The sequence below is a fragment of the Bdellovibrio bacteriovorus genome (genome assembly GCF_001592755.1).
Lineage (GTDB): Bacteria > Bdellovibrionota > Bdellovibrionia > Bdellovibrionales > Bdellovibrionaceae > Bdellovibrio > Bdellovibrio bacteriovorus_E.
Genome location: NZ_LUKF01000019.1, coordinates 229,410 through 286,148 on the forward strand (window position 1 = coordinate 229,410; position 56,739 = coordinate 286,148).

Annotated in this window: 59 protein-coding genes (2 of these 59 running past the window's edge); 35 read left to right on the forward strand and 24 right to left on the reverse strand. The window is 44.8% G+C overall.

The features are described from left to right. The 6 genes in view from tolQ to AZI85_RS15800 are tightly spaced (at most 35 nt apart) and all read left to right on the forward strand, a layout consistent with a single transcriptional unit that may run on beyond the window. On the forward strand, window positions 1-106 hold the 3' portion of the coding sequence (tolQ, locus tag AZI85_RS15775; protein WP_063244953.1) for a protein TolQ. 632 nt of this gene lie to the left of the window's left edge; 106 of the gene's 738 nt are visible here — the last part of the coding sequence; its start codon lies beyond the left edge, outside the window; it ends in the stop codon at window positions 104-106. Window positions 107-114: 8 nt separating this feature from the next. Next, window positions 115-531 carry an ExbD/TolR family protein gene (locus tag AZI85_RS15780; protein WP_063206610.1) on the forward strand — a complete coding sequence of 139 codons (417 nt, stop codon included), beginning with the start codon at window positions 115-117 and terminating at the stop codon, window positions 529-531. Then, window positions 528-1,361 carry a cell envelope integrity protein TolA gene (locus AZI85_RS15785; protein WP_063244954.1) on the forward strand — a complete coding sequence of 278 codons (834 nt, stop codon included), beginning with the start codon at window positions 528-530 and terminating at the stop codon, window positions 1,359-1,361. Before AZI85_RS15780 ends, AZI85_RS15785 begins: the two co-directional genes overlap by 4 nt. A 10-nt stretch (window positions 1,362-1,371) precedes the next feature. Further along, complete coding sequence (locus AZI85_RS15790; RefSeq protein ID WP_063244955.1) at window positions 1,372-2,754, forward strand: PD40 domain-containing protein; 1,383 nt, start codon at window positions 1,372-1,374, stop codon at window positions 2,752-2,754. Beyond that, window positions 2,747-5,047 (forward strand): glutamine-synthetase adenylyltransferase, encoded by a 2,301-nt coding sequence (locus tag AZI85_RS15795; protein ID WP_063244956.1) that lies wholly within the window; start codon window positions 2,747-2,749, stop codon window positions 5,045-5,047. Before AZI85_RS15790 ends, AZI85_RS15795 begins: the two co-directional genes overlap by 8 nt. A gap of 35 nt (window positions 5,048-5,082) precedes the next feature. Next, window positions 5,083-5,715, forward strand: coding sequence for a peptidylprolyl isomerase (locus tag AZI85_RS15800; protein WP_081111045.1), 633 nt, complete (start codon window positions 5,083-5,085; stop codon window positions 5,713-5,715). Between the two features lie 54 nt (window positions 5,716-5,769). Here the strand turns inward: AZI85_RS15800 and AZI85_RS15805 are convergent, their stop codons facing one another. After that, the gene (locus AZI85_RS15805) at window positions 5,770-6,231 is read right to left on the reverse strand and encodes a hypothetical protein (RefSeq protein WP_063244957.1); all 462 of its coding nucleotides are present in this window, start codon (window positions 6,229-6,231) and stop codon (window positions 5,770-5,772) included. A gap of 43 nt (window positions 6,232-6,274) precedes the next feature. After that, entirely contained in the window at window positions 6,275-6,625 is a 351-nt protein-coding gene (gene trxA / locus AZI85_RS15810; protein WP_063244958.1) for a thioredoxin, read from the reverse strand. A 112-nt stretch (window positions 6,626-6,737) separates the two neighbouring features. On the opposite strand from trxA, the gene AZI85_RS15815 reads away from it, so the two are divergent. The 4 genes from AZI85_RS15815 (at window position 6,738) to AZI85_RS15830 (ending at window position 12,879) form a co-directional block, all read left to right on the forward strand. Continuing rightward, complete coding sequence (locus AZI85_RS15815) at window positions 6,738-7,217, forward strand: DUF3015 family protein (protein WP_063244959.1); 480 nt, start codon at window positions 6,738-6,740, stop codon at window positions 7,215-7,217. Continuing rightward, window positions 7,207-9,012 (forward strand): Lnb N-terminal periplasmic domain-containing protein, encoded by a 1,806-nt coding sequence (locus AZI85_RS15820; protein WP_063244960.1) that lies wholly within the window; start codon window positions 7,207-7,209, stop codon window positions 9,010-9,012. The genes AZI85_RS15815 and AZI85_RS15820 overlap by 11 nt, the downstream gene beginning before the upstream one ends. A 125-nt stretch (window positions 9,013-9,137) precedes the next feature. Continuing rightward, window positions 9,138-11,969, forward strand: coding sequence for a hypothetical protein (locus AZI85_RS15825; protein ID WP_063244961.1), 2,832 nt, complete (start codon window positions 9,138-9,140; stop codon window positions 11,967-11,969). Between the two features lie 247 nt (window positions 11,970-12,216). After that, on the forward strand, window positions 12,217-12,879 hold the full coding sequence (locus tag AZI85_RS15830; RefSeq protein WP_063244962.1) for a hypothetical protein: 663 nt from the start codon (window positions 12,217-12,219) through the stop codon (window positions 12,877-12,879). A gap of 59 nt (window positions 12,880-12,938) precedes the next feature. Here the strand turns inward: AZI85_RS15830 and AZI85_RS15835 are convergent, their stop codons facing one another. Continuing rightward, window positions 12,939-13,688, reverse strand: coding sequence for an OmpA family protein (locus tag AZI85_RS15835; protein WP_063205989.1), 750 nt, complete (start codon window positions 13,686-13,688; stop codon window positions 12,939-12,941). Window positions 13,689-13,700: 12 nt separating this feature from the next. After that, window positions 13,701-14,498, reverse strand: a complete 798-nt coding sequence (locus AZI85_RS15840; protein ID WP_155724061.1) for a flagellar motor protein — start codon at window positions 14,496-14,498, stop codon at window positions 13,701-13,703. Window positions 14,499-14,545: 47 nt separating this feature from the next. On the opposite strand from AZI85_RS15840, the gene AZI85_RS15845 reads away from it, so the two are divergent. Genes AZI85_RS15845 through AZI85_RS15860 form a run of 4 tightly spaced genes read left to right on the forward strand, consistent with a single transcriptional unit; the run spans window position 14,546 to window position 17,349 of the window. Then, complete coding sequence (locus AZI85_RS15845; RefSeq protein WP_253721033.1) at window positions 14,546-15,130, forward strand: phosphatase PAP2 family protein; 585 nt, start codon at window positions 14,546-14,548, stop codon at window positions 15,128-15,130. After that, a complete protein-coding gene (locus AZI85_RS15850; RefSeq protein WP_253721034.1) occupies window positions 15,127-16,113 on the forward strand; it encodes an SDR family oxidoreductase in 987 nt (328 codons plus the stop codon). Before AZI85_RS15845 ends, AZI85_RS15850 begins: the two co-directional genes overlap by 4 nt. 7 nt (window positions 16,114-16,120) lie before the next feature. Beyond that, window positions 16,121-16,945: a monofunctional biosynthetic peptidoglycan transglycosylase gene (gene mtgA, locus AZI85_RS15855; RefSeq protein ID WP_063244965.1), complete on the forward strand. Its 825-nt coding sequence runs from the start codon at window positions 16,121-16,123 to the stop codon at window positions 16,943-16,945. After that, window positions 16,942-17,349: a DUF523 domain-containing protein gene (locus AZI85_RS15860; RefSeq protein WP_063244966.1), complete on the forward strand. Its 408-nt coding sequence runs from the start codon at window positions 16,942-16,944 to the stop codon at window positions 17,347-17,349. The genes mtgA and AZI85_RS15860 overlap by 4 nt, the downstream gene beginning before the upstream one ends. Here AZI85_RS15860 and AZI85_RS15865 read toward each other — a convergent pair whose 3' ends face one another. From AZI85_RS15865 to lysC, 7 genes are all read right to left on the reverse strand, one after another. Further along, window positions 17,350-18,138 (reverse strand): ABC transporter permease, encoded by a 789-nt coding sequence (locus AZI85_RS15865; protein WP_063244967.1) that lies wholly within the window; start codon window positions 18,136-18,138, stop codon window positions 17,350-17,352. Beyond that, window positions 18,138-19,064 carry an ABC transporter ATP-binding protein gene (locus AZI85_RS15870; protein WP_063244968.1) on the reverse strand — a complete coding sequence of 309 codons (927 nt, stop codon included), beginning with the start codon at window positions 19,062-19,064 and terminating at the stop codon, window positions 18,138-18,140. The genes AZI85_RS15865 and AZI85_RS15870 overlap by 1 nt, the downstream gene beginning before the upstream one ends. Further along, window positions 19,064-20,878, reverse strand: a complete 1,815-nt coding sequence (gene typA / locus AZI85_RS15875; RefSeq protein ID WP_063244969.1) for a translational GTPase TypA — start codon at window positions 20,876-20,878, stop codon at window positions 19,064-19,066. The genes AZI85_RS15870 and typA overlap by 1 nt, the downstream gene beginning before the upstream one ends. 184 nt (window positions 20,879-21,062) lie before the next feature. Beyond that, window positions 21,063-22,076, reverse strand: coding sequence for a tRNA dihydrouridine synthase DusB (gene dusB / locus AZI85_RS15880; protein WP_063244970.1), 1,014 nt, complete (start codon window positions 22,074-22,076; stop codon window positions 21,063-21,065). A 168-nt stretch (window positions 22,077-22,244) separates the two neighbouring features. Continuing rightward, window positions 22,245-22,610: a hypothetical protein gene (locus tag AZI85_RS15885; RefSeq protein ID WP_063205969.1), complete on the reverse strand. Its 366-nt coding sequence runs from the start codon at window positions 22,608-22,610 to the stop codon at window positions 22,245-22,247. Window positions 22,611-22,739: 129 nt separating this feature from the next. Continuing rightward, the gene (locus AZI85_RS15890; RefSeq protein ID WP_063244972.1) at window positions 22,740-23,339 is read right to left on the reverse strand and encodes a nitroreductase family protein; all 600 of its coding nucleotides are present in this window, start codon (window positions 23,337-23,339) and stop codon (window positions 22,740-22,742) included. Continuing rightward, window positions 23,339-24,721 carry a lysine-sensitive aspartokinase 3 gene (lysC, locus tag AZI85_RS15895; RefSeq protein ID WP_063244973.1) on the reverse strand — a complete coding sequence of 461 codons (1,383 nt, stop codon included), beginning with the start codon at window positions 24,719-24,721 and terminating at the stop codon, window positions 23,339-23,341. The genes AZI85_RS15890 and lysC overlap by 1 nt, the downstream gene beginning before the upstream one ends. Before the next feature lie 91 nt (window positions 24,722-24,812). Here lysC and AZI85_RS15900 point away from each other — a divergent pair, with 91 nt between their 5' ends. Beyond that, window positions 24,813-25,307, forward strand: coding sequence for a hypothetical protein (locus tag AZI85_RS15900; RefSeq protein ID WP_063244974.1), 495 nt, complete (start codon window positions 24,813-24,815; stop codon window positions 25,305-25,307). Here AZI85_RS15900 and AZI85_RS15905 read toward each other — a convergent pair whose 3' ends face one another. The 6 genes from AZI85_RS15905 to AZI85_RS15930 form a co-directional block, all read right to left on the reverse strand. Continuing rightward, window positions 25,308-27,089, reverse strand: coding sequence for a response regulator (locus tag AZI85_RS15905; protein ID WP_063244975.1), 1,782 nt, complete (start codon window positions 27,087-27,089; stop codon window positions 25,308-25,310). It lies immediately after the preceding gene. Window positions 27,090-27,175: 86 nt separating this feature from the next. Continuing rightward, window positions 27,176-28,258 carry an endolytic transglycosylase MltG gene (gene mltG, locus AZI85_RS15910; RefSeq protein ID WP_063244976.1) on the reverse strand — a complete coding sequence of 361 codons (1,083 nt, stop codon included), beginning with the start codon at window positions 28,256-28,258 and terminating at the stop codon, window positions 27,176-27,178. Then, window positions 28,258-29,775: a succinylglutamate-semialdehyde dehydrogenase gene (locus tag AZI85_RS15915; protein WP_063244977.1), complete on the reverse strand. Its 1,518-nt coding sequence runs from the start codon at window positions 29,773-29,775 to the stop codon at window positions 28,258-28,260. The genes mltG and AZI85_RS15915 overlap by 1 nt, the downstream gene beginning before the upstream one ends. 2 nt (window positions 29,776-29,777) lie before the next feature. Next, complete coding sequence (locus AZI85_RS15920) at window positions 29,778-30,806, reverse strand: arginine N-succinyltransferase (RefSeq protein ID WP_063244978.1); 1,029 nt, start codon at window positions 30,804-30,806, stop codon at window positions 29,778-29,780. Further along, complete coding sequence (locus AZI85_RS15925; RefSeq protein WP_063244979.1) at window positions 30,803-32,149, reverse strand: M20 family metallopeptidase; 1,347 nt, start codon at window positions 32,147-32,149, stop codon at window positions 30,803-30,805. The genes AZI85_RS15920 and AZI85_RS15925 overlap by 4 nt, the downstream gene beginning before the upstream one ends. Continuing rightward, window positions 32,150-33,526: an aminotransferase class III-fold pyridoxal phosphate-dependent enzyme gene (locus AZI85_RS15930; RefSeq protein WP_063244980.1), complete on the reverse strand. Its 1,377-nt coding sequence runs from the start codon at window positions 33,524-33,526 to the stop codon at window positions 32,150-32,152. Window positions 33,527-33,662: 136 nt separating this feature from the next. On the opposite strand from AZI85_RS15930, the gene AZI85_RS15935 reads away from it, so the two are divergent. The 18 genes from AZI85_RS15935 to AZI85_RS16020 all read left to right on the forward strand — a co-directional run bounded on the left by AZI85_RS15935 (window position 33,663) and on the right by AZI85_RS16020 (window position 48,632). After that, complete coding sequence (locus tag AZI85_RS15935) at window positions 33,663-34,448, forward strand: tetratricopeptide repeat protein (RefSeq protein WP_063244981.1); 786 nt, start codon at window positions 33,663-33,665, stop codon at window positions 34,446-34,448. Between the two features lie 34 nt (window positions 34,449-34,482). Beyond that, window positions 34,483-35,223, forward strand: a complete 741-nt coding sequence (locus AZI85_RS15940) for an outer membrane protein assembly factor BamD (protein ID WP_063244982.1) — start codon at window positions 34,483-34,485, stop codon at window positions 35,221-35,223. Next, window positions 35,223-35,945, forward strand: coding sequence for a tetratricopeptide repeat protein (locus AZI85_RS15945; RefSeq protein ID WP_063205946.1), 723 nt, complete (start codon window positions 35,223-35,225; stop codon window positions 35,943-35,945). Before AZI85_RS15940 ends, AZI85_RS15945 begins: the two co-directional genes overlap by 1 nt. Window positions 35,946-35,957: 12 nt before the next feature. Continuing rightward, window positions 35,958-36,476, forward strand: a complete 519-nt coding sequence (gene hpt / locus AZI85_RS15950; protein ID WP_063205944.1) for a hypoxanthine phosphoribosyltransferase — start codon at window positions 35,958-35,960, stop codon at window positions 36,474-36,476. A 275-nt stretch (window positions 36,477-36,751) separates the two neighbouring features. After that, a complete protein-coding gene (locus AZI85_RS15955; protein ID WP_063244983.1) occupies window positions 36,752-38,236 on the forward strand; it encodes a HAMP domain-containing methyl-accepting chemotaxis protein in 1,485 nt (494 codons plus the stop codon). 16 nt (window positions 38,237-38,252) lie between these two features. Continuing rightward, window positions 38,253-38,558, forward strand: a complete 306-nt coding sequence (locus AZI85_RS15960) for a hypothetical protein (RefSeq protein WP_063244984.1) — start codon at window positions 38,253-38,255, stop codon at window positions 38,556-38,558. 262 nt (window positions 38,559-38,820) lie between these two features. Next, window positions 38,821-39,003 carry a Flp1 family type IVb pilin gene (locus AZI85_RS15965; RefSeq protein WP_063205938.1) on the forward strand — a complete coding sequence of 61 codons (183 nt, stop codon included), beginning with the start codon at window positions 38,821-38,823 and terminating at the stop codon, window positions 39,001-39,003. Between the two features lie 28 nt (window positions 39,004-39,031). Then, window positions 39,032-39,223, forward strand: a complete 192-nt coding sequence (locus AZI85_RS15970) for a hypothetical protein (protein ID WP_063205936.1) — start codon at window positions 39,032-39,034, stop codon at window positions 39,221-39,223. Further along, the gene (locus tag AZI85_RS15975) at window positions 39,220-39,477 is read left to right on the forward strand and encodes a hypothetical protein (protein WP_063244985.1); all 258 of its coding nucleotides are present in this window, start codon (window positions 39,220-39,222) and stop codon (window positions 39,475-39,477) included. Before AZI85_RS15970 ends, AZI85_RS15975 begins: the two co-directional genes overlap by 4 nt. Window positions 39,478-39,489: 12 nt before the next feature. After that, complete coding sequence (locus tag AZI85_RS15980; protein ID WP_063244986.1) at window positions 39,490-40,134, forward strand: hypothetical protein; 645 nt, start codon at window positions 39,490-39,492, stop codon at window positions 40,132-40,134. Further along, entirely contained in the window at window positions 40,128-40,604 is a 477-nt protein-coding gene (locus AZI85_RS15985; RefSeq protein WP_063205932.1) for a hypothetical protein, read from the forward strand. The genes AZI85_RS15980 and AZI85_RS15985 overlap by 7 nt, the downstream gene beginning before the upstream one ends. A gap of 13 nt (window positions 40,605-40,617) precedes the next feature. Beyond that, window positions 40,618-41,532, forward strand: a complete 915-nt coding sequence (gene cpaB / locus AZI85_RS15990) for a Flp pilus assembly protein CpaB (RefSeq protein WP_063244987.1) — start codon at window positions 40,618-40,620, stop codon at window positions 41,530-41,532. A gap of 33 nt (window positions 41,533-41,565) precedes the next feature. Then, a complete protein-coding gene (locus AZI85_RS15995) occupies window positions 41,566-43,095 on the forward strand; it encodes a BON domain-containing protein (RefSeq protein ID WP_063244988.1) in 1,530 nt (509 codons plus the stop codon). 53 nt (window positions 43,096-43,148) lie between these two features. Next, window positions 43,149-45,365 (forward strand): ATPase, T2SS/T4P/T4SS family, encoded by a 2,217-nt coding sequence (locus AZI85_RS16000; RefSeq protein ID WP_063244989.1) that lies wholly within the window; start codon window positions 43,149-43,151, stop codon window positions 45,363-45,365. Between the two features lie 3 nt (window positions 45,366-45,368). Then, a complete protein-coding gene (locus tag AZI85_RS16005) occupies window positions 45,369-46,244 on the forward strand; it encodes a type II secretion system F family protein (protein WP_063244990.1) in 876 nt (291 codons plus the stop codon). Window positions 46,245-46,275: 31 nt separating this feature from the next. Next, window positions 46,276-47,928 carry a DUF6531 domain-containing protein gene (locus AZI85_RS16010; protein WP_063244991.1) on the forward strand — a complete coding sequence of 551 codons (1,653 nt, stop codon included), beginning with the start codon at window positions 46,276-46,278 and terminating at the stop codon, window positions 47,926-47,928. A gap of 16 nt (window positions 47,929-47,944) precedes the next feature. After that, a complete protein-coding gene (locus AZI85_RS16015; RefSeq protein WP_063244992.1) occupies window positions 47,945-48,238 on the forward strand; it encodes a hypothetical protein in 294 nt (97 codons plus the stop codon). 199 nt (window positions 48,239-48,437) lie between these two features. Further along, window positions 48,438-48,632 (forward strand): hypothetical protein, encoded by a 195-nt coding sequence (locus AZI85_RS16020; protein ID WP_041872600.1) that lies wholly within the window; start codon window positions 48,438-48,440, stop codon window positions 48,630-48,632. A gap of 81 nt (window positions 48,633-48,713) precedes the next feature. Here AZI85_RS16020 and AZI85_RS16025 read toward each other — a convergent pair whose 3' ends face one another. From AZI85_RS16025 to AZI85_RS16035, 3 genes are read right to left on the reverse strand one after another with little or no spacing between them, the layout of a single operon-like run. Continuing rightward, on the reverse strand, window positions 48,714-48,974 hold the full coding sequence (locus AZI85_RS16025; protein ID WP_063205918.1) for a hypothetical protein: 261 nt from the start codon (window positions 48,972-48,974) through the stop codon (window positions 48,714-48,716). Beyond that, window positions 48,961-49,353 carry a response regulator gene (locus AZI85_RS16030; RefSeq protein WP_063205916.1) on the reverse strand — a complete coding sequence of 131 codons (393 nt, stop codon included), beginning with the start codon at window positions 49,351-49,353 and terminating at the stop codon, window positions 48,961-48,963. Before AZI85_RS16030 ends, AZI85_RS16025 begins: the two co-directional genes overlap by 14 nt. Before the next feature lie 43 nt (window positions 49,354-49,396). Then, window positions 49,397-50,614, reverse strand: coding sequence for a hypothetical protein (locus AZI85_RS16035; protein ID WP_063244993.1), 1,218 nt, complete (start codon window positions 50,612-50,614; stop codon window positions 49,397-49,399). 77 nt (window positions 50,615-50,691) lie between these two features. Here AZI85_RS16035 and AZI85_RS16040 point away from each other — a divergent pair, with 77 nt between their 5' ends. Then, window positions 50,692-52,290 (forward strand): outer membrane protein, encoded by a 1,599-nt coding sequence (locus tag AZI85_RS16040; RefSeq protein WP_063244994.1) that lies wholly within the window; start codon window positions 50,692-50,694, stop codon window positions 52,288-52,290. A 372-nt stretch (window positions 52,291-52,662) separates the two neighbouring features. Here the strand turns inward: AZI85_RS16040 and groL are convergent, their stop codons facing one another. The 4 genes from groL to AZI85_RS16060 all read right to left on the reverse strand — a co-directional run bounded on the left by groL (window position 52,663) and on the right by AZI85_RS16060 (window position 56,206). After that, the gene (groL, locus tag AZI85_RS16045; RefSeq protein WP_063205910.1) at window positions 52,663-54,306 is read right to left on the reverse strand and encodes a chaperonin GroEL; all 1,644 of its coding nucleotides are present in this window, start codon (window positions 54,304-54,306) and stop codon (window positions 52,663-52,665) included. Window positions 54,307-54,334: 28 nt separating this feature from the next. After that, entirely contained in the window at window positions 54,335-54,622 is a 288-nt protein-coding gene (gene groES / locus AZI85_RS16050; protein WP_041872753.1) for a co-chaperone GroES, read from the reverse strand. A 148-nt stretch (window positions 54,623-54,770) separates the two neighbouring features. Next, a complete protein-coding gene (locus AZI85_RS16055) occupies window positions 54,771-55,274 on the reverse strand; it encodes a hypothetical protein (RefSeq protein ID WP_063244995.1) in 504 nt (167 codons plus the stop codon). Window positions 55,275-55,438: 164 nt separating this feature from the next. After that, window positions 55,439-56,206 carry a carbonic anhydrase gene (locus AZI85_RS16060; protein ID WP_063244996.1) on the reverse strand — a complete coding sequence of 256 codons (768 nt, stop codon included), beginning with the start codon at window positions 56,204-56,206 and terminating at the stop codon, window positions 55,439-55,441. Between the two features lie 189 nt (window positions 56,207-56,395). On the opposite strand from AZI85_RS16060, the gene AZI85_RS16065 reads away from it, so the two are divergent. Next, a protein-coding gene (locus AZI85_RS16065; protein ID WP_063244997.1) for a phytanoyl-CoA dioxygenase family protein crosses the window boundary here: on the forward strand, window positions 56,396-56,739 show its start. 409 nt of this gene lie beyond the right edge of the window; 344 of the gene's 753 nt are visible here — the first part of the coding sequence; its start codon is at window positions 56,396-56,398; the stop codon falls past the right edge of the window.

Here is a 56,739-nt window from a genome sequence, read left to right on the forward strand (position 1 = left end):
GTATAACAATTTTATCTCTCGCATTCGCAAACAAGAAATCGCTCTGAACAACTTCAACGCGGACTTCTTGAACATTGTTAAACGCAACTTCTTCCAAGGAAACTAATCGTGGGAATGGGTAATGGGGGCGGAAAATCAAAAAGCCGCGCAACATTAAGTGAGATCAACGTGACGCCTTTAGTGGACGTCATGCTGGTACTTCTCATTATGTTCATGGTGACGACTCCGCTGATGCAACAAGGAATCGAAGTGGATCTTCCGAAGACCTCGTCCTCGGGAGTGGAGTTGAACGAAGAGCCTTTTGTTTTGGTGATTGGACCGGACCAAAAGATGACAGTGGCAAAAACGAAAATTGCCATGAATGAGCTTCGTCCAAAATTAAAAGCTATTTTTGAAAATAAAAAGAACAAACAAGTTTATATCCAAGCAGACCGCAAAGTAGATTACGGCTTCGTCGCGGAAGCTATGGCGGAAGTGCGCGCTGCCGGGATCTTTAACATCGGCCTTATCACGGTTCCAAAAGATCAGTGAACTATTTAGAAGAAGAAAAACAGCAAGACGATCAACTTTCTCGCGGCATAGGGATTTCTATTGCTTTGCACGCGGCTATTATTTCAGTGTTCACACTGAAAGCTGTTTTCTTTACTCCCGAACCTATTGATTTTTCTCAAGCTGTCCGCGTGGACATGGTGGGACTTCCAGATAAAGTAGAACCAAAGACTTTGCCAGCTCCTGCGAAAGAAGAGGCGAAGGCCGCCTTGCCGGAAAAAAATCAGGCCGAGGAAAAAACTGTGGAAAAACCACCTGAAAAAGTGGTTGAAAAGAAAACTCCGCCGAAGCCAGAGCCCGCTAAACCTGTGGCTAAAAAAGAAGACGGCGTAAATCTTGAAAAAGTAAAATCGCAACAGCAAAGTGCGCTGGAAAAACTAAAAGCCATGGCGGCCTTAGATAAAATCAAGAATGATGTCGCTGAAGAAAAGCGCAAGGCCGCAGCCGGTGCGGGAAAATCGGATTCAGGCGCCCAGAAAATCAAAGGCAATGTGTTGTCACCGGGAACATCTTTAACCGGACTCACAAAACTTCAGCATGATACCTATGCCTCTGACTTAGATAAACACATCAAAAACCACTGGGCTCTTCCTGAGTGGTTAGCAAAGCGCGACTTCAAGGCACAAGCGGTTGTCTTTATTGATTCGCGCGGAAACATCTTAGGCAGAAAAATTGTTAAAAGTAGCGGCAATCCCAGTTACGATGAAGCGGTATTGCAAACTATTGATAACTCGGCCCCCTTCCCGGCTCCGCCAGAGAAGTTTTTGGCCATCGTATCCGTAGATGGAATTATGATCGGATTCCCAGAATAGGAGATCACACATGATGAAGCAGCTCTTAGCCTTGCTCCTTGTATTAGGCATTTGTCCTTTATTCGCTCAAGCTCAGTCGAGCGGGATCTATATTAAATTAGGTGAAGCTCGCACGAAAAAAAGTTTATTGGCCTTGCCCGCAATTCAATATTTTGGATCTCCTTCTGCTGGATCAAAAAATCAGTCCGTGGGTGTTGAAATTTTTAATACCATTACGAATGACCTGACCGTGTCTGCTTACTTCCAGTTCATCAGCCAAAGTGCTTTTCTTGAAGACACAAGCAAAACGGGATTGATGCCTGCGCCGGGATCTCCGAATGGATTTAAGTTTCAAAGCTGGTCCGCTATTGGCGCCGACTTCTTAATCCGTGCGGGATACTCAATCGTAGGTAACGAATTAACTTTAGAGACCTATCTTTACCACGTTCCACGCGCGAACTTGATCGCCGGGAAGAAATATAAAGGCCCTGTTTCCAGCGCACGTCGTATTGCTCATACGTTCTCTAACGACGTTCTTAAAGCTTTAACTGGTAAAGAAGGTCCTTTCCTTTCAAAAGTAGTTGCCTCTTCGGATCGCGCCAACGCACAAACAAAAGAGATTTTTGTGATGGATTGGGATGGCGCAAATATGGAACAAGTTTCCAGCCATCGCAGTATTTCAATTTCTCCGGCTTGGTCTCCTGATGGAAAGAAAATTGCTTATACGTCTTACGTAAAGCGTGTAGGTGCGAAATTTAGAAACGCGGATATGCTTTTGTTAGATTTAGGCACAGGCCGCCGTTCTTTAATTTCTTATCGCCAAGGTATTAACTCGGGCGCGGCGTTTTCACCTGACAACCGTCACATCTATTTGACGATCTCTCAAGGAAACAGTCCTGATATTTACAAAATGACTTTAGATGGAACACTTGTTGGCAAAATCACCAATGGTCCTTCTGGCGCGATGAACGTAGAGCCGACTGTCTCTAACGATGGAAAGCTTTCTTTTTCTTCAGACCGTGCGGGTCGCCCGATGATCTATACAGCTAATAGCGATGGTTCCGCGGTAAAACGTATTACTTTTGCGGGTGTCTTTAACTCTTCACCAAGCTGGTCTCCAGACGGTTCTAAAATCGCTTTTGCTGGACAGAGTGAAGACCACTTCGACATCTTCGTGATGAACGCAGACGGAACCGGAATGATCCGCCTGACTTCGGCGAAACGACCTAATGGCAAATGGGCTAGCAACGAAGATCCTTCGTTTTCTCCAGATGGCCGTTTTGTGATGTACACAAGCAACCGCACGGGAAAAAATCAGATCTATATTTCTACTGTGGACGGAACTGAAGAGCGTCGCGTGACGACAGATAACTACAACTACTACAAACCAAAGTGGTCTAAAAACATTGAGTAATCTTCCTTTAGAGGAACAACTTAGAAAAGAGCGAAACGAGATTTGGTCTCGCTTCGCTCTGGCATCAAAAAACAATTCTGAGTCCGCGCAAAAAATCTGCCTTGAGTGGAGCCACACTGCGGACCATCTTCTTAAGACCGCTTTTCATCACTGCTTTTCGGGACAAAAAGTCGCTCTCTTTGCCTTAGGTAAATTGGGTTCGCTGGAATTAAATCTAAGCTCAGACGTCGATGTTTTACTCGTCGCTGAAAGCGAGAACGAAGTTTCATTATCCGCGCTTCGCAAATTTCAGAAGCTTCTAACTGAAAGAACCTTCCAAGGTTTCGTCTTTCGCGTGGACTTTGATTTACGTCCTGGCGGAAAACAAGGCCCCCTTATTCCTACTTTAGATCAGTTCAAAGACTACTACGGTAACTACGGAGAAACTTGGGAGCGATTAGCGTTTGTTCGTCTGCGCGCTATCTGTGGAGATAGTACCGTTGAAAATGAAGTTCTTTCTTTTTCAAAAAAGTTTTCTTTCCGTAAGCACTTGGACTTCACTCTTTTAGAAGACTTAAAAACTTTGCGCTCGAAGATTCAGAGTCACTATTGGGCAAGAACGACTTCGGAAGTTATTGATTTAAAATTAGGAATTGGCGGTATTCGCGATGTCGAACTCTTTGCTCACGCCCTGCAAGTCATTCATGGGGGAAAAGATCCCGGCTTACAAGTTCGCGGCACGACAAAAGCTTTAGATCTATTAAGTCAAAAGCAGCTTCTGCCGTCTGATGAGGCGCAATTCTTAAATTCTCACTACTGGAATTTAAGAAGCATTGAAAACTACGTGCAAGCGCTCAATGACGAACAAACACATTTGATCAATACACAAGAGGAACACCCCGAGTTCATCTTACAAGCATTGAAAACTCTGCCTTCACAGATGAAGCGTTGTGATCAGATTGTAAAAGGTCTTCTGGGAGAAGCTCCTCAAGATATTTCATTAGAAGAAGAACTTAAAAAATTAGGTTTGGCCGAAAATGACATTCAAGATCTTTGGCAGGAAATTCTAGGACAAGAAGTTCTTTCACGAAACAAGAACCGCGATGAGCTTGCGCGCAAAGCCTTTCTTGTAGCCTTTTTAGAGACTTTACGTGAACAAAAAGGTGATATTCGCCGAGGCCTTCTGCTTTTAAAAGATTTTATTCATGGCACGCGCGCAAAAGCCTCTTTCTTTTCCATGCTTTTGCGCGAAAAGGAACTGCTTCAAGAACTTGCCTGGCTTTTTGGTCATTCACCATATCTGTCGCGCATTCTTTGCAATCGTCCCGAACTTCTGGACAGCTTTGTCTATCGAATGCAAGACAAGCTGTCAGACGATCTTGGATCTTTATTAGAAGAGCTTGCTGAAAAGAAGCTGCTTTCTGAGGTCATTAACGGCAGCCAGTATCTTGAAGATAAAAATCTTCCGATCTTAGTGAAGAATCTGACTTCAACGGCCGATTTGGTTGTCGAAAATTTGCTGCGCGCTTTGAAACGCGATCATCCTTCCGACATCCAAGTTTTAGCTTTAGGAAAATGGGGCGGAGAAGAATTGGGTTTTAGATCAGACCTGGATTTTATTTTCGTCGTGCCCGCAGAACCTACCGAAAACGATTTCAAAGTCGCTAAAAGATTTATCACGCGCCTGACAGAACCACATCGCGGAGGAAATATTTATTCCATCGACATGCGCCTTCGCCCTTCAGGAAAAGCAGGCCCCATCGTAATTCCTCGCAAAGATTTGGAAGATTATCTTTTAAAAGAAGCTTCCGGATGGGAACGACAGGCCTATCTGAAAGCGCGCTATATTGGCGAGGGCGAAACTTCTCCTTTTCAATCCTATATCCATCGCGGCCTCACAGATGCGGATCTTTTGGAGCTTGAAAAAATCCGCACACAACTTGTAGTGCCGTCCGCATCGAATTTGAAATACAGCGAAGGCGGTTTGGTGGATGTAGAACTTGCGGCTCAAGCCTTTGTCCTTTTTCACAAAATCACTCCTAAGAATTCGAATACGACGAGTTTTTTTGCAGCCATGGGAGCCGAAGGATCTGTTCTTCAACAGAATTACGATCGATTGCGTCAAATCGAGCAAATGCTACAACTTGTCGCGTCAGAATCACTCGTGGAACTGCAGTCAAATCACGAGTCCTTTCAAGCGCTTGCCTTGGCGCTCCAAATTGCTCCTGATGAATTACAACTGGAAGTTTCTCGTCTGATAGACGGGAATATTACACTCCTGAAGGAACTTGACCCTCGCAGGCAGCCTCACTAATAGTGAGAGAGTTGGACAAAAGTCAGGGAGTATAAATGTCGAAGAATATCGATATTAAAAAGGTATTTTGGATTTACCTATTTGCATTCTTGTTAGCGGCTTTCAGTTTCCGCGCAGACGCAAAGACCGACGCAAAAACGACGAAGAAGGGAAATAAGGAAATGTTCGCACTATTTGAAACAACTAAAGGGAACTTTAAAGTTAAGCTTTTGAGCGATAAAGCGCCTAAGACAGTTGAAAACTTCGTAGGCTTGGCTGAAGGCACGAAAGAATGGACTGATCCTAAAACGGACAAAAAAGTTAAAAAGCCATTCTATGACGGTTTGGTATTCCACCGTGTTATCAAAGATTTCATGATTCAAGGTGGTTGCCCACTTGGAACTGGAACTGGTGGCCCAGGTTACCGTTTTGAAGATGAATTCACTCCTGGCCAACAAAAACACGATAAACCAGGCATCCTTTCAATGGCGAACGCGGGTCCAAATACAAATGGATCACAGTTCTTCGTAACAACTGTTCCAACTCCTTGGTTGGATGGCCGTCACACTGTGTTCGGTGAAGTTGTTGAGGGTATGGACGTAGTTCACTCTATCGAGAACTCTAAAACAGGTCCGATGGATCGCCCGGTTGAAGCGGTTGTGATCAAACACGTTAAGATCGTAAAATAGTTTTCGAAATTGATTTAAAAACTAAAAAGCCCGATGGAAACATCGGGCTTTTTTTTATTTCTTCTTAGGACAAAACTGTTCAGACCGAACCCAGAACGCCGGCGTACACATATCGTCCTGCCAAACATTTTCTTTGTTCGTCGTGTAGCCATAATACCAAACAAGTCTGTCATCTTGAGACTTCAGATTCAGCACGTTGGGCATTTTGTAAGGAGTGCTGCCGTTGATCGCATAACACCAACCGTAAGCACGCATTTCTGAGTTGGAAACAATTTCTAAAGAGTCCAAACCTGTCGGCGTATTGATGATAGAGTTCATGCCTTCGGGCCCACCAATGTAAGGAATTTTGTTCGCATCAAAAATCGCGACGGAAATCTCCCCTACTGATTTATTTAAATCAACTTCGACCTTACCGTGATGAACAGGTTTGTCGTCGCAAGGGCCATAGACTTCCCAAGTGATGGCTTGAGAATATGAAGAAGCTAATAAAGTAAGTGCAAAAAGAGTCTTTTTCATGGGGCCCTATCTATCAACTAAATAGAGCCCTGGCATCTTATTTCTAAGAATTTTGTTTGCGGACTTCTGCCATGTCGATTTCTTTGGATTTTTCTACCACTTGCTCAAAGATTTCCTCTGGTAAGGCGCCTGGTTGCACAAAAATAATATCGCCCTCTTTAATAACTGCCAGCGTAGGAATGGATTTGATCTCAAACTGCGAAGCCAGTTCAAGCTCGGCATCTGTGTCCACTTTTGCAAAAACCACGTCAGGGTGCTTCAGGGCAACAGCTTCAAAGATAGGAGCAAAACGACGGCACGGTCCGCACCAGGTAGCCCAAAAATCAATGATCACAAGTTGGTTGTTCTCGACAGTTTCTTTAATGTTGTCTTTCGTCATTACCATTACAGCCATCGTGAATTTCCTCCTTAGGCGTTGGTCTATGAATACTTTTGCACCTACTAAAAGCTTTGATGTTAAAACTTAAATACGCAACGATTTAATAAAACTTATGGAGGATTCTCGGATGAAAAAGCTAATTTTGTCGTTCATCGTTTTGTTTGGAGCTAATGCTTGGGCTGCGGGCGACGCAGGTTGTGGTTTAGGGAGCATGGTTATTTCTAAAAACACAAAGCTTCTGCAACTTTTTGCTATGACGACGAATAATACGACTTTGACTCAACCTTTCGGTATCACTTCAGGTACTTCGGGCTGCAACGCTCACGGTTTGGTTATGGCTGAAAAAGAAGTTCAGTACTTCGTTGAAGTGAATCAAGAAGATCTTTCTCGCGAAATGGCTCAAGGCCATGGCGAAAAATTGGCGACTTTGGCGCAAATGAAAGGCTGCCGTAACGAGGCTTCTCAAAAAGCTTTCGGTACTTTCACGCAAAGCTCTTATGAAAGAATCATCCCTGCAGCTAACACAACAGCTTCAGACCTAGTGCAAAATTTAAACAGAGAGCTTGCGACACAGGGAGATCTAAATACAATGTGTCATGGTTCGTAATTTCGTCTTTTGTCTTTTTCTTATCGCCCCACTTTTTACGTGGGGCTTTTCCTTAGATAAAGTCTCTGAATATCAAAAACAAATTATCGAACGCGAAATGTGGAACGATCCTCAATGGATCCGTCTAGGCCACTATCGTAAAACTTGGCTTAGTGATTTTAAGTCTCCGTTGTTAGGAAACTTCTTTCTTTCTTCACAAGGTTCTGTGAATCCCCGTGAAGAGTTATTAAAGACCATAGAAGTTCTTTTCAGTTCTGAAGAGAGCGCTAAAAAATATCAGTGTCATTACCTTGCGCGCACGTCATGGCTGAAAAGCGCGCTTAAGATGGATGCGCAAGACATCGTCGTCTGTCCTGAGCGCGATGCTTGGAAAAAACAACTGGGTGCCACAGAATTATTTCTAGTCTTTGCCTCAAGTGATCTGAACAGCGCGGGCTCTAGCTTCGGTCATACTTTTCTTCGTCTGCACAACCCTAAAAATGTGAAGCAGCTAGAACTTCTGGATTATGGAATTAACTATGCGGCGATGACCGGACCCGACGGTGGCGCGCTTTACGCCTTGAAGGGCCTTTTTGGTTTCTATCCCGGAAATTATTCGATGCTTCCCTATTATCAGAAAATGCGCGAGTACACGAACCTCGAAGGAAGAAACCTTTGGGAGTATCGCTTAAATCTTTCCGCTTCTGAAGTTTCGTTTTTAATCGATCATTTGCTTGAGCTTGAGGGCAGCTATGCTGATTATTATTTTTTAAGCGATAATTGCTCTCAGCAAATTTTGGAACTTATTGAAGTTGCAAAACCACATTTAGATCTGTCGAGCCAGTTCCATGATGCGACAATCCCCTTAGACACCGTAAAGACGTTGAATGATCACTGGCTGCTTTCCGATGAAAAACTGCGCCTTTCGCTTCAAACAGAGTGGCGAGCTCGTTACGCAGGATTAAATTTAGCTCAGAAAAATGCGCTTAAGAAAATAGTGCGACATCAAGATACTTCTTCACTCGCAAATTTAGACGTGAAAGAAAAGGCCGAAACTCTCGAGGCCTCTATCAGCTATCTAGCGGTGAAAGAATATCGAGAGGAAAAAGAATATAAAAATGAGAAATATGCTTTGTCAGTGGCGCGTGCGCGGCTGGGTCCTCAAACATCTCCTGTGCAAATTCCTCAGCCCCGGTCACCTTTAAGCAGTCCCAATTCCGTGGCCTGGTATTTAGGATACGGTCAATTTGATCATGAAGATTTTTATCGCTTTAAGTTTCGCAGAGCTTTTCACGATCTTTTATCCGATGACAGTGGACTTTCGCCATTTTCTCACTTAGAAATCTTGAGTTTTGATTTCCGTTATTTTTCAGAGAATCAAAATTTGGATCTTTACGAAGCTGTGCTTTTAAAATCTTTTTCAACGGCTCCCGTGACGACTTTGGATACTCCTGTTTCTTGGCGAGTGGAAGTTGGAACTATGCCGAAACTTGTGCCCTATTTTAATTTGGCGGCCGGATTTAGTTTTGATTTTTCTTTTCTTGAAGCCACTAGGATTTCATTGCTTGGTGTTTCTGAAAACTTAAATCTGACAGAGGTTGCTCAACCTCATCTAGGCCCTGAGATTTTACTGATGACAAAGACGCCGGGAATGCGGGCGCTTGTCGGTACCAAGTATCTTTACAATACTTCTGAAGGCCGTGGCTTTTTTGAAAATAAGGCCGGTGTCTCTTTCGATGTTCTTAATTTCGAAATTCGTCTTGAAGGTCGTGTGAGGGATGAGCTCCCCGAGTTCACGGCCTCTGTCATATTCTAGACACCGGGGTGCCTAGTTTCGTCCTGTCTCACAATGAGACGTGCCAAGCTCTTCTATATTTTACCTAAAGGGCCCAAAGCTTGCTTCTATCCAGTGTGAGACACAACCGTCTTCAAGGAGCAGCCATGAAATGGTTCCAAAAAACACTTACTGCGATCGCCACGTTCAATATGGTATTTTCGCCAGTTATTGCTTCGGCTGCCCCAGAGTGGACGGAAAAAGATAAGGCGCAATTAGCTCACTATCGCGATTACTTGGAACCACTCGGATACCGCCTGACATTAGATCCTAATGAAAAGAAGGCGTTGGTTTACGATAAGAATACTAATAAGTTAGCTATGGAAGTTCCTTTTGCTGAAGAAGGTGAACTTCGCAAATACTCTCCGAAATCTTTAAATCATATGCTGATGGAAGAAATGGTGCGCGTAAAGCAAGCTTCGAAAGCTTCTTGGTCGCATTCTGTAAGAAACCTTCCGGCAGAATCTGCGATCTTCTTCGTTGCAATGGGTGCCGTGGTTGCGGGTCAGCTTATTACAAACTATTCGCAAAACCCAATTGCAATGAAACAACACATTGAGCACTCCCTTTCACCTATTGGTGTTTTTGGCTTCTTTACTTTCATGTATTCACAAGGTGTTACGGCCAATGTTCTTTCTATGTATATGAAAAATCCAAAGTTCCATCACATGATTCCTTACTTGGGGATGACAGTCGGAGCTTTCTTGCAAACTTATCTTTCTCAAGTGGCTTCTGATCCAAATGTTATGGCGTGTGCGAAAGTCATGATGGGCGGTAAGGTCTCTGAAAAAGACCAAGCCAATGGCATTGATGCTGATCCATGCTCTAAAGCCTATGAATACCTAGTTCTAAAAAAGAAACTTTGGGAGTTCGCACCGGGCATCGTTTCTATGTTGATCTCTTCAGGTCTTGCGGGTGTGGCTCAGTCGGTTATTACTAAGACTGTATTGCGCATCACAGGCGTAGACATCGCTCTTTGGTTGGTTCCAGGCACAATGCACCTGAAAGGAATCCGTCTTCTTTTAGTAAAAGGCTTACAAATCACAGCTTTCGTAGCCATCGACATGTGGCTAAACCGCATCGTGGTCTCGACATGGAAGAATATGTACGACGGTGCTGATTTTTATGACGTCAATGATCGCTTGAACGACAAAATGAATCTTATGAAGAAAAGCCGTTGGGCCGCTGACGACAAAGATCTTCAGGCAGAAATGAAAGACTTCCGTAAAAAGATGACGGACTGGCGTATGATGAATATGTCGGAGGTGTATGAGGCTCACTCGAACTGGTCAGAGGCTTTGCACCAAATGACATCTATGTTTAATACGAGCTATTCGTTCTATGATTCATTTATCTCGGAAGTACAGAACGCCAGAAACGATCAAACTCCATATAAATTCCTAAAAGCTACGTATCCGTATAACGGTGTGACAGCGAAAGGACTGCCTGACGATAAGAAAGACCTTCTTTTCGTGAAACCACAATTCATTGAAAGCCTTCAGCACGAAACTGTTCAAGACACGGTTGCTGCAACCGAGGAATTGTTGAAGGGTGAAAAAGGAAAATACCTTTACGACTTAGAGAAGAAGAAATTAAATTCGATCCTTACAAAACTACGTTCACAAGAGCGCGAAACGGTTGGCGCAGGTCTGTCCGAGCTGTACGAAGAAGTTGGTCGCGCGATGCAAAACGTTTCTGTATCTATGGAATACCGTGATGTGCTTAGAACGATTTATGGTTCTATGGGTAAGCCGTATCCAATGATGGAGCCAGGCCGCGGTTGGGTTGAATCTTATGCTAATGCTCCAATGAACGAAGAAACCGTGAAGGGTGCGAAGTACTATCGTCAGGTAGGCCTTTTCATGACTCCAAAAGTAACTGACTATCTGGTTATGCAAATGCTATGTGGTCCCGACGTAGAAAACGGTGACCATGCAATTAAAAATTCTCGCGGTTATCCGTCTGTATTCTTGCCGCCACAGATCGGAAACCCAGCGGACCAATTTAATGCCTGCAATCATTTAGGTATGGCTCCCTTGATGCCGAAGGATATCTATAAATATCCTCTTCAGACTGCAACTAAGAAGCAATATCAAGGTGCTATTGACTATCTTGTTCACGAGACACGTCCATCTGTAATTGGTACGGCCGAGCAACCAAACTTCCAAAACTGGTGGAAAACTAGAACGGAAGCCCAAATGCAAAAAGCATTTGAAGAGTACGGAAAAAGCTATGATGAAATCGTCGCAAAGATGGTGAAGGCAGTTTACTATCCTGGTCGTAAATTCTTCAATGGTCGTCCTTTGGTCACGAACCCGATGAAGACATTAAAAATCTATTTCGACTCGAAAACTCGCAATCGCTACTTCGAAGGCGGTCCCGTTTACAACGGTGCTATGAACTCTGCATTCCAAGAAGAAAGAGTGTATCTTTCTATCCTGGGAGATTTGTTGCAACCCGCTTCCGAGTTCAACATGGATATCGCACACATCCTTGAAAAGGATCTGACACACCCTGCTTTGAAAGAAGTTGAAAATCAATTCGCCGTTCTAAATGGAATGATGAAACGGATTAAGGTCGCAAATAAAGAGGGCCGTGAGGTTGTCGAATCAGACCTTGAGAACTACGAGCTTGAAGAGCAACTTCAGAATATCCAAGGAGCTATTAAGAAACTTTCAACAGCTCTGGGGGTAGGTGACGAGCAAGAAGGTGCCGTTGTTCAATTGAACAAGCAACAACGCAATGTCGCCGTTACAGCTTTGGAACAGCTTCAAGGTTTAGCTACTGAAGTAATGATGTATGGCTCAATGGCGAACGCTGTAAGCTGGAGCAAAATCAGAAACTTGAAGAAAATGGATATCGAACAACAAAAGTTTAATAACGAAATCCAAGCACGCCTGGATGCTATGAGAGGCATTTCAATGCCGGGTAAGCACTAGGATACTAAGCTAAAATAAAACGATTTTGAAAAAGGCATGGCGACTGCATGCCTTTTTTCGTTTCTGAATAATCCTGTAATATTAGAAGCTTAGAGTCTGTCTCAGAACGAGATCCGACTAACAAAAAACGCTCTCCGTTAGTTCTCTGACACTTCAATTTCAACTAATGCGTATAGACGCCCTAAGGACCTGGCGAAGCTTTTGCTTATTAGTTCATTGTATCGATTTACAAAATTAGGGAGAGAGTATGAAAAAGGCATTTGTATCAGGAATTATCGTTTTAGCATCTTCATTCGCATTGGCTGCTCCAGTTAAGACTACTCGCGAGGCTCTTGTTGAGTACAATAAACAGTGGAAAGAATATGTTTATGGAAAGTCAGGCTCTGCGGCTAAAACGGCTGATATGGGTATCGCTAAAAACCGCATCGTTGAACAACTAGGTGTTCACGGTCGCGCTTCTGAGATTAAAAATGCTCTAAGCGGAAATGTCAGCGCCAAACACATGGACGCCTTCGTTTCTATTATCGCAGCTAAAAAGCTTGCCGCTGAATGGTCTAAAACTGACTCGGCGGAAGCTCAATCCCTAAACGCTGCTGCTGACGCAAGCACCAAAGCATTGTTGAATCGTTCTTTAAGAGACGTCCCAAAGAAAACAGAGCTTGGTGAAAACTTGACGGTCGTAACTGAAGCTTTGAATAAAATTGAAGAAATGCCTGCCGAAATCCTAACAAACTTCTCAAAGGCAGAGCGTGATTCTTACACTCTAGTTTTAGAGAAGTATGACGAAATCAACAGCCGCGTTACTTCCCTTAAGGCTGAAGACAACTTCGTTCAAGCAATCATGGAAGTGAAAAAAGTTGATCGCGCGAAAGCTCTTGAGATCGTAAGAAAACTTAAAGAGTGCGTTTAATCTAAATTGTAAATCGAACCACCAAAGCCGAAGCTTGCCAGCTTCGGCTTTTTTATTTTCTAGATCTCGACTTTTTTATCGTCGGTCACGATAAAGATTTCGATACGACGGTTCATGGAACGATGTTCTTCGGTGTCGTTGGGGACGATAGGTTTCTGATCGCCGTAGGAAATAGAAATAAATCTTTTTGCATCCAGCTGATGCACTTTCACGAAATAGCGAACCACTGCAGATGCGCGACCGCCTGCCAACTCCCAATTGCTTGGAAACAGACTGTCTTGGATTGGTGTATCGTCCGTGTGACCTTCGACGATGATGCGTTTTGTATTTGATTTAAGAACTTCGGCCACTTTGTCTAAAGAACTTAAAGCCGAGGCTTTCAACTTAGCAGAGCCCGATGGAAAAAACGTCGATGCAGCCAACGCGATACGAACACCAACAGCATCATGATAGATATCTTGGATGGATTCTTTCTTTTGCTGAGCACCCATGGACTTATCTAAAGAACGAACCACGTAATCTTCAACTTCGCCGGGTCCGCCTTTTTTAGGGAAGTTCCCTAAAGGCATCACGAGTTCAGCAATAGCATTTTCAAGCTCGTTGCCCGCGCTGTCGGACCCACCCCGTCCTGTCAGACGTAGTTCAAGCTTGATGGAATCTTCAAATTCTTTTTGCTTTTCAGCGTCTTCGGTTGAGGTTGCATACATCACCACAAAGAAAGCAAAAAGAAGCGTAATAAAATCCGCATAAGAGACCAGCCATCTCTCGTGATTTTCATGCTCTTCATGTTTCTTGTGTTTTCTTGCCATCGTATCTTAGACCTATCTTTGTTCTGAGGCTAAGAACGCATATAGCTTTTGTTCAAGGACAACAGGGTTCATGCCGCTAGCGATAAGAAGGCCGCCCTCAAGCACCATTTGCTTTTCGCGAGAGTCTGATTGAACTTTGCGTTTTAATTTATTTCCCAATGGCAAAAACAATAAGTTCGCGGAACTGACGCCATAAACTGTCGCGACAAAGGCCACGGCGATACCCGCTCCAAGTTTGCTTGTATCCGTCAGATTTCCCATGACGTGAATAAGACCTAACACCGCACCGATAATCCCGATCGTTGGAGCAAATCCGCCCGCATCAGTCCAGATTTTTGCACCAGCAAGTTGTTCATCTTCTTCCGTTTGAATTTGGGTTTCGAAAATATCGCGGATGTTTTCAACTTCCACGCCATCAACAACATTGCGCAGAATGTTTCTTAGGAAGGGATCCTCGATTTTGTTGATGCGAGGCTCTAATCCCAAGATAGATTCTTTTTTGGCAAAACGCGCGCAATCCACGATTTCTTGAATGCGTTTTTTGGCCTGGCTTTCTTCTTTATTGAAGGCTTTTTTTGCAAGACTTAATCCGGTTTTTAAGTCTTTCTCTGAACTGGAAACCATCACGGCACCGAGAGTTCCCGCAAGAACGATAACGAAAGCTGTGAACTGCATTAAAGAGCTGATGTGCCCGCCCTCAAGTAGGTTCCCGAGCAATATCCCACCGAAGCCTACAAGGAGGCCAAACCATGTTGCTTTATCCATAAACAAAATAGTGCCACACGAGTTTAACGCTGACACTTGGACCATCTGAAGACCTAGACTTTCTGCGGGTGAAAAACTAAGGTAAAGTCGTCATGATGTTAGATTTTCTTTTGAGTCTCGATAAAAACCTTTTGATGCTGATCAATTCTCAGTGGACTGCCTCTTGGGCAGATCAGTTTTTTCCGTTCGTTACGGATCTACATAAAACTTCGTTCTTCAAAACAGTTCTAGTTCCCGTGGTGTTGGGCATCTTTATGTGGAGACGTGGCATAAAAAAAGGGCTCGTCATTTTCTTTCTTTGTCTTGCCGCTATCTCAATTTCTGATGGAGTCGGTAACAAAGCCTTTAAAAAGACGATTCAACGGCCTCGACCGGGGGACACGCCTGGATTGCATGTCGTGGTTCGTGCTCCTTATGGTGGTTACAGTTTTGTCTCTAATCACGCGACGAATATGTTTTGCTTCGCCTCTTTTACCGCCATCATGTTCCCTGCCGCGGCGATTCCGGTTTATGCCTTAGCCACTCTGATCGGATATAGCCGTGTTTACAATGGAGTTCACTTTCCAACGGACGTGTTTGCTGGAGCTCTGTTAGGAATCGCTTTTGGAATTCTATTTGCGCTTTTGTGTCAAAAGATCCTTTCCAAAATGGATGAGAAAAAGGCAGTCACATCATGAAAATTCTAGTTACAGGTGCCAACGGATTTTTAGGAAGCTGGGTTACTCGCGCATTGGTGAACGAAGGGCATCACGTTTACGCTCTTGTTCGTCCAAAAAGTGATCTTTCTGAACTTTCAGGCGTTCAATGCAAATATGTTCATGGTGATGTGACAGATGTTCACTCTTTATTAGAAGCCTTTAAAGGCGTAGATACCGTGTTTCATCTTGCGGGAGTCATTGCTTATAAAAAATCCCAGCGTCACTTGATGGATAAGGTGAACGTCGAAGGAACTGCTAACGTCGTATCTGTGTGTCGCGAACACAAAGTTCGTCGCCTGGTTTATCTATCTTCCGTAGTGGCTATCGGCGCCGGCTACACACCTCAAGATATCCTGAATGAAGATTCAGCCTATAATATTTCTGACTTAAACCTGGGTTACTTTGAAACCAAACACGAGGCCGAAAAGATTGTTAAAAAGGCCTGTGACAAAGGCGAAATCAACGCCGTGATGTTAAATCCGTCCACTATCTACGGCGCCGGTGATGCAAAAAAAGGCAGTCGCAAGATGCAGCTGAAAGTCGCTCAAGGAAAACTCAAATTCTATACCTCTGGCGGTGTAAACGTTGTTGCCGTTGAGGATGTTGTTCAAGGAATTTTGAGCGCCTGGAAAAACGGACGAAATGGAGAGCGTTATATTTTGTCCGGTGAAAATATTCTGATTAAAGATCTTTTTGCGATGATTGCGGCAGAAGCGGGAGTCAAACCTCCGCCTTACCAAATGCCCGATTCGGTCTTACACACTGTGGGGGCGATCGGCGATGCAATGGAAAAGCTAGGACTCAAAGGTCCTTTAAGCAGAGAAAATGCTTACACAGCAACGATGTATCACTGGTTTGACTCTTCTAAAGCACAAAAAGAATTGGGATTTAAACCTCGTCCAGCGCGCGAAGCCATACACAACAGTGTTCAGTGGATGAAGGATCAAGGTTTACTGAAGTAAGGTTTTAATGAAGAGCGCATTCTTTTTTATTCTGGGAGCAGTATCTTTGATGGCGGTAGCGGCAAGCTACCTTTGGAACTGGCTTCCAAAACCAGAAGACATTCGTGGCTGTATGGTCACGAAGATGTACCAGGTAGACCTCTGCCCCACATCTAAAAACTATGTTCCCTTAAAGCAAATATCTCCGTACTTACAAAAAGCGATCATCCTGACTGAAGATTCAGACTTTTATAATCACAAAGGTTTTGATTGGATCGCCATCGAAAAAAATGCGCGTGAAGGCTGGGAAGCTGGCGTCTTTAAAAGGGGCGGATCCACAATCACCCAACAGCTTGCTAAAAATATGTTTCTTTCAAAAGATCGCACCTTTATCCGCAAAGGTCTTGAGGCGCTGATCACGGATCGCATCGAAAGCACGTTAACCAAAAAAGAAATTTTAGAGAGATATCTGAACGTCGTGGAGTTTGGTAAAAACATCTATGGTGTTAAAGCCGCAGCAAAATATTACTTTAAAAAATCTCCGTCAGAACTCAACATCGTGGAAAGTGCGTTCCTGGCAATGGTATTACCAAATCCAGTAAAATACTCTCAGTCCTATTATCGCAAAGAGCTGACCTCTTTTGCCAAACGCCGCCTGACCACAATTATCGATAACATGTTTCAATATCATCGCATCAATCAGGAAGAATACGACGCCGCCACTTATCAGCTTTCTTATTTCTTCCAACCTGAGCCCCCACCTGAAGAACTTAATGCCGCTGTCGAAGAAATTCCCACTTTAGAAGAGCTTGAAAATGCGGAACTTCAGGAAGAAGAAGAGGTCGTACAATGAAGATTGTTTCAGCCTGTCTTTCCGGAGTTCATTGTCGCTATGACTGCAAAGCGCAGACTCGCTCTTCTATTGAAGAGATGGTAAAAAATGGTGAAGCCATTCCGGTATGCCCTGAGCAACTCGGCGGACTTTCAACTCCCCGTCCGCCCGCTGAAAGAATTGGCGACAAAGTCCTTACCAATTCTGGATCCGACGTCACGGCCCAGTACGAGCAAGGCGCCTTAGAAGCCCTTCGAATTGCGCAACTTTGCGGTGCCACTGAAGCTTTGCTTAAATCAAAATCTCCGATGTGTGGATCTGGAAAAATCTACGACGGCACTTTTTCGGGAAGCCTTAAAGATGGCGACGGTGTTTTTGCCGAGCTATTAAAAAAGCACGGCATCAAGATCACTTCCGTCGAATAATTATTTCAGAAGTTTTTTACGAATACGTACAAACGAGATATTCATGCAGATCCACGTCGCAAGGATAAGGATCAAGATATGCACGAAAACCCACACGCCAAATCCCTGGTGTAGAATAGCTCTGACAGCCGCCACCCCGTGAGTCAGTGGGAATAAATAAGCAATGTAACGAAGAACCGTTGGAAGCTGCTCTAACGGAAAATAAGTTCCGCTGAGCAAACTCATTGGAACAATCAAACCCGACGTCGCATAAATGAACGAGTCATAATTTCTTGCGTAAGAAGTTAAAATCATTCCGATACATGAAAACAAACCGGACAATAAGAAAAGCACTGGCAAAGCAAAGATGATTCGATAGGTATCAATCAAACCAAAGAACATCGCGACCAGAGTTACACCCAAAACGCCGAACACACCTTTTGTAGCGGCCCATAAAAGTTCGCCGGCAACAATTTCTTCAGGTCCCACACGCGTCAACATGATCGTCGCATAGGTTTTCTGGTGTGTGAGTTTCGAATAGTTAGCGTAAGTTCCTTCAAAGAAGGCCACAAGCATCGCTGTTGTCGCCAGAAGTGCCGGGAAGAAAAATTCGATATAAGACATCCCACCCATGTTATTTACAAAGGCGCCCAAACCGAAACCCATGGCTCCCAGATAAATCACGGGCTCAAGAACGATCCAGAAGAATGAAACCAACCACGTTTTTTTAAAATACAAAAAGTTACGAGACCATACTTGAAAGGCCCCGCTATTCACCTTTGGCATCGTCAAATATTCTTTGAACTTCATTACTCGTCCCTCAATTGATGGCCGGCAAGTTTCAAGAATACGTCATTTAAAGTGGGCTTACGGATATAGATCTTATCGCTCGCAATAAGATCAACAACACGACGACCTTCTTGATTTTCCTTCACCAAGACCGAAACCGTGTCTTTGATAACTTGATAGGCAAAACCTTCAGCGCGCAAACGACCTAGGTAGTAATTCAAATCCACGGGATTTGTATCGAACTCCACAACTTCTTTACCGATCAGCTCACGAATCAAATCGCGAGGCTTACCAATCGTCAGAATACGGCCGTTATCGATGATGGCGACACGGTCACACATCTGCTCGGCTTCTTCCATGTAGTGAGTCGTTAGAATCAAGGTGCTTTTTTCAGACTTAAGATGCTTAAAGAAATCCCAAATCCAGATTCGCGCTTGCGGATCAAGGCCTGTTGTCGGTTCATCGAGGAAAATCACCTCAGGAGAGTTGATAAGGCCACGCGCAATCGCCAGACGACGTTTCATGCCGCCACTTAAGGTTTCTACCGAGCGATCTTGGTATTCTTCAAGCTTCATCAAACGTAACAAAGCCTGAGCACGAAGCTCGGCTTCTGCTTTAGGAATTTTATGATAGCTAGCGTAGACCAGAAGATTTTCAAGGACGGTGAAGTCAGGATCTAGGCCGTCCTCTTGCGGGACGACCCCGATGCGATTTTTGATTTCGCGATAATTCTTTTTAACATTCAGACCGAGGACGTAAAGCTCCCCGCTGGTAACGAGGGCTGAGCAATACATCATTTTCATGGTTGTAGATTTGCCCGCCCCGTTGGGACCTAAGAGACCGAAACATTCGCCTTTGTAAATCTCCAGATTTATTCCATCGACAGCGACTTTATCGTCGTATTTTTTGGTTAAATCTTTGATCTCAATGGCGACGTTTGTACTCATTATTCCTTCGCTGCTCTTGCACGTTTGTGTGGGTCTAGTTCTTTCAAACGAAGACGGATGTTCTTCGGAGTGACCTCGATCAACTCTGAATCTTTAATCCATTCCATCGCTCTTTCCAAAGTCATTTTCTTAACTGGAACCAGACGGATAGCTTCATCAGAACCTGAAGCACGTACGTTCGTCAATTTTTTCTCGCGAGTGATGTTTACTTCTAGATCATTCTCTTTTGCGTGCTCGCCTACGATCATGCCTTCGTACACATCATCACCGTGCTCAACCATCATGATACCGCGCTCTTGAAGATTCCAGATCGCGTAGGCAGTTGCTTGGCCTTTGCGGTCAGAAATCATCGCACCGTTCATACGGTGTTCGATTTCACCACGGTAGTCATCCCAACCGTCGAATTGTGTATTCAAAAGACCTGTACCACGAGTGTCAGTCAAGAAGTCGGAACGGTAACCGATCAAACCACGAGAAGGGATACGGAACTCAAGACGTGTACGACCAGATCCTTTTTGAACCATGTTCGTCATCACACCTTTACGTTTACCAAGTTTTTCAGTAACCGCACCCACGAAGCTATCTTCGATATCGATAACCGCGATTTCCATCGGTTCCAATTTTTTACCGTTTTCTTCTTTGAAAACAACTGTCGGCTTAGAAACTAGAAGCTCGAAGTTTTCACGGCGCATTTGTTCGATCAAAACGCCCAATTGCAACTCACCACGACCGACAACTTTGAACGCGTCAGTGCTGTCAGTTTTTTCTACGCGGATTGCAACGTTATACAAAAGCTCTCTTTCAAGACGCTCAAGGATCTTACGAGACGTTACGTTCTTACCATCCAAACCTGCAAAAGGTCCGTTGTTCACCGAGAACACCATACCTACTGTTGGCTCTTCTACACGGATACGCTCAAGTGGACGAGGATCCGTAACCGAAGTGATAGTATCACCGATAGTGAAGTCTTCCATACCCGCGATAACTACGATGTCACCCGCGCCAACTTCTTGCGCCGGAACTTGCGAGTTCACTTTGTACTGGAATAAAGCTGAAACTTTCACTTTCTTTTGAGTGTTCGCTTGAACACAAAGAACATCGTCACCCACTTTGATAGTTCCCGCTCTCATACGACCGATCGCCAAACGACCTACGTAGTCATTGTATGAAATGTTAGAAACCATAACTTGAAGTGGAGCGTTCTCTTCAATTTTTGGAGGAGGAACTAGATTTACGATAGCATCGTAAAGAACTTCCAAAGAACCTGTGTTCACTTTTGGATCTAGAGTCGCCATACCTTCACGCGCGATAGCGTAAACAGTGTGGAAATCACATTGCTCTTCTGTTGCATCTAGGTCGATGAACAAATCGAAAAGTTCATTGTGAACTTCTTGAATACGAGCATCGGCACGGTCAATTTTGTTAATACAAACGATAACTTTTTTGCCGCCCTCAAGAGCTTTTTTCAATACGAAACGAGTCTGTGGAAGTGGACCTTCGGAAGCGTCGCAAAGAAGGATACAACCATCCACCATGTTCAAGATACGCTCAACTTCACCACCGAAGTCACTATGTCCCGGTGTATCTACGATATTTACTTTGATGTCTTTGTACATGAACGAAGCGTTCTTCGCTGCGATCGTGATTCCGCGCTCTCTTTCAAGATCCATGGAGTCCATCAAACGTTCTTCAACGTGTTCGTTGTCACGGAAAGTACCTGCTTGTTTAATCAAGTGGTCAACAAGCGTCGTCTTTCCGTGGTCGACGTGCGCGATGATAGCAATATTTCTAATTTTCTTTGGATCTTGAACCATATTTACCCTTCGTTTTTACTTAAAACTCAAAACACTTTTTTAAAACAAAAAATCAAATTTAAATTCATACAAACAGCACGGTTAGACCGTGTCCTGCAGCGAGTTCCGCAGGGAGGCTAGAAGCGCCTGCGAAGCCAATTCCATACAACTACGAGCGAGGACTGTCCGAGCGAAAGGACACGGTCTAACCGTGGCCGCCCATTAGGAACTCGTCTTGGCTTTGATCTTCCTGTTCGGCCTCACCGATACCTGCGAAGAATTCGTTCGCCAAAGTCATGATCTCTTCGTTGCTTTTGGATTGGAAAAGATTCTTTCTGAACTGTGCCGCTCCAGGATAACCTGTTGAGAACCAAGCTGCAAACTTTCTCAATTGAATACCCGTGATATGAGCATCACAATGCGCCACAATCTCACGTTCCAGACCCTGGAATAAGCTAACAAAGTCACGTTTCACGTTCTTAACTGGTTCCCCACGCCACATTGAAAGCGCATCCATGAAAATAAACGGATTTTTAAGGCAACCACGACCGATCATAACGCCGTCACAACCAGACTGTTCTAGTCTTAGGTTGGCTTGACGAGGTGTGAGAATGTCTCCATTTCCCAAGATAGGAAGCTTGGCTTGGTTTTTCACTTCAGTGATGAAATCCCAATCAGCTAAACCAGAATAACCTTGGGCGCGAGTGCGACCATGGATGGCCACCCACTCAATGCCCTCGTTATAGGCGATGTTGCAAACCTCGATGGCATTAAGAGTATTCGCATCCCATCCCGTACGGATTTTAATCGTCAAAGGAATCTTGATCGCGGATTTCACTGCCGACAAAACTTTTTGCAGCTGAACCGGATCCTTCAGCATCGCGGAACCCGCGCCTTTTTTTACTACCTTCGGTACTGGGCAACCGAAGTTCAAGTCAACGAAGTCACACCCTTCCGCTTCGGCTACTTGCGCAGCACGAGCGATGACTTCAGGTTCTTCTCCGAAAAGTTGAATTCCGATCGGTCTTTGCGACTCATCAAAACTCATCAACTTCATCGTACGTTCGGACTTGTATTCAATGCCGTTTGCACTCACCAGTTCGGTGACGACAACACTGGTATCAAGTTTTTTCATGAAAGTACGGAAGGCGTGATCCGTAATCCCTGCCATAGGGGCAAGAACAAACGGGTTCGTCTTAAGGGCTTGAACTGGATTCATAGGTCGACGGATATAGCAAAATCGTAATGAAAAGGATACTGGAGTTTTTAAAAAATGACCTTATTTCATGGGCTTAGGCGTTCATAACGAATGTATTGGATCTGGCAATGGCGGCGGAAAAAGAAAAGGCCTCGTAAGAGGCCTCCGTTCATCTTTGGGGGAGTTGAACTATTTGGGACTAATTACGTTTGAGACCTCAAGAATCACAAACACCGTTCTTTTCACCGTTGGGTTCGGGAAAACCCCTTTTTCGATGAAATAGCCTCGAACTGTAAAAGGCTGTGTTTTGCGAATCTTGTGGAATTGGTTTGCGCCGATCAAAGCGTTGATGGATTGCTCGGCATCGCGAGAATCTTCATCAATCGCCATCGCAAATTTTTTGCCATCAAGATTGATAGTGTGAGCACAACCAACAATACCTTTCGGGCACACATTGATCGTTGCTTCTTCGAAAGTGGGAGTCGGAATAATACTACGTGCAGATGCCGTTGTTCCCAGAAATACAGAAAGCATAACAAACATTAGCTTCTTCATACGTTCTCCTAATTTTTTTAAGAGCGCACAAGATAAGCGAAGGCTTTTTACTTTTCCCTATTCATTTCTGTAATGGAAAAAAAGGAAGGACTGTCTAAAACCAGTACAGGTAGGCACTGGTTTTCAATTTTATTCTAGCCAGGTAACACGGCCTTCAAGTTGGCGCGGAGCTTTGGGGGGATTGTGATCGGGGTAACCACACACCATCGCACAAAGAAGCTCAAGCTCTCCACGTTGGTATTCCGGAAGTTTATCCACACCTAAAAACTTATCCACATCTTCTTTGATTTCTAAAGGCGCACCCATAGTGCAAGAACCTAAACCTTCTACCAAACACGCTAGATTCATGTTTTCCACAGCCATATACACAGAGCCAATGCTGGTGTGATAGCGCTCTTCGGAATCATTGTGGGAATAGGCAAAGATGATCACGGGAGCATCGCCTAAGGTATAAAAAAATCTTTCTGTGAACTGATACAAAGATGGTTTCAGTCTTTGCGACAGGATGTCTTTAATGCCCAACCAGGATTTTTGTGAATAAGACAAATACTCATCACGCTTTTTTCCAGTAACGACGAAGAAGCGCCAGTTCTGCCGATTTTTTCCTGATGGTGCATGCATTCCGGCCATCAGAATTTTTTCGATGATCTCTTTAGGAACTTCATCCGTTTTATATTTACGGACCGACTTGCGTGATTCTAGTAACTGATAGAATTCTTCTTTGTTCATTACGCCATCTCTTCCGTTCCAGCTTCAATAAATGTCTCGTGCAAACGACGAATGGCGTCTGTGCTTTGCTCTTCATTCACTAAAAAGCAGAAATTGTGCTTACTCGCGCCCAGACAGATCATACGCACGTTGATGTCGGAAATAGCATCAAAAATGATTTTACCCAAACCCGGCGTATGATTGATGTTGTTTCCAATCAAAGACACCAAAGTTAAGTTCTCTTCGACTTGCACATCCGCAATCTGTGAAAGATCGGCGATCAGTTTTTTATTCAAGAGTGTCGAGTCATCCAACGTCACACTGACTGAAATTTCAGATGTCGTGATCGCATCGATACTGACTTTGTGATCGTTGAAAATTTTGAAAATCTGGAACAAGAAACCATGCGCGTGCAGCATTTCTGGAGTGGATAAGGTCACCAAGACTTGTTTTTTTCTTAAAGCCATTGCGCGAATTAATGGAAGGTCCTTTACATCTTTACGCACCCATGTGCCGCGCGCCTCGGAATCAAAACTAGATCCGACAAAAACAGGAATATTCTTACGAATCGCTGGCAAAAGCGTCGCCGGATGAAGGACTTTAGCTCCGAATGTTGCTAGCTCAGATGCTTCTTTAAATGAAATTTCACTGATAGGCTTTGCCTTCGGGCAGATACGCGGATCGGTTGTCGCGATGCCGGCCACATCCGTCCAAATTTCTAAAACATCGGCCGAAACACCTTCAGCAAGAATAGCCGCCGAATAATCACTGCCGCCTCGGCCCAGCGTTGTTGTGACGCCCTCTTCGGTCATTCCAATATAACCTTGAGTGACGACCACTTTCTGACCTTGGCGCAAAAATCCCAAGTGCTTTTGACAAAGAGAGGCCACTTCAGCGGTGATAGGTTTTGCTTTTCCAAAGGAGTCATCGGTGCGAAGGACCTGACGGACATCAAAAAGTTCTGCGGATTTTGCAGAAGAATGTTTTTTTAGAACTTGCATCATCGCTTCCGTGAAAAGCACCGAGGACATTCTTTCGCCCAAGCTCATCAATGTATCCATAGCTTTCACTGAGCAGTCTCGCAACAAGTGAACACCTTTAGCGATAGAATTCATTTCTTCAAAAAGAGTTTCTAGTTTTTTTCGAGAGTCTTCAGAGACCTTCAGATCATTGGCAATCTTGATGTGTTTGTCTTGAATTTTTGAAAGAATTTTTTCTGCCTCGGCCCATCCCTGAGACTCGGCGTTCTTACCCAAAGCAATCAGGTCATTCGTTGTTCCGGAGGTTGCGGATACCGCTACAAGACTGGAGCCTTGGCGAAAGCTGACTTCCGCACTGCGAAGCATACACTCCGCATCTCCCATTGAAGTTCCACCAAATTTAGAAACAATCAATTGCGCCACATTAACTCCTCGGTCAAAGGCCTGGAAAACCAGTAGAATCTTATTCCTTTTCTGCTTCTTCATTCAATGACTTTTATGGCAGACTTTAAAGATGACTTCCTCTGATACGACATTCAAAAACAAAGAACTCGCACTCATGGCCGTTTTGGCCCTAGTAGCAATGGCTCTAGTGACCATCGCCGTGATCCCTTCCCTGCGCACCAAGGTGAAAGACGTCTTTCTTTCATCCGATAGAAATATTGTGGCTAAGGTGAGCGGCTCACTGACGCCGGAAGGACCCCGAGTCACGGTTTTAAAAATTCAGAGTAAAAACTCTTTGAGTGTCGAAGTCTTTTCCCAAAATGAAGGTGGCGAAATGCTTCTTCTGGCGAAGCTTCCTTTGTTTGAAAATCGTGACGGGTATTTTCTTTTTAAGGGAAATGCGACGAATCTCGCGCTAACCGATGTCGATAAAGATGGAAGCCTTGAGATTGTCGCACCGACTTACGATGACCAGATGGTTCCGCGCCTTAATATTTTTCGTTTCAATCCTACAACGAAGTCTTTTGACCGCGTCACGGCCCCGGAAGGTTTTGAAGCAAAGTGATCAGCTGACAGTTTCGGAACGGCGAAGAATTTCGCTAAGAAGATTCATATCGACGGGCTTACTTAAATACCCGTCAAATCCAAGCTCAAATGACTTTTGCTGCCCATCCACGCTGGCTTGTGCGGTGAGGGCGACAATCGGGTGACGATAGCCTTTTTCACGAAGCACCGAGGTTGCTTTATAGCCATCCATCACGGGCATTTTAATATCCATGAGAATGACGTCGAAAGGTTGATTTAAGGCGTACTCTACCGCTTGCGCCCCGTTTTCAGCGGTTTCTACTTCAGCTCCCGAGCGACTTAAGAACCTTTTCATCAAGACTCGCAAATCTACAGAATCATCCACAACGAGAACGCGACGCCCTTTTAAAAATTCCGCCTCTTTAGCAATCTTGATTTTTTCTTGGAAAATCATTTTTGGATGCTCGGGCTTCATCAAACGAAGCTCTTGGGAATTCCCTAGCTTCATAGACATTTCAAAAGAACTGCCTTGTCCTAACACGGAAGAGACCAAGCGGAGATCTCCTCCCATCATTTTCATAAGACTTAAAGACAAGGCTAATCCTAAGCCCGACCCCTGCACCCTTTGCACATCGGGATGCTCGCCACGTACGAATGGTTGGAAAAGATTTTGTTGAGTGAGCTTATCCATGCCCAGACCCGTATCTGTCACCGTGATATTTAAGGTCCCTTGATGGTGTATGTCGCTAGTAAAATTCACTAGGACTTCCACCGATCCTTCGGAGGTGAATTTCACCGCGTTTGTCAGCAAGTTGATAAGCACCTGACGAAAACGCACGGAATCAGCCATAATACTTTCGGGCACAAGGCTGAGGTATTTTACCTCTAGTTGCACCTTTTTTTCTGCGGCTACAGGGCGAATCACCGAAAGGGACTCGTCAATTTCCCGAATCGGAGACATGGGAGCTTTTTGAATATAAAGACGATTGGTTTCAATTTTAGAAAGATCTAAGAGATCATTCACCAACGACACCATGTAATTACTTTGACGATGAATAGCTTGAACATCGTGGCGATTCTGTTCACTTAAAGAATCACTTCTTAAAAGAGCTTCAGAAAAACCCAAAATAGCTGAAAGAGGCGTGCGAATTTCGTGACTGGCATTAGCTAGAAAAACCGATTTTGCACGATTGGCGGCTTCATGAAGATCTCTTTCTTTACGAAGCACATCCAACGACAAAGATTTCATCACCGCGAGATTTAAATTTTTCCCGATCAGAACTAAAAGTCCCGAGTAAAGAATAATTAAAGTCCCCATAAGCATCGAGAATTCGGCCCGCGAAATGAAAGTGCCCAATCCCCACAAGAACATCGCGGGCACAATCACACACGCCATCGCTAGCCTCGAAGAGACATAGGTGACTAACGCACCGGCCACCATGCAGGACACCAACAAAGCCGTTAAAACTTGTTGTTGCAAACTTCCGGTGTGAGAGATCAGCCCGATGGCCCCCCATCCACAACCCGAGATAAAAAGAGAAGTGAACATGAAGTAAAGCCAGGGACGCGTTTCTTCAAAACTGCGAATGGAGTTCCGAGAGCGGTTCCAACGATAATAGGCAAAGAACCTGGCCAAGGCAGAAAGATTTAGAACCGAAAACCAGATAGTAATAAAGATCGGTGAAAGAGATCCCCACGCCACTGTCGCAAAGGCGATAGTGTTAAAAAATATGGCCAGCATTCCGGCGATATTTTGTTTGTAAAGAAGATCTATACGGCGAACTTCCAGTTCCAAAGAGCCGTGATTGGAATTATCCGACATGTACAAGAGATACAGGCCCTACGCAGACTGGTCAAACTGCGTAAGGCGCCGCTTCATTACGGTTAGGAAAGCATTAGATAAGATAGCTAGTTTTTAGCGGGAGTCAGTTCGCGTTTTTTCAGATCTCTCCACGACTTACCCTCGCGCGCTTTACGGTCGAGCTGATATTTTTGAACGGCCGCAGAGTGCCCTTTGTAGTCAGAAGAAAATACATGAGTTCCGTCATTCTGACTGACGAAAAAGAGATAATCACTCGTCTCGGGTCTCAGTGCAGCCAACAAAGCCTCTCTGCCTGGATTCGCAATAGGACCTGGCGGAAGCCCGTAGATCACATAGGTATTATACCGAGTCGGCGTTGTTAAATCCGCACGCGTGATATTGATCTCGATTTTTCCCGTACGCTCGGCTTTTCCGTAGATCACTGTAGGGTCCGTTTGCAAACGCATTTTCTTCATCAAACGGTTGTGGAACACCGATGAGATCAACGAGCGCTCTTCGGGAGCACCCGTTTCTTTTTCGATGATACTTGCTAACGTGACCACTTGGTGGCGCTTCCATCCCATAACAGTCGCCTGTGCTAGAACTTCTTCGTACACGTACAAAAAGCGTTTCACCATGTTTGTGATAAGAGCTCGAGCATCCGTGTATTTAGTCAGCATGTAAGTTTCGGGGAACAGATAACCTTCAAGTGTTTCTTGGTTCTCACCTAAAAGACTTTTCACGAAGGCAGGATCGCGTACTAATCCTAAAAACTCTGTAGCAGTACCGAATCCTTGCTTTTCATAAAGATCGGCAATTTCGTAAATGCTTAGGCCTTCACTGACAGTAAAGCTACGAGCAATGCTTTTTCCCGAAGTGATCGTGGAAAGAACTTCTGCAGGAAGCATGTCTGTTCTTAAAAGATATTCACCCACTTTTAGTTTTGAGCGATCTCCTTTAAAACGAGCATACACCGAAAAAAAGAAACCATTGCGAACAATGCCTTTTCTTTCAAGATCAGCGGCGATCGTGTTAAAGCCCGCTCCAGGACTGACCTCGTACACCACGTCCGAAGCCGTCGTACTAGGAGGCGTATTCAAGAAATTATAGCTAACATAAGCCAAGCCTCCGCCCACAGCGATAAGCAACGCCACAATAGCCAAACTAAAAACCAAAATAGTTTTTTTCATTATTTCATGTCCAAATTCATACCCGGCAAAACTTTTGTCGGATCAAATGCAGTTGGGTCCTCAAGACTTGCCACCGGCATTGTGCAATATTGAATTGCAAAGTGCGCCGAAGGACGGTCATTGCCAGATTTTCCAAAACCACCAAATGGCAAACGAGAACTTGCACCGTTTGTTGTACGATTCCAATTCAATAGGCCTACACGTGCTTTGAAAAGAGCATCTTCATAAAGAGCTTTATCTTTCGAGAAGAGCGCCATCACCAAGCCATAGCCGATAGAATTCACGATCTCCATCGCGTGATTCCAATCGTCTGTTTGATAGATTGCTACGTTAGGACCAAAGATTTCACTTTTTTGATACACGCTATTAGCATCAAACTTTTTCACCAAGTGAATACTTGGAGTCACGTAGTAACCCTTGTGTTTTAAATCCAACAATTTACCACGCATTAAGCTTTCCGCATTCTCGCGATTTGCGATCTCTTGGAAGCGGATGTATTTTTCTACCGCGGCCGCGTTGATAAGTGGACCCATGAAAGTGTTTTCTTTCCAGTGACCAATCGTTAGCTTCTTCGCGGCTTGATAGAATCTTTCAGTAAACTCTTCAGCAATTTTCGGATGAAGGATAATACGGCTTGTGCATGAGCAGCGTTGACCCGCTGTCATGTAGGCACCGACTAAGCTTTCATAAACTGCTTTATCCAAATCCGCATCTTCCCAAACAACCGTGGCATTCTTACCGCCCATTTCCAGAGCTAAAATCTTCCAGTAATGAGTCAAAGTCTCTTGCTTGATTTTAAGTCCGACTTCGTAAGAACCCGTGAATAAGATCCCGTCGACGTGTTCGTTCGCGACCAAGCGCCCACCGGCAGCGCCATCTCCTTGCACCAAGTTGAATACACCTGGAGGGAATTGCGCTTTTTCAAAAAGCTCTGCCATGAATTGACCCACGGCTGGAGTTTGTTCTGACGGTTTAAAGACCACCGTGTTTCCAGCGATCAAAGCGGGAATGATATGCCCATTAGGTAAATGCGCCGGGAAATTGAAAGGACCTACAACCGCCATGACACCGCGAGAGCGATGGCGAATAACGCCTTCCACCTGAGGAAGAGCGTTAGGAATTCTTTCGTCTGCGATCAAAGCCAGCGAGTGATTCAGAGTGATATCAATTTTTGCACCCAAAGCTTTTGCTTCAGTCATCGCCTCCCAAGACGGTTTACCCGTGTCACGAGAAATGATTTGTGCCATTTGCTCTGCATGCGCATCGAAAAGTTCTTTCAAACGCATCAAGTAGCTTTTTCTTTCGTTCATCGGCAAAGTTGCCCAGCCCGGATAGGCTTTCTTCGCCGCCACACAGGCTTCGTCAATATGGTCATGCTTAAACGGCACAGTCATCACAAGATCATTCAGATCCGACGGACTGATGTCTTTAAACTCTCCATCCCCTTTCGTCACAGGAACGAAACGGTTGTTGATAAAATCACCTTTGTATTGAACGTCAAATAGGGTGGTGTTCATTTTTATTTCCCTCGATTGTAATTAAATGGAGCTACATAAACTTCTTCGCCGACTTCGACACCCAAGAGTTGTCTTGAGATCGGTGCAATAGCGATTTCTTGGCCTCGAATATCAGCGGATGCAAGGCAGGCCTTAAATTCCTCGCCCGTTGCGGCCACAAGACTTTGTTCCTTATAGGCGGCATCCTTAAACTCGGTGACCTTTAAACGTTTTCCGTACTTAATTGGCAAAATATCTTCTGTATTCGCACCGTAGTGAGGACCGCCATCAAATGGATCCACCTCATCCAGGTAGTTAAAGCCAATGCTCTCTAAAAGATGTTGAGCCGGCTTCGTCGCTTCCCCGACTCGGCCTAAAACCAAGCGCGCTTTTGCATCAAGAAGAGCCAGATAAATATCGTCTTGCGGAAAGAGACTTTCGATAAACTCTTTGTGTGACTGACTAAGAAGATCTGCCTCTTGATAAGGAAGACCTGTGAATCTGCGCCCCAGAGCTTCCCAAAATTCACTGCGTCCTTCGTCCGTCAATGGAGGAGTCAGTTCACAAAGAACACGATCCTCAAATTTTTCACGATGGAGACCCATGTACAAAAAGCGTGAAAGACTGATTTGCTTTCCCAACTTTTCAGGACGGCGACGATAGGTTTTATCGACAAGAAGTCCTCCGATTTCTGTTGGGCCGTCAAAGTCCAATTGAAAGCGCAAAACTTGATGGATAAAGCCGATGCCAAGATCTTGAGAGAAGTGATCACGCTTAAAGATCTTAAAGAAACTGTGCGGAACTTCTTCCGTTCCATGCTTCGCAATCACCAGCGAACTTCCCACAACCAGCTTTTCTTCGACGTCTTCAACGACAAAGATATACTCTGTCTTGTGCTTAGGAAGTTTTCCCGCAAATGACTCTTCACTGCGTTCAATTTTTTCACTGATAACTTTTTTATCTCCGGGCAAATTCAGCAGATTAAACTGCTTTGCTAAATCCACGAGCTGACCTAAGTCATCATACTGCACGGGACGAATTATAAAACTCATACACAAAACCTTTCGATGACCCTTTTGTAGAAAGCGATGGCTTTATCTAAATCCTCTAAAGCCACGTGTTCTTGTGTGGTGTGCACATTACCCTCCCGCTTACCGGGACCAAAGCACACACATTCCACTCCGATACGCGAAAATATACTGGCTTCGTTTGTTGAAGCCTGCGTGATAGGTCGGTCACTTAAACCCATCGCTCGAAGCTCATCTAGACACCCCTTCACCAAGATGGAATTCACCTCTGTGCGGAAGGGTTTTTTATAATCATTCACTCTGAAACTTGCGCCGTTCATTTCGCAAACGCGACGCAAACGATCCATCCAGCCTTCATAAATCTCGTGAGAGATAATGGGCGGAATACGACAAGTTCCTGAAATTTGAACATCGTCTTCATTTGTTCTTATCAAGCCGATGTTCAAAGTGGGAGTGCTTGGATGGAAATCATTATCTTTGTAATCCAAGAACTCTAGTTCCAACTCTTTGACCGCGCGGTAGATATTAGAAACCTTTTTAGAGATAGGATTCTTAATCTGCGTCACCATATCGATTTCTAAAAACGCATGACTTGGAATCGTATTAAAGTTGTTCCCACCGTCCATCTCCATGATGTTCACAGAATCGGGAAGCATCATCAGATACTCTAACATTTTTGCAATGGCACTTTCACCCAAGTGAGGTGTTGACGAGTGCGCTGCTTTCCCACGGAAAAGCTTTGATTGCGTCGACGTACTTTCGCGCAAGTTGTGTTCGTGGCGATAGTGCATCTCTTCATCAGAAAACGGCACGCGAATTTCGACGCTCGCATAGCCTTTTGCTGCATTGATCACTTTCAGATCACTGGGCTCTCCGATAAGAGCCATTTTTGCGGCGATTTTATTTTTACGAATCAGCTTTAGCGCCCCTTGCATGCCAGACTCTTCACCGAAGGTTCCAACAAGAACTGGAGGCAAGCGCCAGCTCTTTTGATTTACAAAAGCCGCCATCGCTTCAAGCTTACAAAGAAAATCCAGCTTTACATCTGCGGCACCCAGACCGTGAATCTTTCCCTCAATGATGTGAGCATCAAACGGATTAGCACCGGTTTCAGTCCACAAAGAAAAAGGGCCCGGGTCGACAGTGTCTAAATGCGTTTGCAATAAGAACTCAGCATCAGGTCGCTCTGCCACAGGGCGAGCAATCACATTCACTTGAAGCAGGTCGCCGACGATTTCTTCTTGTTCTTCGACGTGCAAACCCTTTTGCCGACAAAATGCCGCCACCCACTTCGCAATATCTCTATTGCCGTGAGTAGGCGTGCTATCGATAGCGATCAATTGGCGGCAAGCTTCAATGAAATCCAACTAGACTCCTTCAAGCAAAGTCTTTTCGATCATCTTCAATGCGATATCAATATCCGCATCTTGGATGATCGCAGGAATCAAGAAACGAGCACGGACAGGATCTTTACCGCAAGGGAAAGCGATCACGCCGTTCGCGTAAAGTTTGTTAAGGAATGCATTCACAGTTTCTTTTTTTCCATCAAGTGGAGTGAACGCCACCATCAAGCCCATGCCACCAGCATCTTGGGCGATGCCTTTGCAAGTCGTTTCATTCAAACGGTTGATGCCGTCGATGAAGCGACGATGAATTTGATTAATACGTCCATCAGGACCGATATAACCTTCACCCAACATGTCGAGCATTTCCATACCCGCACAAAGCGATGGAGTAGAGCCCGAGAATGTTCCCGCAATCAAGCCTGGTTTTGGATTGTATTCTTCAGTGTAAATAGTGGCGCCGATTTGAGCGGTCTTAGCGATAGTACAGATGTCGATGTATTGACCGATATCTAAAGTTTCAAACGCGAAGTATTCGCCCGTGCGTGTGAAAGTTTGAACTTCATCCGCCCAGATCGCGATATTTTTTGATTTACAGAAATCTAAAAGCGGAACGAAGAATTCACGAGGCGCTGCTTGGTAACCACCTTCACCCAACATCGGTTCAAAACCGAAAACAGAAATATTGCCTTCGTGTTTTGCTACGTGTTCTTTCATCACGTTCAAAGCTTTTTCGCCCGAACGAGGATCACGCTTGTCATAGAATGGAACACGCAAGACTTCGTTGTACTCTGGAAGACCTTGCTTATAAGCCGGATTGTCGGTCACTTCGGCCATCATTGTTGAACGACCTGCGAAGGCATCTTTAAAGCCCATCACAAATCTTGCCGGAGAATTTTTTTGACGAGAAAGTTTCAACGCATTTTCATTGGCCATCGTTCCACAAGTGGCAATCCAAGCGTACTTCATACGACTTTTTTTGCTGGCTAGCTTTACGATTTTTTCTGTGAACAAACGGTATTCGTTATTCGGTTGAAGATTCCCTTGAGTCAAAATGTCTGCAAGAGAACCACGAACCGCAGCGGCCATCACGCGAGGATTTGCGTGACCCATCAAGTGAATACCGATGCCGTTAATCAAATCTAATTTCACGCTGCCGTCTTCAAGCTCTACGTAAGGTCCACGACCCGCGCCTGTGCCCATGTATGGATAGTGCAAAGGACGACCACGAAACTGACCGGCTAGATCGATTTTTTGTTTGCCCGCACCTTTGAATTCTTCCATCGGCGAACGGATGCCAGACAATTGCGAGTTCAACTTTGTGACTTCATTCACAAGATCTTGAACCATGGTTTTCACTTTTTCGGATTGTTGTATTTGATGACCTACAAGAGAACTCATAATACCTTTCGCGACGGCCTGCCCTGTCAGACTGTCCTTTGTTATTGAAATGCCCAATTAGGATACTCCCGGGCCCAGACTAAGACAAGACACGTGGTAGACACGGAAAGACTTTTATCTGTAAACTTAGAGGGCTATGTCGAAACTGAAATCTCTCTCTGTGTTCTTTCTGTCACTCATTTTGCCCGCTCTATGTATGGCGCAGACGGCAACTTCTGCAGAGCTGTTTAAGCAAGGCACGCAGTTGTATCTTGCAAAAGATTACGCGAAAGCTCGCGAGTCATTCACGCAAGCACTAGACCAAGATCCCCATAACGCCGTCGTATTGACGAATTTAGCGCTCGCTGAGTTTCAATTGGGAAAAAAACCACTCGCTGTCGGCCTTCTGCGCAAAGCTCTGACTTCGGATCCTGAATTATCGACGGCTGAAGCAGGTCTCAAATTTGTTCTGTCACAACTTGGAGTGCGCGAAGTTCCTCGCCAAATCGAAACGTATGAATCGGTGCGCACAAAATTGATTCAGCCTGTTCCTCTGTATGCCTATTTGATTTTATCCGCGCTCACGTTTTTTGCTGCGGGATGGACACTGATTTCTTATGGTGGGCGTCGAAGAAAAGCGATGCAGGAAGAAACGTCTGCTCCCGGGTTTCCGATGGTCAGCGCACTTCTAACACTGAGCTTTGTGATATTTACAGGGCTTTTGGCGCTGAAAGTCTATGATTCCACTATTTTACGAGGGACGATCATCGAAGAAAAAGTCTCTTTACAGACCGCGCCTGGGGACAATCAAGTGGCTATTCTTGAGCTCTTTGGCGGCATGGAAGTCGTTGCTCACCAAACTCAAGGCGAGTGGGTGCAGATTACTTACCCCGGATCTCTTACTGGATGGGTTAAAAAAGCCTCTGTGTTGATGACGCGTTGACAGCAGGACCTGGACCTTAATATGATTTACTTCTATGCTAAAAACGCTCCGAGTCATAACTATCGTCGCGGCTATGGGACTTCTTGTTTCGGGCTGTTCAACTACTGAGAAAAACTCCGACACTCCAGACGGAGCCTTCGCGATCGCACAAGAATACGACGAAGGAGAGCGCTATGAAGAAGCCATTCGTCGTTACACAGAAGTAAAAAATAAATTCCCGTACAGCAACTTCGCGACAAAAGCAGAACTTGCCATCGCCGATGTGTACTTCAAACAAGAATCTTACGCGGAATCGCAAGTCGCTTACCAGATGTTCAAAGAGCTTCATCCAACGGCTCCGCAATCTGATTACGTTCAATTCCGTATCGGCATGAGCTACTACAATCAGCTACCAACGACGATTGATCGCGATTTAACTCTGGCGAATGATGCGATTCTAAATCTATCGGAAGTTATTAAGAAATATCCAAACTCTCAGTACGTGACTGAAGCCAAAGAAAAGCGCAGTGCTGCGATAAAAATGTTGGCGGAAAAAGAAGAATACATCGCTGATTTTTACTTTAAACGCAAAATCTTCGACAGTGCTCTTCCACGTTACGAAGGACTTTATAACAACTATCGCAATCTAGGTTTTGATGCGAAAGCGCTTTCTCGCGCAGCTATTTGTGCGGCAAAGATCGGCGACTCTGCTCGCGCTAAAAAATACCAAGAGTTGTTAGCCAAAGACTTCCCGGACAGCAAAGAATTTAAAGCCGCTACGAAGGAGATCGAGTGATGAATGCTCTTCACGACGATATGCTTTCTGAAGCCCGTGGATACTTTATCAACGGGAACTACAAAATGGCTGAACCCATTTTGAATCAGATGCTTTTGCAGAACACTCGCAATCCTGAAGTTTATCAAATGCTTGCAACGATCTTTTACGATAAGGGTCAGTTCAGTAAAGCCATCAAAACATTCAAACGCGCTTTAGAAATCGATCCGACTTACACGGATGCCAGCGTGGGTCTTTCAATCATCTTGAATGATTTAGGTAAATACGACGAAGGAAAGCAGGTTTTCCTAGATGCCCAAGTGCAACTGGAAAAGAAATCTGGCAAACAAGATCCGTTCGTCGATGAAAAGCTCGCTTCTAAACACGAAGAATTGGCGGATCTTTACTATCAATACAAACGCTACAACGAAGCTCTTGAACAGCTGCTTAAGGCACAGAAACTTTCCAGCAGAAAAGCGGAAGTCACTATGCGCATCGCAGAGGTTCACGTGCAATTGGGACAACATGATCGCGCTATTAAGGACTTAAAGGCGTTGATTCGTGAGTATCCGCACTTAATTCCAGCTCGCCTAAAGCTCGGTGCTATATATTACAACTCAAACAATATTGCTGAAGCCACTGAACAATGGGAGAATATTCTTATCCGGGACCCACAACACCCCGAAGCCTTACGCTATTTGAAAATGGCGCAAGCAGCTGGCATTACTTCAATTGATTTGTAACCGAGGCACGAAATGGCACAACTAAAAGAACAGATGGTTCCCTTCCTTACTAGCGACGAAATTGCAGAGATTGTTGAAAGCTTAGCTGAACAAATCGAAAGCGATTACGATGGAAAGGATGTGGTTTTTATCTGTCCTCTTCGTGGCTCTATCCATTTCACTGCAGATTTGATGCGCAAAGTGGATCTTCCACAACAAGTGGACTTCGTTCACGTGCAAGCCGTTGAAAAAGGTGGCGCGATTAAAATCGTTAAAGATATTTCCGTTAATATCGCAGGAAAACACGTTTTGATCGTAGAAGAAATCATCGATACCGGTCGCACACTGAGCTTTTTAAGAAGCCGTTTATTTGCTTCAGCTCCGGCTTCTTTGAAAATCGTCACACTTTTAGATAAACCCGCACGCCGTGAATTGCCTATTAAGGCTGATTACATCGGTAGAACTATTGATGATCGCTATGTTGTTGGATACGGAATGGATTCCGAAGAAGTCGGAAGAAATTATCCAGATATCTATACAATGAAGAACTAAGAGACCGCGACGTTTACTAGAAACAAGATTACGACGCAAAAGGCATAAAGGAACACAAGTTGTTTTGGCATGCTGAAGATCTCCCTTAAAGCCAATCTAATGAGTCTTAAGACCTTCGTCAATAGGGTGACCCCAACGAAGGTCTATAAAAATAAACCAATTCCAGTTACATTTAGTCAACTTCCCCTCGCATTCGTCCGTCAAAGGCTCATTTTTTGGCCTTAGGACTTCTTATTTCTATAAGCACTCCGAAATAGAAATGGGAGGTCTTTTCCATGAACCACATCTCTTTAAAAAGTCGCTTCCTGTTTGTGACAGGCCTGCTGATCCTGATTGCACTGGTCACTAACATCCTGTCGTTAGATCGCTTGCGCTATCAAAACAAGGTTACTAGTGAAATTGGAGAAATCTGGCTTCCCGCCGTCAGCAAATCTGCAGACATCAATTTGAATCTTGTTAATTACCGAAAGCTCGAATTCAACCTTTTGGCGACCCAAAGTACGGATGAACGAAAAATCATTCTTGAGGAAATGGACAGTCTTTTAGGAAACATCACGATTTATTCGAAGGTTTTAGATCCTTTACTTACGACTGATGAGCTTAGAAAGTCGTATGACATTTTTCTAACTGCCTGGGACGAATACCAGCTTGAGAGCGAAAAGTTCAAAGAAGCGGTAGATAAAGAAGATGAATCAAAGGCAGAAGAAATCCTGACTAGCAGTTCTCAAAAGGCTTTTTCACAAGCCTACGATGCTCTTAAAAAACTCTCTGACGATAGTTACATGATTGGAGTTCAAGACACCGAGAACGTAGCCAAAAGCTTCAAAGTAACAATGTATGCGCTGATTTCAATCGTATCATTTTGTATTCTTATTGGTGCGACTGCAAGCATCTGGAATATCCGTAAAGTTCAATCCTCTTTAAAAAATGTCGCCGAAGGTTTAGAAAGCAGTTCCGAAACTATTCGCAGCCGGGCCCACGAGCTTGTCCAGTCCAGCGATCAGATTTCAGCAAATTCCACTTCGACGGCGGCCTCACTAGAAGAAATTGTCGCCTCGATGGAAGAGCTGACAGCCACAGTCCGACAGAATTCTTTGAACTCAAACCAAGCTGCTGAAATTTCTAAAGAAGGTGAAGGCACGGTTCACCATGGGCAAATGAAAATTCAAGAGCTTATCAAAGTCATGAGTGAAATTTCAAAAAGCTCTTCGAGGATCGGTGAGATCTTAACCTTGATTGATGACATCGCCTTTCAAACAAATCTTTTGGCATTAAACGCGGCCGTAGAGGCTGCACGAGCAGGAGAACAAGGAAAAGGCTTTGCTGTCGTGGCCGATGCTGTTCGTGCTCTAGCGCAAAAAAGCGCGGGAGCCGCTAAAGAAATCGGCGGACTTATCGAAGAGGCCACCACGAAAAGTAAAACCGGCGTTAACCTGGCCGCTCAAAGTGAAGAGTCGTTGAATGCCATCGTCGCAAATTCACACAAAGTCGCCGAACTCATTCAAACCGTCGCGCAGGGTTCTCACGAACAGTCTCAAGGCATTGAACAAATGAATAAAGCGCTTTCCGAGATTGATCGCAGCATTCAGGCCGTCGCTACCTCGATGGGTACGGTGTCGACTTCCTCAGAAGAAATGCAAAAACAATCGGAAGAACTTCATCGCATGATGAAAGACCTGCACGTCTTGGTTGGAAAAAACAAAAAGGGAAAACAAGAAGCAAATCAAAACGCAGACGAAGAAGATTCTTCTGCGGCATAATTTAAAAGGAGAAAAGATGAAAAAAACCACTTTGGTAGCAGCCTTGCTACTTATGAGTTCCGTGTCTTATGCAGGTGACTGCGTAATTACGATCGAACGCAAGGCTTGTGCCGGGAAAGAAACAGAAGCTTTCAAACCATACAATGGTAAAAATCCGACGGAAGAAACCAAGAAATTGGATTCTGCCGAAGCTTGTACAAAATGGGCTGAAAAAAGCTCTAAAATCGTGCGCAAAGGGACTTTGACTGAAAAGAAAGTCACAGGCAAATTCGATGGTGCTGATCTAGGTAAAACTTTTGCCGATAAGGCCGAGTGCAAATAATTTTTCCGGGGTTTTTCGAGCAGCGAAAGACCCCTTTTTCCCGCTTAAAGTCCTGTGCAATCTTTGGACGATTCGACCTAAGCCCCAAGTGAAATTCAGTCGAAATAGCTTTGTCCAAAACTTTTTCAATTTTCCCGACTTTCTGATTTTCTGAATTTTACCAACATTCCCAGATTGAGACAGCATTCCTGCGGCGTTTTGTAATGCTCGCTCTAAAGAGAATCCCAAAATTAGCCGATATTGATCTAAAGGGGGAACATCCATGAAGAAGTTTAAGAATTTTTCTAAGAATCTTTTGAAGAACAAACAAGGTCAAGGTGCGACTGAGTACATCCTATTGCTTGTCGTTGTCGTGGCTCTAGTTGTTATGTTCAAAGATAGAATTAAGCAAACTATGGAAGGCAAAATCGAAGCTCTTTCTAGCTCGATCATGTCTGTTGAGTAGTTTAATTCGCGTTTAATCGGGAGATTAAATGACCGTTGAGTATGTCCTGTTACTATTCTGCGTGTTCTTCTTTGGGCTGAAAGCTTTCTTATCAGCCCCAGGAAATGCATTTCGCAATTCGGGCCCGATGTTAGGTGCTCGTATCGAACAACAAATTGCAACAGGCGACGGATTTAAACCACAAGGTGGTAACCACGTTCAATGGGCAGGTGACAATTGAGACACGATCCTCTTCGTAACCGAAAAGGTCAGTTCGTAATTGAAGCCGTTCTTTTGATGGTTGTCGGTGTGAGCTTTTTTATCTGGGGAACCAATCAGCTGCGTGAACAAAAGATTCTCGCCAAACTGATCGGTGGCCCTTGGGAAAAGGTCTCCGGCATGATTGAGTCGGGAGTATGGGAAACGCCGGATAAGGCGCGCGCCAATCATCCGAATCAGATCGACCGCTCACTGACTATCGATCCGAAAGGTTAAGAAAGATTGGGAATGAAAGCGTTCAAAAGAATACTTAAACCAGTGCAGAATGAAAGCGGATTGATCTCCGCTGAGTTCATTTTTGCCCTCGTGTTATGCGCAGGCATGTGCATTATTCTTTTCGCTTTGAACTTCACTCTTTCAATGGCTGAAGTCGCTCAATACATCGCCTTTTCGGCGGCTCGAGCGCATGCTGCTAGCCATGTCGATCCGACAAAACAACAGCAGCTCGCTAAAGACAAGTATAACGAGCTTGTGAACAACCCTACATTAAAACCTCTTTTCAACAGTTCCAACGACGGAGCCTGGTTTAAACTTGGCGCTTTGGACGTGCGAAGTGGTCTTGATGGAAGTGATTTTAGCGGTGATTACAAATACACCGAAGACCGCGTTCCGCAGGTCGGTGTTCGCTTCGATTTTCAAACGCGCATTTTAAATATGAAAATCGCGTTCCTAGGTTCCACGGCCGAAGATCCAGACAGAGGATTTTCCGCTAAAGTAACAGGTCTTTTGATTCGCGAGCCCACGCAGAAAGAGTGCTGGGAACAACAAATCAAACCTCGTTACTCAAATATTCTAAAACTTGATTCTCGCTATAAGGTGTTGGGCGGAATCGGAGAGAACCAGTACACACCGATGGAGGATAACGGATGTTAAAAAAACAACGTCGTCCTTCCATCATCAATAACGAAAAAGGCATGGCGGTCTTTGAAATGATCCCCATCATCGTCGTTATTGTTTTGTTTTTGAATTTTTCGTTGGGTTTTTTTGGCGCCATTCATACGGGTATTTTGAACTCGATTGCCGCGCGCAACTACACTTTTGAAACTTTCCGCCATCGCGCGAACCTGACGTATTTTAGAAATTCGGACTTTAACTTTAAAGATATCGGAATGCGTTTCCATGGAACGACTTCTGAAAAAGTCCGTGGTGAAAAGTGGATTGCCTCCACTCGCCTGATTGATTTTATGAATTTTGATACTCGAGCAACGGTGTTTGACAGCAAGAGTGATCACGAAAAGACCAGAGGGCTTGGCGACGGACGAAATCAAACTGTCGGTGCCAACCCGATCTGGATTAAGACTGCCTATGGTATCTGTTTGGATGCCAAGTGTGGCGGGTCATAGAAAGTAGGACGTGATGGGATCTAATGAGACTCGAAATCTTTGGCTTTCGATTGCAGCAGGGGTTTTTGCAACCTTCCTGCTGTATAGCTATTCGCAAGAAAAGAAAGCCGAGTATGACAAACGTTACGGCACAACGAAACGCGTGGTCGTTGCTAAAGAAGATATCGCAGAGATGCAAACTATCTACGATACGATGGTAGAAACTAAAGAATTGCCTGCTGACTTCATTCAACCGGATGCCATCACCATCCCAGATGAAATCATCGGTAACGTAGCCGCAGTTCCTATTCGTAAAGGTCAAATGGTTGTAAAGAATAATCTTCTTACACCAGGCCCAGACACAGGTATCGCATTGCAAGTAGCACCAAGTAAACGTGCGGTGGCCATTCCTGTGGATGAAGTTCGTGGTGTCGCAAAATTAATTCGTCCTGGTGATCGCGTGGATATTTTTGCCGCTGTTGACAGTGGTAAGGGTGTGAATCAACGCCGTGAAGTCTTTACGATGCTTTCTGACGTTGTCGTTTTGGCAACGGGTGTGAGTGTTATGAATAACATTCCACGTATGTTTGAGTTGGATTCAACAGGTAAGAACTTAACGCAAATCGCTTTAACTGGTGACACGAAGTATACGACGATCACGGTTGAGGCAACGCCGAAGGAAGCTCAAGACTTGTTTTACATCTTGTCGACAGCTCCAGGGAATATTTTCTTTGCTTTAAGAAATCCGAACGACAGAACCGTTCCGCCGCGCATGCCTAGCTCGACGGCTGAGTCTGTTGCCGGAAAACCAATGGTATCGATGGATACGCCAGCGGCGCCTCCGATTGCGATGCCACAAAGACCCGTATATACACCACCAGTACAACAACAAAGAACTGCGCCTCCGCCAGCACAAAGACCGCGCACCAATGGATTTCAAACACTGTAGATGGGTCGACCAAGGGGAACGAAGGGGGAACATATGAGACGAAATATACTGACTGCAGGACTGCTGTTAAGTCTCGCCGTGGGACCATACACAATGGCCCAGGAAGAACTCGTTGCTGAACCATCTTCGGCTGTGGCTGATGAAGGTACTGGCGTTTATCGTTCCCGCAAATTCATCAACCTGACATTAGGAATTGAACAGGACGAAAAACTTCCGCCTCTTCCCGACAGCATTGAGTTTAAAGGTGATTTCCGCCGTGTCGTCACTGCGGCTTATGCTAAAGATCTCAATGTCATTCGTTTCTCTCCGAAAGCGGAAGGCTTTGCTACTTTAACTATTCATGACAAACGTAACGGCAAGGTCGTTGCGGAATTCCGTATTGACGTTAAGAAAAGCAAACTCGACAAAGTCGTGCGTGAAATGCGTGCTCTTTTGGGCGATATCGAAGGTATCAATATCAAGATCGTGAACAACAAAGTCGTTGTCGATGGTCAGATCCTTCTTCCAAAAGATTTAGCGCGCATCTTTAACGTCGTAAAACAATTCGGCGATCAGGCTTCTTCGCTAGTGACTTTAAGTCCCCTAGCACAAAAGAAAATCGCGGAGTTTATCGCTCGTGATATTAACAACCCAGAGATCGAAGTCCGCGCTGTGAATGATAAAATCATTCTGCAAGGTTGGGCGAACAGTGATGAAGAGGCTAAGCGTGCTGAGATCATCGCGAAAACCTATCTTCCAGATATCGTGATTGACGCTGCCGAAGACGGCGGTCCGATCAAGAAGCGTCGTCCTTTGAATGATGGTGTTATCAACCTTATTCAAATTAAAGAGGCGGCTCCTCGTCCACCAGCGAAGATGATCCAAATGGTTATTCACTATGTGGAGTTGAATAAGGACTACTCAAAAGCCTTTAAGTTCCAGTTCACTCCAGAGTTGGGTGATAACTCGCAGATGACTTTCCAAACCGGCGGCGACAGTCCGGGTGGAGTTATCAGTTCAATCACGGGAACAGTTTCTAACTTGTTACCTAAGCTGAACTGGGCAAAACAACACGGTCACGCTCGCGTACTTGAAAGTACAAGTTTGATCGTTGAAGACGGTAAAAAGGGTGAGATCAAACAGGTGACGGACCAACCTTACCCGGTCATCGGTAAAGACGGTACACAAGGAACGGCGTTTGCCTCTGTGGGTATCGTGACAGCTATCACTCCATCACTTCTAGGTGAAAAATCTGGAAGCGTGAAAATGGACATGAGCTTTGAAGTGAGCAGCTTATTGGGTAATACGCCACTAGGTGCTCCGATCGTCAGTAAAAATCAAATGTCGAGTACCGTGACTGTTCGTGACCGTCAAAGTGCCGCAGTGGGTGGTTTGATCCGTAACTCCACTTCGACTGGTTACAATCGTCCGGCTGGACAAAAGAACCCGATCATCAGCCTTTATGCATCTAAAGATTTCATCAAGCAACAAAGCCAGTTTGTGGTCTTTGTGACTCCAATTGTGAAGACCTCAGCGAGCTCGGGTGCGGAGCAAATTAAGAAGAAGTTCCGTTTACGCGACTAAGATCTCGTAAACGGACCTCCCATTCCAGCCGATAAAGGAACTGGAGGTCTGCATTGGCTATTAATCCGAATTGTAATCTCATCGCAGTTGTTGGCGGTAAAGGCGGCGTAGGTAAGTCTGTCTTTGCGGCTAACTTTGCTTGCACGCTCATGAACGAACTTCGCTCTCAGGTTCTTTTGATCGATGCTGACAGTAAAAGCGTCGGCGATCAAAACGTGATCATGGGTATTAAGCCTCAGAAAACTCTGAAAGAACTTGCAAGCTTCCAAGGATCCTTAAACTCTCAACCAATGAACTCTCTCGTAACAATGCACCAATCCGGTCTTGCTTACGTGGGTGCGGTTCGTGGACCTGAAGAATCTTTGACGATCTCTCCAGATCTTCTAGGTAAACTTTTAGAATTCTTCTCTCGTGCATTTAAATTCGTTGTTGTCGATGTCGGAACTGATTTGGGTCCCGCGCAGATGGCGGTTCTTCAAGAAGCAACGGCTATTATGATCGTGACCAGCCCCGAGGTTCTGGTCGTTACGCAAACTCAACGTCTTATCAACGAACTTCTTTCTGCGACTTTACCAAAAGATATGTTCCAGCTTGTGATTAACAAAGCTTCTCCGACAGGCTTGTCGCCACAAACTATTTCAAACCAATTGCAACTTCCGTTTTTAGGAATCATTCCTCAAGACGAAGCCACTTCGATGATGGCTTTGCAAAAGTACACCCCATTTGTATTGGCCGCTCCGAAAGCGCCAATCACTGCGGCCTACTACGATGTCGCTCGTAAACTCAGCGGTGGTATCTTACAAAGATTGAAATCGATTTCCCGTCCGAAGCCGGCTCCGGCTGCAGATTCTTCTTCGTCCGCTGCGGGTGCCGCTCTTCCAGTGAATGGAATGGATCCGCGCACACTATTAAAAATTCGTGTGCATAATGAACTTATTAGAACTGTCGATCTTAAAAAACTTCTTCTTGATACCAAACAAGATGAAGGCAAAGAAAAAGAAATTCGCGAAAAAACAAAACGTGAAATCACGTTGATTGTGGACCGTGAAGCTCCAGACACTGCTCGTGATGAGCGCTCTAAGATTATTAAAGAGGTTTTGGAAGAGGCTTTGGGCCTAGGGCCTTTAGAAGATCTTCTTGCCGATGCCGATGTTTCCGAGATCATGGTGAATGGTTTTAGAAAAATCTTTATCGAGAAAAGCGGTAAAGTTCAGTTGAGTCCCGTGACGTTTACTTCAAACGATCACCTTCGCCGTATCATCGAACGTATCGTGACTCCACTGGGTCGTCAGATCAATGACTCAACCCCTTACGTCGACGCCCGTCTTAAAGACGGTTCGCGTGTGAACGCGGTGATTGAACCTTTAGCGATTGATGGACCCGCGCTCACCATTCGTAAATTTAAAAAGGGTGGTATCACTCCAGAAAAATACGTTAACTATGGCAGTGTGACCAAGAACATGATCGACTTTCTTCGCATCTGCGTGGAAAACGGTCTAAACGTGGTGATCTCGGGTGGTACCGGTTCCGGTAAAACCTCACTTCTGAATATGCTTTCTTCGTTCATTCCATCTAATGAACGTGTGATCACCGTCGAGGACGCGGCCGAGCTGCAACTTCAACAGGAACACGTCGTGCGCTTAGAGACTCGTCCTCCTTCAATGGAAGGATCTAATGCCGTCACGATTCGTGATTTGATTAAAAATGCCCTGCGTATGCGTCCCGATCGTATCATCGTCGGTGAGTGCCGTGACGGCGCCGCCCTAGACATGTTGCAAGCCATGAACACGGGTCACGATGGTTCAATGACTACGACTCACGCCAACAGTCCGCGTGAGTGTATCGCTCGTCTAGAAACTCTTTGTATGATGTCAGGAATGGAACTTCCCGTTCGTGCGATCCGTGAACAGATTTCGGGCGCAGTGAACTTGATTGTGCAGATTTCTCGTCTGTCAGACGGAAGCCGTAAAATCTTAAGCATCACTGAAGTTGCGGGCATGCAAGGTGATGTCGTGACTTTGGCGGAAATCTTCCGTTTCAAAGAAACAGGTTACGATAAGAATAGAAAAATCAATGGTGTCTTCCAGGCAACTGGTACGATTCCAAGCTTTATCCAAAAACTAAGCGATAAAGGTGTCGTGATTCCTCGAGAGATCTTTGCCAATGATCCAACGACGAACACACCAGGCACACCTGCGTCGCAAAAACCACCTATCGCAGCCGCAATGCCAAAAATGCCAGGCGTCGCTCCGGTAAAGAAATCGGGATAGTGTATGAGTTTTCTGTTTAACGAATGGATTATGATTCCTCTTTTTGGCGTATGCGTGTTCGTCATAGTTATTCTATGGGCGGACAAAGCTATCGACTGGCTTCATAAGCGCAGTTTGGGCCAAAGAGATGAAGTCATTCGTCTTCTTCGTTTGATGGGAAATGAAGTGGATGAAAGAAAGATCACGATCTTGATCCTTCTTATGAGCTTCGGCGTTGGTGCCTTGGCATTCTTAGCGTTGTGGCCCAGTGTCTTAATGGGATTTGTTTTCGGAGCTTCATTAACCGTCGCCGGTTGGCAGCTTCCACTTCTTTTAGTTCGTCTGACTTATGAGCAACGCTGCTCTAAATTCACTGATCAAATGGTGGATGGTCTTACGATCATGGCCAACGGTATTAAAGCCGGTTCCAATCCTCAGGAATCGATGAAGCGTGTTGTAGAAATCATGGGAAATCCTATCAGCCAAGAATTCGCACAAGTTCTTTATCAGATGCAAGTCGGTGATAGCTTTGAAGGTGCTCTGAACGACTTAGGCACGCGCATTCCACGTCCTGACGTTCAGATGTTTGTGACCGCGATCAATATCTTAAAAGAAACCGGCGGTAACTTGGCAGAGACTTTCCAGACCATCGTCTTAACGATTCGTGAAAGACAAAAGGTAGAGAAAAAAATTCAAGCGCTCACTGCGCAAGGTCTCATGCAAGGGATCATCGTCACTCTGATTCCGTTCATCTTGATGGGCGTCTTTTTCATGGTGGATCCGGGTTTTATCAAACCCATGTTTAGCACAACCCTAGGTCTAGTGTTGCTATTCGTGATGCTAGCGTTGCAAGTAATTGGTGGCGTAGTAATTAAAAAACTTGTTACCATCAAAGTGTAGTTTGTCAGTTTCAAGGAAGAGGTAAATTATAATGAAGAAAGCAATATTGGCGTTCGCTTTTCTTTTTTCAGCACAAGCTTATGCGCTTGTGGATATGAAAAATGCCAACTATTCCAATACATGGATTGATATGGATGTTCCAGGAAGTGGTTATGATCTTAAGATCATTCGCACTTACAACAGCCGTTCTTTGTTCAATGGTATGTTCGGATTCGGCTGGTGTTCTGATTTTGAAACTTCCATGGAAGTAAATGCCGAAGGCAACATCAAAGTTAAAGAGTGCGGTGGCGGTTTAGAAGTGACCTTCTCTCCTCGCGAAGTGACTCGTAAAGATGTTGAAAGCACTATTGCTCAAATCATCAACCGCATGAAGGCTGAAAAGAAAGTCGGATTGACGGAAGCGGCGATCAATAACTTGAAAACGCAAATGCTTGAAGATGACAGCGTTCGTTCTGAGTACGCAGCTCAATATGGAATCAAAGTTCCGGTTAAAGAAGGCACGAAGTTCTATGCCAACGGCCGCGAGGTTGAGCACTTCATCTTTAATAAGACTTACTACACTCGCAATCTTCCCGATGGCAGCGCTCAACGCTATAGCCCTCAAGGAAAACTGACTCATATCTACGACAAAAACGGAAACTACCTGAAGTTTGATTATGACAAAGACGTTATCGCCTCTATCCAGGATAATAACGGCCGTCGTTTGGGCTTTAAGTACTATCAAAACAAAAAAGTAAAATCCATCACGGGCCCGAATGGCTTGATGGCGGAATATAAGTTTGCAAACCTTGACGATCTTTCTTCGGTGAAAAATGCGTGGTTAAAAACTTATACTTACGAATACGATGAGCTTCACAACTTAACAAAAGCTTCTTGGCCGGATAAAACATTCGTTTCCATCAAATACGATAAAAAGAACGACTGGGTTGTGGCTTTCGCAGACCGCGATAAATGTATCGAGTCTTATAAGTACGAATCCTCTACAAACGATCCCAAAAATCACTATTGGTCGACAGTAAAGAAAACTTGCGGCAAAGAAGTGATGGCTGACAATAAATACGAATTCTGGCACCAGCAACGCGCTGACGGTCAGTACTTCTTGCAACGTGTGATGACCACTGTCAGCGGCAACGTGACAGACATCACTTACCACGAAGTATTTGGCAAACCTGTTTCTATCCGTAGAAATGCCGACCGCGTTTCTTACGAATACTATCCAGATGGACTAGTAAAAGTAAAAGCAGCACCCAATGTTCGTATGGCTTACGAATATGATCCAAAAGTAAAAAAAGTAAGCTCGGTAACAAGCACTTTCTTTAACGAAAAAGGTGCTAAGGTTGCCACCAAAACGACTCAGTTTAAATGGGACGGTAAAGGCAACCTGGCTTTTGCTCAAAACAGTGATGGTCAGAAAATCAATATGACTTACGATAACCGTGGTCGTATTGCGACAATCACCGACCAAGCTAAAAAAGTAGTTAAAATCGAGTACGAAGAGCGCTACGGAAAACCTGCCGTCGTAACTCGCCCTGGCTTGGGGACTATTGTGGTAAGCTATAAACCAAATGGCGAAATCAACAAAGTAGACAGCAAAGAAGGTCCTTCAGTTGCAATGCAAGTCGCTAGTACCTTTAATAACTTGTTAGATATTATTGCCCCTGCAACCGCAGAAATGTATCTATAAAGGAGTAGGTGATTATATGAAAAGACTTTTAGCCTTATCTATTTTGTTAGCCGCTCTAGGTACCTCTTTCGTAGCCACCTCTTCTTTTGCACAAGAAGACGCGGGACGCACGGTAAACCCAGGGGAAGACCCAAATGAAGCCAAAAGCCCTAAGCCTTTAGAGGCGGACGTGGCTTCTACAGGCATCTGCCCTGAGTGTACGGCTCGTATGAAACATACACGTCTTAACGACGATACGACTTTTAGACCTCAAGGAACTGCAGCTCCAGGAGCTAATGGTTCTGGCTCACCTGCTGATGGTAATAGATAGACTGTCTAATCAGTTATCACTCGGTGAACGTAAAAGGGCTTTGGATACCAAAGCCCTTTTTATTTCTCCTTATTCCTTCCTTATTTGATCCTGCCTTCTCAATTTGAGACATCTGAACAAGACCTTGCTGGCACACCCAGTGCAATGAACCTTCTTTGAGTAGATTTTATTGTTTGATACTCGTGATAAGGAGTTTTCTATGAAGAAGATGTTCGGATCTATTATTGCTCTTTCTATTATTGCATCAGCCTCTATGTCTGTTGCCGGTACATCTGCGGTGTGCAATCACCAAACGAAGAGCGGTCGCTTCGCATCCACGAACCCGGAAAAAGTAAGAGTTGCTAAATCGACGGCGAAAGCCGGAGCTGAAGCAGCAGCCTCAGGTCAGAAATAGTCGACCTGAATTCGAAATGCCCCCGAAGGAAGAGTGTCTATCCCCCCCCTTGGATGCTCTTCCTTTCCCTTTTTTTAAGACCTAGCGCACAGCTTTTTCGTGAGCGCCTTCTTGAAATCCATCCACTGTACTGGCTACGCCATCTTTCAACGTACGACCCAAGTTACGAATAGCCATTGCACCACCAGCGGCAGCACTCTGCACATATTCAGAAACCGTCGATCTTTGCAACCAGCGGAACGAATGATATTCGATCGAAGCGCCACCAATTTTGACCTGCATAAGCATGATCAAAAGCATTGTGAAGCACAAGCATTTGGCTACAAATTTAAGTTCTTCCATGAGTGGATTCTCCCTGCTGCGGTAATACTTTGGAAATAGCTTCTAAGATTTGTTCTTTGCTGAAAGGCTTCGTCACATAGGCATCAAATCCCGCCTCGTAAGCCTTTTGTACATAAGCTTCTTGATCGATCGTCGAACAACCAATGATTTTAATTTCAGGATGAAGTTCTTTTAAAACTTTGGCAGTTTCAATGCCGTTTCGAAGAGGCATGACCATATCAAGAAATACAAGTTCAGGTAGGGTGGATTCAACAAGTGTGATGGCTTCATCACCATTGGCAGCTTCACCGACGCAAACGCCACCGGCCGAAGTTACAATATTCTTCACCAGTTCACGCAAGAAAGCGGCATCGTCGATAACAGCAAAACGTATCTTCATACCGCTCAGTATAGATTTTAGTTCTTAGTTTGATGAGAGGATTTTAGTGTCCCCAACGATAGCCTAGGGAGAACATGTAAACCGAGTTCGTCACACTGACATTCGAAGGCGTCGTCCCCGTACTAGGGTCGGGAAGACCTGCGGCGCCATCGAAGACGTTTCGTTCCGCACTGACCCCCAGATTCCAAATCATCTGGCCTTCACGCGAAAACTTCCATTCTCCCCCAACGTCCACACCAATGCGGATAGATTCTTCTGAAGATCCCGAACGCATATCAGCACCGGTAACTGATTCAGAGTGCTGCAAACGCGGAAAGAAAGTTCCACCCACAACCCAGGAATGATTCACTGATGTCGGGATACGAGCTTTCAGACCCACACCGACGCCTGAAGTTTTAAGACGAGCGCGAGACGTGTTGTCGCTAGGCACGTTCATTTTATTTTCACTAAATAGAAGGGAAAATTCGACTGAACTTGATTTGCGAGAAACACCAAAGAACTTTCTGAAGTTCAAACCCAAATCCAAATATTCGTACTTCGCCGGAATTCGAGAGCTATCCACTAAAGAATCCACATCAGCCGCTAAAGAAAACATCATTTGTCCGCTCACACCAATTCGAGGTGTGAACCACACATTGGTTTTTAGCTTTAAAGCATTAAAGAAGCTTTGATAGTCGCGGAAAGAATAGTTGGACTGAGACTCGTTGTAAGCCACAACCGGCGTCACATCCAGTTCTACCTTATTGTTACGAATATCATCGGGATGAATTTGTTCACGATAAAAATCATAGATGCGATCTGCTTGGCTGGAAAACAGGCTTTCCGCATGCTCTGACAAAGTGGGCTCCTGGACCTCTGCATCTACTGTGATTTCCTTTACAGGGATCGGTGGGTGCGCCGGAACAGGACTAGACGTCACCGTCGGCGGAGCCGTTAATTGCGTCGCCTTTTCTTTTGCTAGCTTTTCTTCCGCGGCTTTCTTTTCAGCCTCTTTACGTGCGGCCTCGGCTTTTGCAAGCTCGGCGGCTTCTTCGGCTTTCTTTTCAGCTTCTAATTCGCTTTCTTTAAGAGTTCTTATTTTAACTCCGTCAGCATCAGTCACAACAGGAGTCGCTTCGCCCTCGGACGCAGGTTTACGAGAAGCTTTTTTACGAACTTCATAACGTCCAGATGAAAAGCCTTCAAGACCCATTTGCGCAAAAGAGATTTCAGCTGATGCTAACAGGGACACGGCAGTGAAGATTGAAACAAAGATTTTCATAGGAAATTCTTCGGCTCTCGGTCCGAATTACTTGACGCCAAATTGACGAGTTTTCAGAGGCAGTGCAGAATAAATTTATGAAATCATTTCTTCTTAGTTTCCTCTTCGTCGCGTCCTGTTTCATTTCTATATCCTCGACGGCGTTCGGCCAGACTATTGCCCAGAACACTTACGTCAGCACCGTTGACCAAGATCTAGCAATTAAGTCTATCGTCCTTGTCCCCACGACGGACAACGTTGGTGGAATTTATTCTCGTCCCGTAGAAGAAGAACTAAGAAAAGTTTTGAACGAAGATAAGCAGTGGTCGTTGGCGAATTATCCTTCCGACGTAAAAGTGAATTCAGCGTTACTTGATGAAAAGCCTCAAGACGTGCAAAAAATTTTAGAAGCCTCAAAGAGCGAAGCCGCCTTAACTTCTAAAATCATCCGCGGCCCTCGAGGAATTTCGATCACGCTAACACTTTTTGTAGGCCGTGAAGGTTTGCCTTTGTTGCGGGAATCATTAAACGACTACAAAGGTTTTGAAACAGCGGAAATCAGAAACGAAGCTAGAAAGCTATTTGAGAATTTAAAATATCGAATGCCATTTCGCTCGACCATTTTAAGTCGTCGCGGTCAGCAAGTGACATTGAACTTAGGAAGCGCTTACGGTCTAAAACCTGAAAGCCGCGTTTCCGTTGTTCAAATCATCAAAGTAAATCGCCATCCCAAATTGAAGTTCATGGTCAGCACAGAAAAAGAAGTTCTGGGCCGCGTGAAACTTTTTAAAGTAGAGCCTTATCTAAGCTTCGGTTACGTCGAAATGGAAAAAGAACCAGGAGTCATCGCCGTAGGATCGAAAGTCATGCCGGATGAGTTTGTGAAATACTCCGTCCCAGTGACAACACCTTCAGGAAAGGTTCTTCAAGACATCTCAACAAGACCCGACAAAGAAGTCGCTTTTGGTGAAGACCCCCAAGAATGGTTACCAACGATGCCTCCTCAATTCGGAAAAATCGAATTGATGGCCGGCTTTGCAAGCTACACTCAGAACGTAAACCTACAAACCGCAGGCTCCATCAGCGGCAGCAGCAACCTAGCACCAAATATTTTGGTACGCGGTGAAATCTGGCTGAACCCCCAATGGTACGTAGGCGTCCTATTACGCCAATCCGTATTTTCAATCGACAACGACCTAGCCGGATCCTCCCCCGGAAGCTTGAACATGTCGATGGGCCAATACGGCGTTAACTTCGGTTACAACTTCCTATTAACAAACGATTTCTTCGGCCCAAAACTACAAATCGCCGGCGGTTACACGAACACAAACTTCAGCGTCGACGACAGCACCCCAACAGCCTTCACCACAATGAAATACGGCGGCTTCGCCCTAAGCGTAGCCGGCCAATTCCCATTATCCGAAGAACTCCCCATAGACATAGGCGGCAAACTAGATTTCTATCTAAACCCATCCCTAAGCGAAAACAAAACCAGCGGAGCTTCCTCCGACAACAAGATCAACAGCTTCAGCTTCTTCGTAGACTATAAACTAAAAACCCGCTTCAAAATCAGAGGAGAACTCCTCCTAGAAAACTACACATCCGACTTCACCGGCACCGGCCAAAGAACCGACCCAGCCACAAGCACCAGCCACAAAATGACAACCCTAATGGCCGGCGTACAATACCTATTCTAAAAAAGAAGGTGCAAAGCACCTTCCCAAAAAAACACACCGATGTAAGGCCCGAACATCAAACTTAATAAAAGGCAGGAATCACTCCTGCCTTTTATTTTTTGAAGCATGTGATGATTATAGCGAAGATTTTCTTAGATTCCCTATTTGGGTGTTTACCCGAAGGCTCGGGCCTTTGCCGGCGCCACGACGGCGCGAACCGCACGAAGTGCGGCGGCAACTGAGCCCGGATGGCGTGCCCGACCGAAGCGGTAAATACCCGAATAGGGAATCTAAGAAAATCCCCCGCTCGAAGCCAGTTCCAGAAAGCCAAAAAAAAAAGCCCAGGAATAATCCCAGGCTTTTCGAAAAGAACAAAGATGTTCGGCAAGCCGATTACATCATATCGCCCATGCCACCCATACCGCCCATACCAGGAGCACCAGCAGGCATTGGAGCATCTTTCTTAGGAGCTTCAGCGATCATTGTTTCAGTAGTAAGCATCAAAGAAGCTACAGAAGCAGCGTTAGTCAATGCACAACGAACAACTTTAACTGGATCGATAACACCGTCTTTGATTAGGTCAGTGTATTCGTCAGAGTAAGCGTTGAATCCCCAAGTAGCAGATTTATTTTGAAGGATACGATCCAAAACGATCGCGCCATCAAGACCTGCGTTTGCAGAGATTTGACGAATTGGCTCTTCACAAGCACGTTTGATGATCATCGCACCGAAAGACTCTTCTTCAGAGAATTTAGTTTTATCAACTTTTTGAGAAGCGCGAAGCAAAGCAGTACCACCACCAGCTACGATACCTTCTTCAACAGCTGCGCGAGTCGCGTTCAAAGCGTCTTCTACGCGGTGTTTTTTCTCTTTCATCTCTACTTCAGAAGGAGCACCAACGTGGATAACAGCTACGCCGCCAGCCAATTTAGCCAAACGCTCTTTCAATTTTTCTTTATCGTAGTCAGATGAAGTTTCGTCGATTTGAGATTTGATTGTAGCAACACGAGCTTGGATGTCGGCTTTTTTACCAGAACCATCGATGATAGTTGTGTTGTCTTTGTCTACAACGATACGTTTCGCGATACCTAGGTCAGCTACAGTAGCTTGCTCTAGTTTGCGACCGATATCTTCAGAGATCACTTTCGCGCCAGTCAAGATAGCGATGTCTTCAAGCATAGCTTTACGACGGTCACCGAAGCCTGGAGCTTTAACCGCAGCAATGTGAAGAGTGCCACGAAGTTTGTTCACAACTAGAGTTGCAAGTGCTTCGCCTTCAACGTCTTCAGCGATGATCAACAATTGACGACCTTGCTTAGCAACGCCTTCAAGGATACCGATCATATCTTTCATTGAAGAGATTTTTTTGTCGTAAACAAGAACGTAAGCGTTCTCAAGAACTGCTTCCATTCTTTCTGCATTAGTTACGAAGTATGGTGAAAGGTAACCACGGTCGAATTGCATACCTTCTACAACTGTTACTTCTGTTTTCGCAGTTTTAGATTCTTCGATAGTGATAACGCCTTCTTTGCCAACTTTGTCCATAGCGTCTGCAAGCATTTGACCGATTTCTTTATCGTTATTTGCAGAGATAGATCCAACTTGAGCAACTTCGTTAGAACCTTTTACAGGTTTCGCCATTGATTTCAACTCGTCGATAACAGTTGCTACCGCTTTGTCGATACCACGTTTGATTGACATTGGGTTGTGACCTGCAGAAACAAGTTTAGCACCTTCGCGATAGATAGCTTGTGCTAGAACAGTTGCAGTCGTTGTACCGTCACCGGCTTCATCATTGGTTTTAGAAGCAACTTCTTTAACCATTTGAGCGCCCATGTTTTCGAATTTGTTTTCCAATTCGATTTCTTTGGCAACAGTGACACCGTCTTTAGTGATAAGAGGAGAACCGAAAGATTTGTCGATAACTACGTTACGACCTTTTGGTCCCAAAGTTACTTTTACTGCGTTCGCAAGAGTGTTCACACCTTTCAAGATGTGTGCGCGAGCGTCTTCTGAGAATGTTAATACTTTAGACATGGTTTACTCCGTTTTTTATTTAATTGAATTAGTTGAATACGCCTAAGATGTCTTCTTCGCGCATCATTAGGTATTCGTCGCCCTCAAGTTTCAACTCTGTGCCTGCGTATTTTCCGAAAAGCACTTTGTCGCCAACTTTCACTTCAAGAGGAAGTACTTTTCCGTCTTCAGTGATACGGCCTTTGCCAGTAGCGATGATTTCGCCACGTTGTGGTTTTTCTTTTGCTGTATCTGGGATGAAAAGTCCGCCAGCGGTTTTTTCTTCTTCCGCCATTCTGCGAACTAGAATTCTGTCATGAAGTGGACGAACGCCAATTTCGTTCTTAGCCATAGTAATTGCCTCCGTGTTTAAATCACGAAGGTAATATGAATCGGCTGGGATAGGAGTCAAGGTCGGGTGCCCAATTTTTCTCATGACACGCCGATTAATTTCAGAAATTTCAGGAACTTATAATATCAGAAAATTATTTCGGTTCTTTAGCTACGTTATTAGCGCTGACAGGCAGATCTGAGGCATGGGCCCCAAAGACGGAGTTTGCATAAGCCGTCATAAGTTCAGCCACTTCTTCAGGGCTTAATTTGCCAGCAACCTCATTAAAGGCTGCCTTTTTGTCCTGAACTTTTGTGAGGTAACCTACAAAGTAATCAGTCACAGAAAGGTCTTTAGCTACTTCTAAATCGTATTGTTCTTCACGAAGACGGCGTTCTAGTTTTTCTACGCCCATGTCTGTCGAGGAAACGGCCTCTACAGCTGCCTTATTAGAAAGATTTGGATCCGTTCCTTGCGCCATCGCGCGAGAAGCTTTTTTAAGATCAATTTGTGCTTTTAAATTCATGACGTCAGCTTGAGCTAGCTGAACACGCTCTGTTTTCCATTCACGATAGCTCTTTACCTCTGCTCCCGCTTTCATAGCAAAAGCGGTCATAGACCAAAAGGCGATAAGAGGTAAAATTTTAAGAAAGCTCATTGGCTCCTCCAACAGACGTCCACAATTCCAAGGAGGCTTATTACAAGGGTTGTGCCCAGGGAAACATGTCTCATTTGCAATATAAACGACCTGGGCCCCTTTGGGGGCCCAAATGTGTTACTTTGAGACGAAATTGGCTTTACAGGAAAAACCTACATTTAAATCTAGTGGCCGTGCTCTGCATGAGCGTGTTCATCGTGAGCTTTTTTATCCGCTTTTTTTGGTTCGTCAACGCTTGCAGGAATACGCATTTGCAGAGTCGGCTCCGTCTTAAACGCTACATGGCCTGACTCTAAATCATAGAGTGAAGACACAATTCGAAGGTCACCACTTTCTACTTTTTTGCGAATCATTTCTGAGCGAGTGACAAGATCTTTCGCAACGCCCTCGGTATTCGCCCAAGACTCTGTTTCAAAATTCTTGCTGGGCTTTTTATCTTTGAATTGAGAAATGCGTGGTTGAATGTCCTTCACTAAACCATCAAGCGCCGGCGTACCTAAGCTTGATCCATTCAAAGTGCTATGAGCAGCTTTCACAGCTCCACAAGAGGTGTGGCCCATAACTACCAAGAGCTTTGATCCCAAATGTTCAACGGCGTATTCAATACTTCCGATAGCATTATCTCCAAGAGCTTCACCAGCGGTTCTGACGACAAAGATCTCTCCCAATTTTTGGTCAAAGACGACTTCAGGAGGAACACGCGAATCACTGCAACTTAGGACAATAGCATGAGGTTTCTGCCCCGTACTTAAACGATGCACATCACCTTGTGATTGACCATCGCTGCGAAGCTTTGCGCCTGTAAAACGGCTGTTTCCATTTTGCAGCCAACGCAAAGAAGTTTCTGCATCCACTCCGGCAGGAGCATGATCATTAGCGAATAACGAGAGCGAAAACGCTGAGACAACTAGAAACGAAAAGATAGCTTTCATTGGGAAAGTCCCTTGGTAAGAAGTTACTTTCTTTTCGGGAGTAGCAAGCCAGAAGTTAAGCTTTGTTTAGTGAAAGTGAATACACTCTGATCGTAATCAAGATTTTGGGGATTTCTTGTTCGATCTTCAAGTTTTAGTAACATTTGGAAGCGGGTTGCGTGTTTCAAATTGTCTGAATAGTATACTTGTATGAATCTTTCAGAAGAGCAGAAAAAAATATTTCAAGAAACCGGGATTCTTCATCTCAAAAAAGCTCTTCGTCCGAATGATGTCTCGATTGTGCAACAAGCAATTCTTTCAGAACTTGAAAGATTAAAACTTAAAGTCGGCAGCAAACTTTCTTCTTCTAAGATCAATGACCTTCCTCTTTTTCAGCAAACCGGCAGGCTGGGCCAGATGGTGAAGGTGGAGTCCCAACTTACCACCTTGTTTCGTCATGACGTTATTGTGGCTGCGGTCCGCTCGTTAGTGTCGAATAACTCTCCAGCTCTTTCGATTCACCCCCAACTTTTACTGTCTTTTCCACATAAAGC

Excerpts from the sequence above, each read along its gene's own strand:
- AZI85_RS15815 (WP_063244959.1), top strand. The coding sequence starts at position 6,738 with ATGAAAAAGCTAATTTTGTCGTTCATCGTTTTGTTTGGAGCTAATGCT.
- AZI85_RS15955 (WP_063244983.1), top strand. The coding sequence starts at position 36,752 with ATGAACCACATCTCTTTAAAAAGTCGCTTCCTGTTTGTGACAGGCCTG.
- AZI85_RS15920 (WP_063244978.1), bottom strand. The coding sequence starts at position 30,806 with ATGAGTTTTATAATTCGTCCCGTGCAGTATGATGACTTAGGTCAGCTC.
- AZI85_RS16030 (WP_063205916.1), bottom strand. The coding sequence starts at position 49,353 with ATGAAGATACGTTTTGCTGTTATCGACGATGCCGCTTTCTTGCGTGAA.
- dusB (WP_063244970.1), bottom strand. The coding sequence starts at position 22,076 with ATGAATCCAGTTCAAGCCCTTAAGACGAACCCGTTTGTTCTTGCCCCT.
- AZI85_RS15960 (WP_063244984.1), top strand. The coding sequence starts at position 38,253 with ATGAAAAAAACCACTTTGGTAGCAGCCTTGCTACTTATGAGTTCCGTG.
- trxA (WP_063244958.1), bottom strand. The coding sequence starts at position 6,625 with ATGGCTGTAATGGTAATGACGAAAGACAACATTAAAGAAACTGTCGAG.
- AZI85_RS15830 (WP_063244962.1), top strand. The coding sequence starts at position 12,217 with ATGAAAAAGGCATTTGTATCAGGAATTATCGTTTTAGCATCTTCATTC.
- mltG (WP_063244976.1), bottom strand. The coding sequence starts at position 28,258 with ATGAAAAAAACTATTTTGGTTTTTAGTTTGGCTATTGTGGCGTTGCTT.
- AZI85_RS15800 (WP_081111045.1), top strand. The coding sequence starts at position 5,083 with ATGTCGAAGAATATCGATATTAAAAAGGTATTTTGGATTTACCTATTT.
- AZI85_RS16040 (WP_063244994.1), top strand. The coding sequence starts at position 50,692 with ATGAAATCATTTCTTCTTAGTTTCCTCTTCGTCGCGTCCTGTTTCATT.
- groL (WP_063205910.1), bottom strand. The coding sequence starts at position 54,306 with ATGTCTAAAGTATTAACATTCTCAGAAGACGCTCGCGCACACATCTTG.
- AZI85_RS15985 (WP_063205932.1), top strand. The coding sequence starts at position 40,128 with ATGTTAAAAAAACAACGTCGTCCTTCCATCATCAATAACGAAAAAGGC.
- AZI85_RS15840 (WP_155724061.1), bottom strand. The coding sequence starts at position 14,498 with ATGGTCCAAGTGTCAGCGTTAAACTCGTGTGGCACTATTTTGTTTATG.
- AZI85_RS16005 (WP_063244990.1), top strand. The coding sequence starts at position 45,369 with ATGAGTTTTCTGTTTAACGAATGGATTATGATTCCTCTTTTTGGCGTA.
- AZI85_RS16015 (WP_063244992.1), top strand. The coding sequence starts at position 47,945 with ATGAAAAGACTTTTAGCCTTATCTATTTTGTTAGCCGCTCTAGGTACC.
- AZI85_RS15860 (WP_063244966.1), top strand. The coding sequence starts at position 16,942 with ATGAAGATTGTTTCAGCCTGTCTTTCCGGAGTTCATTGTCGCTATGAC.
- AZI85_RS16035 (WP_063244993.1), bottom strand. The coding sequence starts at position 50,614 with ATGAAAATCTTTGTTTCAATCTTCACTGCCGTGTCCCTGTTAGCATCA.
- AZI85_RS15900 (WP_063244974.1), top strand. The coding sequence starts at position 24,813 with ATGACTTCCTCTGATACGACATTCAAAAACAAAGAACTCGCACTCATG.
- AZI85_RS16020 (WP_041872600.1), top strand. The coding sequence starts at position 48,438 with ATGAAGAAGATGTTCGGATCTATTATTGCTCTTTCTATTATTGCATCA.
- AZI85_RS15945 (WP_063205946.1), top strand. The coding sequence starts at position 35,223 with ATGAATGCTCTTCACGACGATATGCTTTCTGAAGCCCGTGGATACTTT.
- AZI85_RS15820 (WP_063244960.1), top strand. The coding sequence starts at position 7,207 with ATGGTTCGTAATTTCGTCTTTTGTCTTTTTCTTATCGCCCCACTTTTT.
- AZI85_RS16025 (WP_063205918.1), bottom strand. The coding sequence starts at position 48,974 with ATGGAAGAACTTAAATTTGTAGCCAAATGCTTGTGCTTCACAATGCTT.
- typA (WP_063244969.1), bottom strand. The coding sequence starts at position 20,878 with ATGGTTCAAGATCCAAAGAAAATTAGAAATATTGCTATCATCGCGCAC.
- AZI85_RS15790 (WP_063244955.1), top strand. The coding sequence starts at position 1,372 with ATGATGAAGCAGCTCTTAGCCTTGCTCCTTGTATTAGGCATTTGTCCT.
- AZI85_RS15890 (WP_063244972.1), bottom strand. The coding sequence starts at position 23,339 with ATGAACAAAGAAGAATTCTATCAGTTACTAGAATCACGCAAGTCGGTC.
- AZI85_RS15870 (WP_063244968.1), bottom strand. The coding sequence starts at position 19,064 with ATGAGTACAAACGTCGCCATTGAGATCAAAGATTTAACCAAAAAATAC.
- AZI85_RS15865 (WP_063244967.1), bottom strand. The coding sequence starts at position 18,138 with ATGAAGTTCAAAGAATATTTGACGATGCCAAAGGTGAATAGCGGGGCC.
- AZI85_RS15850 (WP_253721034.1), top strand. The coding sequence starts at position 15,127 with ATGAAAATTCTAGTTACAGGTGCCAACGGATTTTTAGGAAGCTGGGTT.
- mtgA (WP_063244965.1), top strand. The coding sequence starts at position 16,121 with ATGAAGAGCGCATTCTTTTTTATTCTGGGAGCAGTATCTTTGATGGCG.
- AZI85_RS15980 (WP_063244986.1), top strand. The coding sequence starts at position 39,490 with ATGAAAGCGTTCAAAAGAATACTTAAACCAGTGCAGAATGAAAGCGGA.
- AZI85_RS15935 (WP_063244981.1), top strand. The coding sequence starts at position 33,663 with ATGTCGAAACTGAAATCTCTCTCTGTGTTCTTTCTGTCACTCATTTTG.
- AZI85_RS15940 (WP_063244982.1), top strand. The coding sequence starts at position 34,483 with ATGCTAAAAACGCTCCGAGTCATAACTATCGTCGCGGCTATGGGACTT.
- AZI85_RS15970 (WP_063205936.1), top strand. The coding sequence starts at position 39,032 with ATGACCGTTGAGTATGTCCTGTTACTATTCTGCGTGTTCTTCTTTGGG.
- AZI85_RS15930 (WP_063244980.1), bottom strand. The coding sequence starts at position 33,526 with ATGAGTTCTCTTGTAGGTCATCAAATACAACAATCCGAAAAAGTGAAA.
- AZI85_RS15845 (WP_253721033.1), top strand. The coding sequence starts at position 14,546 with ATGATGTTAGATTTTCTTTTGAGTCTCGATAAAAACCTTTTGATGCTG.
- cpaB (WP_063244987.1), top strand. The coding sequence starts at position 40,618 with ATGGGATCTAATGAGACTCGAAATCTTTGGCTTTCGATTGCAGCAGGG.
- AZI85_RS15905 (WP_063244975.1), bottom strand. The coding sequence starts at position 27,089 with ATGTCGGATAATTCCAATCACGGCTCTTTGGAACTGGAAGTTCGCCGT.
- AZI85_RS15780 (WP_063206610.1), top strand. The coding sequence starts at position 115 with ATGGGTAATGGGGGCGGAAAATCAAAAAGCCGCGCAACATTAAGTGAG.
- AZI85_RS16055 (WP_063244995.1), bottom strand. The coding sequence starts at position 55,274 with ATGAGCTTTCTTAAAATTTTACCTCTTATCGCCTTTTGGTCTATGACC.
- AZI85_RS16060 (WP_063244996.1), bottom strand. The coding sequence starts at position 56,206 with ATGAAAGCTATCTTTTCGTTTCTAGTTGTCTCAGCGTTTTCGCTCTCG.
- AZI85_RS15885 (WP_063205969.1), bottom strand. The coding sequence starts at position 22,610 with ATGAAGAAGCTAATGTTTGTTATGCTTTCTGTATTTCTGGGAACAACG.
- AZI85_RS15805 (WP_063244957.1), bottom strand. The coding sequence starts at position 6,231 with ATGAAAAAGACTCTTTTTGCACTTACTTTATTAGCTTCTTCATATTCT.
- AZI85_RS15825 (WP_063244961.1), top strand. The coding sequence starts at position 9,138 with ATGAAATGGTTCCAAAAAACACTTACTGCGATCGCCACGTTCAATATG.
- AZI85_RS15835 (WP_063205989.1), bottom strand. The coding sequence starts at position 13,688 with ATGGCAAGAAAACACAAGAAACATGAAGAGCATGAAAATCACGAGAGA.
- AZI85_RS16010 (WP_063244991.1), top strand. The coding sequence starts at position 46,276 with ATGAAGAAAGCAATATTGGCGTTCGCTTTTCTTTTTTCAGCACAAGCT.
- hpt (WP_063205944.1), top strand. The coding sequence starts at position 35,958 with ATGGCACAACTAAAAGAACAGATGGTTCCCTTCCTTACTAGCGACGAA.
- AZI85_RS15915 (WP_063244977.1), bottom strand. The coding sequence starts at position 29,775 with ATGAACACCACCCTATTTGACGTTCAATACAAAGGTGATTTTATCAAC.
- AZI85_RS15995 (WP_063244988.1), top strand. The coding sequence starts at position 41,566 with ATGAGACGAAATATACTGACTGCAGGACTGCTGTTAAGTCTCGCCGTG.
- AZI85_RS15965 (WP_063205938.1), top strand. The coding sequence starts at position 38,821 with ATGAAGAAGTTTAAGAATTTTTCTAAGAATCTTTTGAAGAACAAACAA.